Annotated in this window: 46 protein-coding genes, 2 pseudogenes and 1 riboswitch (2 of these 49 running past the window's edge); of the genes and pseudogenes, 13 read left to right on the top strand and 35 right to left on the bottom strand. The window is 46.5% G+C overall.

The window, feature by feature from the left end:
- The 4 genes from HQQ92_RS08830 to HQQ92_RS08815 all read right to left on the bottom strand — a co-directional run.
- Nucleotides 1–150, bottom strand: partial view of a HesA/MoeB/ThiF family protein gene (locus HQQ92_RS08830; RefSeq protein ID WP_173244698.1) — the 5' portion only. 753 nt of this gene lie to the left of the window's left edge; only the first 150 of its 903 coding nucleotides appear in the window; its start codon is at nucleotides 148–150; the stop codon falls past the left edge of the window.
- Nucleotides 143–2,080: a bifunctional hydroxymethylpyrimidine kinase/phosphomethylpyrimidine kinase gene (locus tag HQQ92_RS08825; protein ID WP_173248629.1), complete on the bottom strand. Its 1,938-nt coding sequence runs from the start codon at nucleotides 2,078–2,080 to the stop codon at nucleotides 143–145. Before HQQ92_RS08825 ends, HQQ92_RS08830 begins: the two co-directional genes overlap by 8 nt.
- Nucleotides 2,081–2,082: 2 nt before the next feature.
- Nucleotides 2,083–4,188 carry a phosphomethylpyrimidine synthase ThiC gene (thiC, locus tag HQQ92_RS08820; RefSeq protein WP_254306312.1) on the bottom strand — a complete coding sequence of 702 codons (2,106 nt, stop codon included), beginning with the start codon at nucleotides 4,186–4,188 and terminating at the stop codon, nucleotides 2,083–2,085.
- Nucleotides 4,189–4,389: 201 nt separating this feature from the next.
- Nucleotides 4,390–4,488: riboswitch (TPP riboswitch) on the bottom strand.
- A 168-nt stretch (nucleotides 4,489–4,656) separates the two neighbouring features.
- Entirely contained in the window at nucleotides 4,657–6,036 is a 1,380-nt protein-coding gene (locus HQQ92_RS08815; RefSeq protein WP_173244695.1) for a hypothetical protein, read from the bottom strand.
- A 494-nt stretch (nucleotides 6,037–6,530) separates the two neighbouring features.
- Here HQQ92_RS08815 and HQQ92_RS08810 point away from each other — a divergent pair, with 494 nt between their 5' ends.
- On the top strand, nucleotides 6,531–7,214 hold the full coding sequence (locus HQQ92_RS08810) for a hemolysin III family protein (protein ID WP_028759837.1): 684 nt from the start codon (nucleotides 6,531–6,533) through the stop codon (nucleotides 7,212–7,214).
- A gap of 117 nt (nucleotides 7,215–7,331) precedes the next feature.
- Here HQQ92_RS08810 and HQQ92_RS08805 read toward each other — a convergent pair whose 3' ends face one another.
- The 3 genes and pseudogenes from HQQ92_RS08805 to HQQ92_RS08795 all read right to left on the bottom strand — a co-directional run bounded on the left by HQQ92_RS08805 (nucleotide 7,332) and on the right by HQQ92_RS08795 (nucleotide 9,670).
- The gene (locus HQQ92_RS08805) at nucleotides 7,332–7,847 is read right to left on the bottom strand and encodes a tRNA-uridine aminocarboxypropyltransferase (protein WP_251071041.1); all 516 of its coding nucleotides are present in this window, start codon (nucleotides 7,845–7,847) and stop codon (nucleotides 7,332–7,334) included.
- 190 nt (nucleotides 7,848–8,037) lie between these two features.
- Nucleotides 8,038–8,568 (bottom strand): NUDIX hydrolase, encoded by a 531-nt coding sequence (locus tag HQQ92_RS08800; RefSeq protein WP_173244689.1) that lies wholly within the window; start codon nucleotides 8,566–8,568, stop codon nucleotides 8,038–8,040.
- A gap of 285 nt (nucleotides 8,569–8,853) precedes the next feature.
- Nucleotides 8,854–9,670: pseudogene (locus tag HQQ92_RS08795) on the bottom strand (tRNA (adenine(22)-N(1))-methyltransferase TrmK).
- A gap of 267 nt (nucleotides 9,671–9,937) precedes the next feature.
- Between HQQ92_RS08795 and HQQ92_RS08790 the strand changes: the two are divergent.
- The gene (locus HQQ92_RS08790; protein WP_173244684.1) at nucleotides 9,938–12,100 is read left to right on the top strand and encodes a glycoside hydrolase family 97 protein; all 2,163 of its coding nucleotides are present in this window, start codon (nucleotides 9,938–9,940) and stop codon (nucleotides 12,098–12,100) included.
- 89 nt (nucleotides 12,101–12,189) lie between these two features.
- On the opposite strand, the gene HQQ92_RS08785 is transcribed toward HQQ92_RS08790, so the two are convergent.
- Both HQQ92_RS08785 and HQQ92_RS08780 read right to left on the bottom strand, forming a co-directional pair.
- On the bottom strand, nucleotides 12,190–13,197 hold the full coding sequence (locus HQQ92_RS08785) for a class I SAM-dependent rRNA methyltransferase (protein ID WP_173244681.1): 1,008 nt from the start codon (nucleotides 13,195–13,197) through the stop codon (nucleotides 12,190–12,192).
- 213 nt (nucleotides 13,198–13,410) lie between these two features.
- Nucleotides 13,411–13,704 (bottom strand): YciI family protein, encoded by a 294-nt coding sequence (locus tag HQQ92_RS08780; RefSeq protein ID WP_173244678.1) that lies wholly within the window; start codon nucleotides 13,702–13,704, stop codon nucleotides 13,411–13,413.
- Between the two features lie 891 nt (nucleotides 13,705–14,595).
- Here HQQ92_RS08780 and HQQ92_RS08775 point away from each other — a divergent pair.
- Both HQQ92_RS08775 and HQQ92_RS08770 read left to right on the top strand, forming a co-directional pair.
- The gene (locus HQQ92_RS08775; RefSeq protein WP_173244675.1) at nucleotides 14,596–16,257 is read left to right on the top strand and encodes an MFS transporter; all 1,662 of its coding nucleotides are present in this window, start codon (nucleotides 14,596–14,598) and stop codon (nucleotides 16,255–16,257) included.
- A gap of 150 nt (nucleotides 16,258–16,407) precedes the next feature.
- Complete coding sequence (locus HQQ92_RS08770; RefSeq protein ID WP_173244672.1) at nucleotides 16,408–18,969, top strand: glycoside hydrolase family 15 protein; 2,562 nt, start codon at nucleotides 16,408–16,410, stop codon at nucleotides 18,967–18,969.
- A gap of 120 nt (nucleotides 18,970–19,089) precedes the next feature.
- Here HQQ92_RS08770 and HQQ92_RS08765 read toward each other — a convergent pair whose 3' ends face one another.
- Nucleotides 19,090–19,908, bottom strand: a complete 819-nt coding sequence (locus tag HQQ92_RS08765; RefSeq protein ID WP_173244669.1) for a helix-turn-helix transcriptional regulator — start codon at nucleotides 19,906–19,908, stop codon at nucleotides 19,090–19,092.
- 80 nt (nucleotides 19,909–19,988) lie between these two features.
- Here HQQ92_RS08765 and HQQ92_RS08760 point away from each other — a divergent pair, with 80 nt between their 5' ends.
- The gene (locus HQQ92_RS08760; protein ID WP_173244666.1) at nucleotides 19,989–21,380 is read left to right on the top strand and encodes an SLC13 family permease; all 1,392 of its coding nucleotides are present in this window, start codon (nucleotides 19,989–19,991) and stop codon (nucleotides 21,378–21,380) included.
- Between the two features lie 115 nt (nucleotides 21,381–21,495).
- Here the strand turns inward: HQQ92_RS08760 and HQQ92_RS08755 are convergent, their stop codons facing one another.
- Entirely contained in the window at nucleotides 21,496–23,370 is a 1,875-nt protein-coding gene (locus HQQ92_RS08755) for a choice-of-anchor I family protein (RefSeq protein WP_173244663.1), read from the bottom strand.
- A 452-nt stretch (nucleotides 23,371–23,822) separates the two neighbouring features.
- Here HQQ92_RS08755 and HQQ92_RS08750 point away from each other — a divergent pair, with 452 nt between their 5' ends.
- The 3 genes from HQQ92_RS08750 to ilvN all read left to right on the top strand — a co-directional run bounded on the left by HQQ92_RS08750 (nucleotide 23,823) and on the right by ilvN (nucleotide 27,777).
- Entirely contained in the window at nucleotides 23,823–25,046 is a 1,224-nt protein-coding gene (locus tag HQQ92_RS08750; protein ID WP_173244660.1) for a multidrug effflux MFS transporter, read from the top strand.
- 518 nt (nucleotides 25,047–25,564) lie between these two features.
- Nucleotides 25,565–27,283, top strand: coding sequence for an acetolactate synthase 3 large subunit (locus tag HQQ92_RS08745; RefSeq protein WP_105252618.1), 1,719 nt, complete (start codon nucleotides 25,565–25,567; stop codon nucleotides 27,281–27,283).
- Nucleotides 27,283–27,777 carry an acetolactate synthase small subunit gene (gene ilvN / locus HQQ92_RS08740; protein WP_173244657.1) on the top strand — a complete coding sequence of 165 codons (495 nt, stop codon included), beginning with the start codon at nucleotides 27,283–27,285 and terminating at the stop codon, nucleotides 27,775–27,777. The genes HQQ92_RS08745 and ilvN overlap by 1 nt, the downstream gene beginning before the upstream one ends.
- A gap of 100 nt (nucleotides 27,778–27,877) precedes the next feature.
- On the opposite strand, the gene HQQ92_RS08735 is transcribed toward ilvN, so the two are convergent.
- From HQQ92_RS08735 to trmJ, 14 genes are all read right to left on the bottom strand, one after another.
- Entirely contained in the window at nucleotides 27,878–28,321 is a 444-nt protein-coding gene (locus HQQ92_RS08735; RefSeq protein ID WP_028759822.1) for an Hsp20 family protein, read from the bottom strand.
- Nucleotides 28,322–28,683: 362 nt separating this feature from the next.
- Nucleotides 28,684–29,115, bottom strand: coding sequence for a nucleoside-diphosphate kinase (gene ndk, locus HQQ92_RS08730; protein ID WP_011789197.1), 432 nt, complete (start codon nucleotides 29,113–29,115; stop codon nucleotides 28,684–28,686).
- Between the two features lie 197 nt (nucleotides 29,116–29,312).
- The gene (locus HQQ92_RS08725) at nucleotides 29,313–29,480 is read right to left on the bottom strand and encodes a hypothetical protein (RefSeq protein WP_173244654.1); all 168 of its coding nucleotides are present in this window, start codon (nucleotides 29,478–29,480) and stop codon (nucleotides 29,313–29,315) included.
- A 217-nt stretch (nucleotides 29,481–29,697) separates the two neighbouring features.
- On the bottom strand, nucleotides 29,698–29,895 hold the full coding sequence (gene iscX / locus HQQ92_RS08720) for a Fe-S cluster assembly protein IscX (RefSeq protein ID WP_173244651.1): 198 nt from the start codon (nucleotides 29,893–29,895) through the stop codon (nucleotides 29,698–29,700).
- A gap of 113 nt (nucleotides 29,896–30,008) precedes the next feature.
- Nucleotides 30,009–30,914, bottom strand: coding sequence for a 30S ribosomal protein S6--L-glutamate ligase (rimK, locus tag HQQ92_RS08715; protein WP_006081851.1), 906 nt, complete (start codon nucleotides 30,912–30,914; stop codon nucleotides 30,009–30,011).
- Nucleotides 30,915–31,071: 157 nt separating this feature from the next.
- Nucleotides 31,072–31,410 (bottom strand): ISC system 2Fe-2S type ferredoxin, encoded by a 339-nt coding sequence (fdx, locus tag HQQ92_RS08710; protein WP_006081852.1) that lies wholly within the window; start codon nucleotides 31,408–31,410, stop codon nucleotides 31,072–31,074.
- Between the two features lie 8 nt (nucleotides 31,411–31,418).
- On the bottom strand, nucleotides 31,419–33,281 hold the full coding sequence (hscA, locus tag HQQ92_RS08705) for a Fe-S protein assembly chaperone HscA (protein WP_173244648.1): 1,863 nt from the start codon (nucleotides 33,279–33,281) through the stop codon (nucleotides 31,419–31,421).
- Nucleotides 33,282–33,348: 67 nt separating this feature from the next.
- Nucleotides 33,349–33,873, bottom strand: coding sequence for a co-chaperone HscB (gene hscB / locus HQQ92_RS08700; RefSeq protein WP_012089341.1), 525 nt, complete (start codon nucleotides 33,871–33,873; stop codon nucleotides 33,349–33,351).
- A gap of 16 nt (nucleotides 33,874–33,889) precedes the next feature.
- Nucleotides 33,890–34,213 carry an iron-sulfur cluster assembly protein IscA gene (gene iscA / locus HQQ92_RS08695; protein WP_006081855.1) on the bottom strand — a complete coding sequence of 108 codons (324 nt, stop codon included), beginning with the start codon at nucleotides 34,211–34,213 and terminating at the stop codon, nucleotides 33,890–33,892.
- A gap of 14 nt (nucleotides 34,214–34,227) precedes the next feature.
- Entirely contained in the window at nucleotides 34,228–34,611 is a 384-nt protein-coding gene (gene iscU, locus HQQ92_RS08690; protein WP_006081856.1) for a Fe-S cluster assembly scaffold IscU, read from the bottom strand.
- A gap of 37 nt (nucleotides 34,612–34,648) precedes the next feature.
- The gene (locus HQQ92_RS08685) at nucleotides 34,649–35,863 is read right to left on the bottom strand and encodes an IscS subfamily cysteine desulfurase (protein WP_028759818.1); all 1,215 of its coding nucleotides are present in this window, start codon (nucleotides 35,861–35,863) and stop codon (nucleotides 34,649–34,651) included.
- Between the two features lie 80 nt (nucleotides 35,864–35,943).
- Nucleotides 35,944–36,405, bottom strand: a complete 462-nt coding sequence (iscR, locus tag HQQ92_RS08680; RefSeq protein ID WP_006081858.1) for a Fe-S cluster assembly transcriptional regulator IscR — start codon at nucleotides 36,403–36,405, stop codon at nucleotides 35,944–35,946.
- Between the two features lie 364 nt (nucleotides 36,406–36,769).
- Nucleotides 36,770–37,591, bottom strand: a complete 822-nt coding sequence (cysE, locus tag HQQ92_RS08675) for a serine O-acetyltransferase (RefSeq protein WP_028759817.1) — start codon at nucleotides 37,589–37,591, stop codon at nucleotides 36,770–36,772.
- A gap of 40 nt (nucleotides 37,592–37,631) precedes the next feature.
- A complete protein-coding gene (gene trmJ, locus HQQ92_RS08670; protein ID WP_028759816.1) occupies nucleotides 37,632–38,360 on the bottom strand; it encodes a tRNA (cytosine(32)/uridine(32)-2'-O)-methyltransferase TrmJ in 729 nt (242 codons plus the stop codon).
- A 153-nt stretch (nucleotides 38,361–38,513) separates the two neighbouring features.
- On the opposite strand from trmJ, the gene suhB reads away from it, so the two are divergent.
- Nucleotides 38,514–39,317, top strand: coding sequence for an inositol-1-monophosphatase (suhB, locus tag HQQ92_RS08665; RefSeq protein ID WP_028759815.1), 804 nt, complete (start codon nucleotides 38,514–38,516; stop codon nucleotides 39,315–39,317).
- 276 nt (nucleotides 39,318–39,593) lie between these two features.
- On the opposite strand, the gene lolE is transcribed toward suhB, so the two are convergent.
- The 3 genes from lolE to HQQ92_RS08650 form a co-directional block, all read right to left on the bottom strand.
- Nucleotides 39,594–40,844 (bottom strand): lipoprotein-releasing ABC transporter permease subunit LolE, encoded by a 1,251-nt coding sequence (gene lolE / locus HQQ92_RS08660; RefSeq protein ID WP_173244645.1) that lies wholly within the window; start codon nucleotides 40,842–40,844, stop codon nucleotides 39,594–39,596.
- Nucleotides 40,841–41,536 carry a lipoprotein-releasing ABC transporter ATP-binding protein LolD gene (lolD, locus tag HQQ92_RS08655; protein WP_173244642.1) on the bottom strand — a complete coding sequence of 232 codons (696 nt, stop codon included), beginning with the start codon at nucleotides 41,534–41,536 and terminating at the stop codon, nucleotides 40,841–40,843. Before lolD ends, lolE begins: the two co-directional genes overlap by 4 nt.
- 135 nt (nucleotides 41,537–41,671) lie before the next feature.
- A complete protein-coding gene (locus HQQ92_RS08650) occupies nucleotides 41,672–42,904 on the bottom strand; it encodes a lipoprotein-releasing ABC transporter permease subunit (RefSeq protein ID WP_173244639.1) in 1,233 nt (410 codons plus the stop codon).
- Nucleotides 42,905–42,998: 94 nt separating this feature from the next.
- Between HQQ92_RS08650 and HQQ92_RS08645 the strand changes: the two genes are divergently transcribed.
- The 3 genes from HQQ92_RS08645 (at nucleotide 42,999) to HQQ92_RS08635 (ending at nucleotide 48,212) form a co-directional block, all read left to right on the top strand.
- On the top strand, nucleotides 42,999–43,640 hold the full coding sequence (locus HQQ92_RS08645; RefSeq protein ID WP_173244636.1) for a hypothetical protein: 642 nt from the start codon (nucleotides 42,999–43,001) through the stop codon (nucleotides 43,638–43,640).
- Nucleotides 43,641–43,725: 85 nt separating this feature from the next.
- Nucleotides 43,726–47,211, top strand: coding sequence for a transcription-repair coupling factor (gene mfd, locus HQQ92_RS08640; RefSeq protein WP_173248625.1), 3,486 nt, complete (start codon nucleotides 43,726–43,728; stop codon nucleotides 47,209–47,211).
- Entirely contained in the window at nucleotides 47,211–48,212 is a 1,002-nt protein-coding gene (locus tag HQQ92_RS08635) for a peptidoglycan binding protein CsiV (RefSeq protein ID WP_173244633.1), read from the top strand. Before mfd ends, HQQ92_RS08635 begins: the two co-directional genes overlap by 1 nt.
- A 48-nt stretch (nucleotides 48,213–48,260) precedes the next feature.
- Here HQQ92_RS08635 and HQQ92_RS08630 read toward each other — a convergent pair whose 3' ends face one another.
- The 5 genes from HQQ92_RS08630 to HQQ92_RS23700 all read right to left on the bottom strand — a co-directional run bounded on the left by HQQ92_RS08630 (nucleotide 48,261) and on the right by HQQ92_RS23700 (nucleotide 55,505).
- Complete coding sequence (locus tag HQQ92_RS08630; RefSeq protein WP_028759808.1) at nucleotides 48,261–48,536, bottom strand: acylphosphatase; 276 nt, start codon at nucleotides 48,534–48,536, stop codon at nucleotides 48,261–48,263.
- Between the two features lie 598 nt (nucleotides 48,537–49,134).
- Nucleotides 49,135–50,835 carry a toxin-antitoxin system YwqK family antitoxin gene (locus HQQ92_RS08625; RefSeq protein ID WP_173244630.1) on the bottom strand — a complete coding sequence of 567 codons (1,701 nt, stop codon included), beginning with the start codon at nucleotides 50,833–50,835 and terminating at the stop codon, nucleotides 49,135–49,137.
- Nucleotides 50,836–50,845: 10 nt separating this feature from the next.
- Nucleotides 50,846–53,095: a hypothetical protein gene (locus HQQ92_RS08620; RefSeq protein WP_173244627.1), complete on the bottom strand. Its 2,250-nt coding sequence runs from the start codon at nucleotides 53,093–53,095 to the stop codon at nucleotides 50,846–50,848.
- 487 nt (nucleotides 53,096–53,582) lie between these two features.
- Nucleotides 53,583–54,760, bottom strand: a protein-coding gene (locus tag HQQ92_RS08615; protein WP_173244624.1) for an IS3-like element ISSba5 family transposase whose coding sequence is annotated in 2 segments (ribosomal slippage) — nucleotides 53,583–54,502 and nucleotides 54,502–54,760 — 1,179 coding nt in all. Because the reading frame shifts where the segments join, the coding sequence is not laid out codon by codon here.
- A gap of 361 nt (nucleotides 54,761–55,121) precedes the next feature.
- Nucleotides 55,122–55,505: a hypothetical protein gene (locus HQQ92_RS23700; RefSeq protein WP_254306311.1), complete on the bottom strand. Its 384-nt coding sequence runs from the start codon at nucleotides 55,503–55,505 to the stop codon at nucleotides 55,122–55,124.
- A gap of 234 nt (nucleotides 55,506–55,739) precedes the next feature.
- Here HQQ92_RS23700 and HQQ92_RS23990 point away from each other — a divergent pair.
- Nucleotides 55,740–56,498, top strand: a pseudogene (locus HQQ92_RS23990) (EAL domain-containing protein); the annotation flags it as partial.
- A 402-nt stretch (nucleotides 56,499–56,900) separates the two neighbouring features.
- Here HQQ92_RS23990 and ycfP read toward each other — a convergent pair.
- Nucleotides 56,901–57,440 (bottom strand): alpha/beta hydrolase YcfP, encoded by a 540-nt coding sequence (gene ycfP, locus HQQ92_RS08600; protein ID WP_028759796.1) that lies wholly within the window; start codon nucleotides 57,438–57,440, stop codon nucleotides 56,901–56,903.
- Nucleotides 57,441–57,519: 79 nt separating this feature from the next.
- A protein-coding gene (nagZ, locus tag HQQ92_RS08595; RefSeq protein WP_028759795.1) for a beta-N-acetylhexosaminidase crosses the window boundary here: on the bottom strand, nucleotides 57,520–57,671 show its 3' end. The gene runs 877 nt beyond the window's last position; only the last 152 of its 1,029 coding nucleotides appear in the window; its start codon lies off the right edge, out of view; the stop codon is at nucleotides 57,520–57,522.

Below are 57,671 nucleotides of genomic sequence, written 5' to 3'. Positions count from 1 at the left end.
GTCGGCCAGTTGTAATTGCCCTGCCTCACCGACTTCTGGCAATAAGACTTGCCGAGAATAGCGGATGAAATCAGCATCACTGAGTGTATGAACGCTTTGTGTTCCGTCGCTGAGAACGTCTGCGTGAGCAAGCGGTTGGTTTTTACTCATGCTTTGCAACCAACTTATGCTTTACAGCCAGTTCTTCAGACAAGCTACATTGCTCCCAAGCTTGGCTCAGCTCTGCGAACGCTGCTAACGGATCCTTAGCTTTCGTTATTGCGCGCACCACAGCAATATTGCCTACCCCAGTAGCTTTCACCTTTGACAGATTATCTAAGTCGATGCCGCCAATGGCGACCAAGGGATAATGGTCTTGGAGTAACGCCACATAGTGCTTAAGTTTTGCGAGCCCTTGGGGCGCAGAAGGCATTTGCTTCGTCGTGGTTGGGAATATATGCCCAAGCGCTATGTAGGATGGCGAGTATTGATGCGCCAATAGCAACTCGAAATAACTGTGGCTGGATAGACCTAACGCGAGTCCCGCGGCTTGAATGGCCGCTAAGTCGGTAACGGCGAGATCTTCTTGGCCTAAATGTACCCCAAAGGCATGGTATTTTATCGCTAACTGCCAGTGATCATTGATAAAAAGCTGCGCATTAAAATGCTTACCTAAGGCAATGGCCGTTTGAATTTGTGCTTCTAATTCAGAGCCAACCAACTCAAATTTACCTGACTCAGACTTGCCTAGCGCAGATTTATCTCGCTGGTATCCTGCTAACCCTGCAGCAGTTGACCCGCTGGTATCGGTTTTTATCCGTAACTGCACGGTTTTAACACCCGCAACTAACAAACTTTCCAGCATGATTAAGTCACTCACCACGGGATAAACACCAAGATCGGCATCGAGCACTTTAAAACCGTGGGATGAGATGTATTGAGCTGGCGTCGAAGTTATTCTTACCTGAGCGGTTGCCTGATCTGTTGCGGAAAAAACTGTTGCAACTAAGTCATTACCAACATCAAGATGTTGGTTGAGGTGATAACTAATAAAATTACCATCACACAATTTTATCTTGGCATAGCGGGACAAGTCATTGGGCCACCCCGTACGGGCCAACGGCCCTGGACCTTGCCCTAAACCAATCGCCGCGCTTAAGCCTTGACTCACGTAGGCTTTGGCAACCACCACCGCATCTTGCAATACAAAACCTTGCGCTAACACGGCGGCAATAGCCGATGACAAAGTACAGCCGCTACCATGGTTATGACGTGTATTAACCCGCGGGCTTGCCAACCAGAAACGCCCATTTTGATGCAGCTCAGAGCTAGCGCGTACTTGATGGCAAACCAGATAATCCTCGGCAAGCTCAAAATCCCAGCCGTTGCTATCGAGAGTGCTAACATGAACGTTAGCCTGAGTTTGAGCATGAGTGTTATCGTGAGTTTTAGCATGAGTATCAGCAAGAATGTCAGTGCTGCCAAAGCTCACATCGCCCCCTTTAGCGAGCACACTGCAATCTAAACTCTGGGATAAAGCCTGTGCTGCAGCAACGAACTGCGATTTGGTCGAAACATCACTGTGAGTTAACCGCCCAAGTTCAAGCACATTGGGCGTGATAAGTTCGATTAAACCTTTGAAAGGCCTAAAATCTAAGGCTGATTTAGCCGTACTTTTTATATCCTGACAGTTATCTACTGCTAATGCATCGCCACAACTGGCGACCATCACAGGATCGATAATCACAGGCACAGATGGATAGTGGATTTTAAAACTCGCGATCCAATCTGCCAGTAATGCGACTTGAGATTGATCTGCCAGTAAGCCGATTTTGATCGCTTTGGGTGGCAAGTCTGACAGTAAAGTAGTCAACTGAGCCATTAACATCGCCGCTGATACGGGCTCGACTAAAGTGACCGCCACTGAGCTTTGCGCCGTCACTGTGGTGATCACGCTGCAACCGTGGCAGCCCAAATCCTGAATCGTGGCCAAGTCCGCCTGAATACCGGCACCGCCGCCGCTGTCTGAACCGGCTATAGTCCAGACAAACGCGGGGCACTCGGTATTCATGGGCAATTTCCCCCCATGAATACCCAGCATCATTAGGCTTCCTCAGCTTCGGCGACGAGCTTGTCTTTAACGTGATAAATCTCGGCGCCCGAGGCAGCAAATTGTGCCGATTTTAGCGCCATTGCCGCTTCCAACTCCTGCGGCGTCTTGATTGTGACTTGCATAGCTTGGGCAGCCGCTTCAACTTGCTCCGCCTTCGCTTGTGCCGCCTCTAAGCCAGCGGCATAGGCGCGAACATCTTGGGTGATTTTCATCGAACAAAATTTAGGGCCGCACATAGAGCAAAAATGCGCGACTTTAGCGGATTCCTGCGGTAAAGATTCATCGTGGTAAGCACGCGCGGTTTCAGGATCGAGTCCTAAATTATATTGATCTTCCCAGCGGAATTCGAAACGCGCCTTTGCCAGCGCATTATCACGAATTTGCGCACTCGGATGACCTTTGGCCACATCGGCGGCGTGGGCAGCAATCTTATAAGCAATCAAACCTTGCTTAACATCTTGTTTATTCGGTAATCCTAAGTGTTCTTTTGGTGTTACATAACACAACATGGCGCAGCCGTACCAAGCTATCATGGCCGCGCCTATGCCGGAGGTGAAATGATCATACCCAGGTGCAATATCGGTGATTTGTGGGCCAAGGGTGTAAAACGGCGCTTCGTCGCAGTGAACTAACTGCTTGTCCATGTTCTCTTTAATGAGCTGCATCGGGATATGTCCCGGTCCTTCGATAATGGTTTGTACGTCGTATTCCCACGCGATTTTGACTAGCTCACCTAAGGTTTCAAGCTCTGCAAACTGGGCGGCATCATTAGCGTCGGCAATCGAGCCTGGACGCATACCATCACCTAAGGACAGGGATACATCGTAGGCGACGCAAAGCTCACAGATCTCACGAAAATGGCTGTAGAGGAAGTTTTCCTTGTGGTGACTCAGGCACCATTTGGCCATAATTGAACCGCCGCGGGAAACGATCCCAGTAACGCGTTTAGCCGTCATCGGCACGTAACGAAGCAGCACACCAGCATGAATGGTAAAGTAATCAACACCTTGCTCAGCTTGTTCAATCAAGGTATCGCGGAACACTTCCCAGGTTAAATCCTCTGCCACGCCGTTCACTTTCTCCAGCGCTTGATAAATCGGCACAGTGCCAATGGGCACTGGCGAGTTACGGATGATCCATTCGCGGGTCTCGTGGATATAACGCCCCGTGGATAAATCCATGACAGTATCCGCGCCCCAACGGGTTGACCAGACGAGCTTTTCCACTTCTTCCTCGATGGAAGAGGTCACCGCAGAATTACCAATATTGGCGTTCACTTTCACCAGAAAGTTACGCCCGATAATCATAGGTTCGGCTTCGGGATGGTTAATATTCAGCGGAATTATCGCGCGGCCACGGGCAACTTCGGCGCGGACAAATTCGGCGGTAATCGGTTCGCCGACTAAGGCACCAAAAGCTTCGCCCTTGGCTTTACGATTGAGGATTTCATCCTGTACTTGCGCAAGTGCCATGTTCTCGCGGATCGCCACATATTCCATTTCTGGCGTGATAATCCCTTGACGGGCATAGTGTAATTGACTGACGCGTTTGCCCTGCAGCGCTCTGCGTGGGCGGACAATGGCACTCGAGCCTGCCTCAAAACGCAGATGATCTAAACCGTCGTCGGCGAGTCTTTGTTGGGTAAAGTCTGAGGTCGCGCAGGATAATTGCTCTGTGTCGTTGCGGGCTAGGATCCAGTTTTGTCTTAATTTACCAAGGCCTAGACGCACATTGATGTCGGCCTCAGGATCGGAATAAGGTCCGGCGCAATCGTACACGCGGATTGGCGGATTTTTTTCCATGATGGGCGCATCATCTGTGCCGCCGACCAGGGTGTCAGTCTGCAGAATTTGCCGCATGCCAACGCGAATATCGGCACTGGAACCCTCGAGATAAATCTTTTGTGAATTAGGATGTTGCAGTGGCGCTAGCGTATCGATAAAGGCTTGGGCCTGCGCACGGGTTTCGCGGCGACTCGGCGCCTTAGGCACTGTTGATTGACGAGACTCAGTCGATTTATTAGGGATTGTCGATTCTAGCGCTGTGATTTCTATCGCACTGGCAGCTACAGCTGAGTTTGGGTTTGAACTGGACATAAGCAATCTCACGTTAAAAAATGGAGTTGCTTGTCTGGAGAATTGAGTTGTTGATAGCTGGACATGGCAATCAACTTTTGTGGCCAACACTGGCTTCAAAAATTGAGTTACCCTGCTCAATAACAATTAAATCTAAACATTAAGGCTTAAAACACTGCTGAGTTAACAGGTGTTCAAGCCGTCTATTTTGGCGATTTAATGTGTGTTATTACGCTTGTTTCCTTCGCAGGTTTTAACCTGATCAGGTTCAACGGATCCCGAATAAACGGTCTCAGCCAAGAGGCACTCCGACAAGATGAGTGCGCAGTATAGACAGAAGCGGCAGCAACAAACAAGGAAAAAAGCAATTAAAAATCTTAACCACCAATCCAAAATAAAGATTCATAATTAATTGTTTTTAATTGATTAAATAAAATTAAACTAAAAAAATCTATAATTAGCATGAAAATAGATCATAAAAGAAAGCAGCTATTGATGGGGTTTGAGCATCATTTTATTTAATCGAGATTGAATGGCATCATCAATAGCTTGATTGATTTTTTTGCCACTGCAGTTAATGGGAAAACCTAAATTTTCGGCGTTAGGATTAACTTGAGTGCCGACTTGTACCACGCGATAACAAGTATCCCCTTTACGCACAATACGATTTGGATCTAAGGGTAAATCTAGACTCGTTGTGCCACCGAAATCATCGGCGTTAGGGACAAATAGCACCTCCATCTCTGGGCTCATTTCACTCATATTCGATTTCAGGGTGAATTTATCGGCCTGTTCAATGACGAGATCATCGAGCGCTTGCTCGCGCTGACGTTCAAAATATTGCTGCGTGAATAAACTCATGCTTGAGCTTGTCGCTATTGTGCTCTCACCTTCTGCTGCGGGTAAACTCTTAGCGCCAAGCTGCGGCTTTATTTCTGTGGTATCAAGCGTATTAGTTGGTTTTTTTGCCGTCACTTCAGCGGGCTGTACTTCACTTTGGGCACTTGATTGAGTTCTCTTTGATTGAGATTGGTTCGATTGATTGATGTCCGGTTTAACCGTATCTGGCTTCACTTTTCCCTGCTCTACTTTTTCCGCTTCCACTTTTTCAGAGACGGCCTTTTCAGGTGCTATTGTTTCAGGCATGACCTTTTCAAGTATTGGCAGAGGCTTAACTTGAGTTGGAGGTGTGGGAACTGGTATAGGCTCAACTAAACTTGTCGCTTCAGTCTTATCCTCGGCCTTTATCTCAGTTTCGGACTCCGAGGTTTCGGCTTTCTCTACCGCGGGAGCATAAATAAAGTAAGCCTTGATCGCTGCCACTTTAGGGCCACGGCTTTCTATTTCCTTCAATCCAAAGGGATTTAACTGCGGGCGCCACAAAATGCAGATAAGTAAAAATAAACACACATGCACTAAGAGTACGAAAAATAGCAGACTTAATTCTTTGAAATATGGCTGACGAGCACGCAAAACTGATCCCGTACCCAATCCCTGAGCACTAGTTTGTATTGTCCTAGACAGTTCAGGTTTGGATTCAGACTCAGGAACCAATTTATGTTGATGTTCAGCATGGATTTCTTGCAGTACCAAATCTTGGGTTTTATCTTGAGCTATGCCTTTGATGTCATGCTTAGAGGCTGAATGACCTGCATCGCTATTGAACGCTAATGGCTCCGTATCAGTGGTAAAAACAGGCGTTTGAGCAGCATCCAGTTCACCGAGGTGATGATCAAAGGCGATAAAAGTCTCGCCTTCTGGCGATGTGACCGAAATCAGCAAAGCACTATTGGCATCATCTCCAATCGCTATCGCTGTAGGAGATGCTGTCAATAAAGGCGCGGCCTTGGGTTGATGTTGAAAAGGCAAAATCCATCCTTAGGTTTTGTATAGTATCCATTGATTTCAATGATGCTTAACGTGGAACGATTACACTCTAATTCAATATCAATCCAATATCGGGTTGGTGAATATTGAAAGCGAATTATCTATTGATTGCATTTACTTACGAGTGCTCAACGCAGATTAGAGGAGGCAAACAGAGCAAAGTTCAATGCGAATGCAACCTGCTACAAGCACAGTACTTTACGCCAGTGCTTGATAAGTCACTTGCCAGTTAAGACAAATAAGGTTGGAAATTGGGATCATAATCGCGCTAAATTGAATGTTAAATCTCACGTCTTGAAGCGAGTAGCATCATCAATGCGATGCACTGATGGGAGTGCAAGACGGCGTTAAAAATCTAAAAGATGAAAAATAGAAGCCAACCACAAATTTAAGCTTACAAGTGTACGCTTAAATATGGTGGTTTATTTTTCTAACTGATAGACTCAGTCATTATCGTTTACGAGTGTGTATCTACCATGTCGAGTCAAAGTGTTACCGAACAGCCAAACACAGTTAAAAACCCGGTAAAATCTGGACCATATAGTATCAAAGAAGAGATCGCTAACAGTGTATCCCATGGCCTAGGTGTCATTGCGGGGATTGTGGCATTGGTGCTCATGCTGCTTAAAGGTCAAGATCACCTAACGCCAATTCAACTTGCGGGCGTAACCATTTATGGTGCGAGCATCATAGTGCTTTTCCTATGCTCGACGTTATATCACAGTGTTAGCCATTCAGGCTGGAAACATAAACTGAAGATCGCCGATCACTGCGCTATTTACTGTTTAATTGCAGGGACTTACACACCTTTGATGCTGATAAGCCTACAGGGGACACAATCGGTAGTGATTTTAACGGCCATTTGGTCGCTTGCAATTGGTGGGATCCTATTTAAGACACTGTTTATTCACAAATTCAAAAAGTTAAGCCTAGTGTTGTATCTCGCTATGGGTTGGCTATGTGTCACTGTGATGGGCGATTTAACGGCGGCGATGTCAGAGGTAGGCTTTAATCTATTAATCTTAGGCGGGTTATTTTACACCTTAGGAGTTGTGTTCTACGTCGGTAAACGCATTCCATTCAACCATGCCATTTGGCATTTGTTTGTGCTCGGCGGTGCCATGAGTCACTTTCTGTGTATTTATCTGACTGTTATTTAAATGACTATGATTTAACTGATAGTGATTTAACTGGCTCTGATTTATCTGTGAGTCAAAGCTAAAAGTCGTTAATTATCTATTCAAGCACTTTCTTGAACGCTCTCTCAAACACCGCAATCAAGTATGGCTATTTAATTCAGTAAACAGTGACGCTAATAGCGTCGCTTGTTCTGCTCTGCCACACTGGCGCCAAAGCGCAATAATGCATTCTACAGTGCACAAGCCCCCTTCTTGCTGATTACGCCGCAATATAAAGGCGGATTCAGGCATAAGTGGCGGCAAACTGACTCGTGCAGCAGTTTTAAGATAGGGGCTCTGGCGCAGCATCTTACGCGCCTCCTGCCAAGTCGCATCTAAAATCACCACTTGGCTAGGCATTCGTTGTGTTGCTATGAGTGTGGATTGCGCTGGTGCTAATAACGTTTGTGCGTTCGAGAGCGCTGGCTCAGTATCACTTGCTGGAAACAACAGTTTAGCCTGCTGCGATGCCAACATAGCCACTAAATCGTTATCAGGTGCCGTTCTCGACCAGACGATGCTTTTCACCTCTTCAGGAAATGCGGCTAACGCGAGTTGGCCAGTATTCGTTTTGCGGGTTAACTCGCGCTCGTGGGTCAATAAAATAATCTGCATTGCCTTCCTTGCTGCGGCAAAAGAGTGAGAAATAGCCTTAAACATCCACAGACTCAGGCACAGACTCGAAGCATATCCGCTTAAAAGATCAGGTTAAAATAACGGTGTTCGATCGCCAACAAGCCAAGCCAACTAAGTTTGACGTGAAATAAAATCATAGATTAAAGTTATGATTTAAAAATGGTAAAATTTAAAAACATTCCAATACTATCTGTTTTAGCAGAAAAGTTTCACGCTCTATTGATTGGCCTTTATGGGGATGATTGCGCTGAATATCTTCGTTATGGGCGATAGCTTGATGAATATTAAGCCATTCAGGCCGCATGCCATTTTTAATCTCATGGGCTTCTAATCGAGTCTCACCTAAACCACGCTCACCCAGTGTGATGTCAATACGGCATACATAACAGAATGACTCCATGTGCACTACATTCGCTCCTTCACGGTACCAAGGTCGAAACTCTTCATAGCGACCAAAGGGCGCTAACACTTGAATGTCTAAGGCACCGGTTTCTTCCTGAAGCTCGCGGATCAGTCCATCTTCGAGACTCTCGCCATCATCAATTCCGCCTCCGGGTAAGCTGTAGTCGCGGTATTTTTGGGTATAAAGTAGCAAAATGTCTTCACCCGATAACACTATCGCGCGGGCAGCTCTGCGATAAAAAACGCGTGCCGTCTGTAGGTTAACCGCAGGATCTTGGGTAGTTCTCAATAAACGCATCGTCGTAGCCATTTGCCGAAAAGGAGTCGAAGCATAAACGAAAATGCGCCAAATGCAGATCAAAAACTGCCACAGAGGCAATAATCACACTCAGTCCAGTCCGAGTGATTAATAGATTTTAACGATTACAAGATTGATTGTTAACGGTTTATGCTAAAATCGTTTTACCCATAATATTAACAACGAGATCGCGATGCATCAGCTCTTTCGCCTGATCCTCATCTTTGGTGCTCATCTTTGGTTCTCATCTTAGTTCTCAGCGTAATGCCCAAGCGGCAAAAATGCTCAAGCGCATTCAAGCTCACTCATACTCACTCAAGAACTGGGCCAATTGCTGCTGATAGGCGTGAATAATTTCAGGAGTTTGCTTGTGCGCCGGCATGCGTTGGTAATGGCCAATCAGCTGCGACAGGTAGTGGTGTGCTCGCGGCAGGTTTGCTTCATCTAACGTCTGCCATATTAACGACCCCGTAGCAGTGATAGGCAGACCATTTGGATCTATGATTGTGCTGACGTGGAGGATTTCGTAGAAACGTTGATTCTCTTCCAATAAGTGTTCCGACTTAAGCCCTAGCCCTAAGGCCGAAAGTGATTGCCTGACATAGTAATTATGATGCACGGGACACAAAATAAACTCGAGGTGCCGCAGTGGGTGTTGAGCTAGAATTGCCCGCACTAATTCCACCAGCAATTCACCACCCACGCCAGCGATGATAATCAACTGTTTATCTTTGTCACTGGTTTGCTCGAGCGGTAAAGCCGCGACATCGAGGCAATGCACTTGCCACTGAGTATGACGATATAAGTTTGAGTTTGGTTCTTGATTTGACTGTGAGTCTATGTCTGGGTTTAAGTCTGGATCTGAGTGTGGCGCTAAATTGGGATTAAGGCCTGATATCTCTGCGGGGAAAAAACGCTGTAAACGCAGCTCAAGCGCCTGCATCAGCGAAGGGACACAATCGACAAAGTGCACTTGGCGGGCAGCATTCCTTTTTAACAACAGCATACCGAGCAAACCATGATCGCAGCAGCAATCCCAAATATGATCGTAATGACCAGTGATCATGCTGTTTATCTGTTGTAAACGTTGGCTAATTTTCACGGTTTGACCTTACTACTGCGGCTCCAAATACTGTAAATCCCACTGTAAATCCCACGCTAAATTGCATTTTTAAGCAAAAAGAAAGCGCGCAGTTTACCCGAGTCAAAAGCAAACCACATCTTTTGTTCGTGCCCTCGCAGTGCTTCACGTCACGTCTGTTACGCCACGCCTTAATATGGTGAATACGTATGCAGGCCGTTGCGGTTAAAAAGCCATCGCCACTAGTATGCTGTGAGTCACATTCGTTATAAAAACAAGGATCAAGGAATGTTCATCAAGACCAACCCTATTCAGTTCACTCGCAGCGACTTAACTGCCCGTCACGTAACAGACTGCCACTTAACAAACAGCCACGCTCGCCAGAGCTCATCGCGACAAAAACTATCGCAAGCGCGATTAAGCCATTCACTTATCGCCCTTGCAGTTACGAGTCTTTTTAGTGCCAACGTATTTGCCAAAACCGTTACCGTCAGCTCACCCAACCAACAAATTCAAATCAGCTTGAGTGACGATACTGGCCGCCCCGAATATAAAATCGATTTTCACGGCAAAACAGTCATAGAACCGAGCCGCTTAGGCTTAGTTTTTCAATCCCTTGGCGAACTCGGTCAAGGATTACAGATAAAAAGCAGCGATAAAAAAAGTGCCGATGAAAAGTGGCAACAACCTTGGGGCGAACAGGAATGGATCCGCGATCAGCACAATCAACTGACTGCAGTATTAAGTAATGGCAAGGTGCAACTCGAAATCGAATTTAAAGCCTTTGACTATGGGATTGGCTTTCGCTATCACTTAGCCCCACAAGCTGCCCTACCCGCCAATTCGCCGCTATTAATCACTGACGAGTTAACCGAGTTCAATGTCGGCAAAAGCGATAAAGCTACAGCATGGTGGATCCCTGCCCGCAGCTGGAATCGCTACGAATATTTATATCGCACCACAGCGCTTAAAGACGTCGATAGAGCCCATACCCCCTTCACCTTTAAACTCGCAGACGGTACGCACTTAAGTATCCACGAAGCCGCCTTGGTGGACTTTGCCGCCATGACCTTAGATCAACAGCGCGATGGCAAACTTAAGGCGGATCTCACGCCTTGGTCCGACGGTATTCGTGTCAAAACCCAAGTGGGTTTTTATACGCCATGGCGCACCATTCAAATTGCCGACAAAGCAACTGGGCTGCTCAATTCGCACCTCATCCTAAACCTCAATGAACCCAATAAACTCGGCGATGTTACTTGGGTAAAACCAGGGAAATACGTCGGTATTTGGTGGGGAATGCACTTAAACGAAAATACTTGGGGCTCGGGCCCAACCCATGGAGCAACCACCAGTGAAACAAAGCGTTATATGGATTTTGCCGCTCAATATCAGTTTGATGGTGTATTGGTAGAAGGTTGGAATGAAGGTTGGGACGGCGACTGGTTCCACAATGGCGATCAATTTAGCTTTACCAAGGCCTATGCTGATTTCGATCTGCCCGCCATCGCAGCCTACGGGGCAAAACAAAATATACGCTTAATCGGCCACCATGAAACCGCAGGTTCAGTCACGCATTATCGCGAGCAAATGGCAGATGCCTTCGCCCTGTATGAGCAGCTTGGTGTTACTCAAGTCAAAACGGGCTATGTCGCCGATGGTGGCCAAATCAAGCGCATAGATGACAAAGGCATTACCCGTCACGAGTGGCACGACGGCCAGTTTATGGTCGGTGAGTATTTGCACAATGTCACTGAAGCAGCGAAACACCATATCAGTATCAATACCCACGAGCCGATTAAAGACACAGGCCTGCGCCGAACCTATCCGAACTGGATCTCCCGCGAAGGTGCCCGCGGCCAAGAGTATAATGCTTGGGGTAGCCCACCAAACAGCCCTGAACACACGGCCATGTTACCCTTTACCCGCATGCTTGCGGGTCCAATGGACTTTACCCCGGGAATTTTTGACTTAGCGCCCAAGGGGTTGGATGCTGAAAATCGTGTGCAAACCACATTGACCAAACAGCTCGCCTTGTACGTTGTGCTCTATAGCCCAATCCAAATGGCAGCGGATCTGCCGCGCAATTATGAAAAGCACTTAGATGCCTTCCAATTTATCCGCGATGTGCCCACAGATTGGTATCAAAGTGTCGCGCTGGCCGGTGAAGTCGGTGACTATGTGGTCTTTGCTCGCCAAGCGAAGGATCAAGGTGATTGGTACTTAGGCGCACTCACGGATGAAACCGCACGCACGGTCACGGTCAAACTGGATTTCCTCTCCCCGAATAAACGTTATCAAGCACAAATTTACCGCGATGGCGCAAAAGCCGATTGGAAAACCAACCCCTATGATTATGTGATAGAAACAAAAGAGGTGAGTGCTAAAGATAGCCTAAACCTCTCACTCGCCAGCAGTGGCGGCACGGCAATAAGGTTCAAAGTGCTTTAATAAAGTGCTTTAACGACTTTGTTGCGAGCAACAAAGTCGCTATAAACAAAGGGAGCTAAAAAGCGCCCTTTGTGTTTACTGTGACCCAATTAGTTTAATGTCAGTGCCACTATTTTAAGTGGATGATTGTCATCGAACGAAGGGAAATCCTCATGGGGATCGAGCCAAGTGTGCGTAGTGACTGTACGGCCTTGTTTTTCAACGCAGCGCACTAAACTGTCAAACCATGCTTGGCGCTCGACTTTCGCCACATTGTTACAGCAAACGATAGTGCCACCGACTTTCGTCGCCATTAATGCGGGCTTGAACAAACCTTGATAATCATTAACCAAATCGACAATACCAAAAGCACTCTTGGCATAACGCGGCGGATCGAGGAACACCAGATCAAACTGGGTTTGCGCCAATTTGGGATAACTCGGTAATTTTTGATTGCGACGCCCTCCCACACTCAAGCCTGCCAATTGGCGCAATGCCGGAAACGCATCACTCTGCACAAACTCACATACATTCGACACCTGATTTAACGCCGCATTCGCTTTGCCCGTCGCTAAAGCAAAGGAAGAAAAATCAACATTCATCACCTGAGTCGCGCCGCCGATGGCTGCCGCAGTACCAATGCCGCAGGTGTAGGAAAACAAATTCAGCACAGTTTTATCTTGGCTGTGTGCCCGTACATATTCGCGGCCAATACGCATATCGAGGAATAACAGCGGATCTTGTCCTTCGTGGCGCAGTTTAGTGCTGAACTTGATGCCATTTTCCTGCATAACTCGCTCAGAATTCGCAATATCTGCCAGTGCGGGAGATAACGCGTTCAATACGCGGGAATTACCTAATGAGCGGTCGTTATACACAATCGGCAAATCGGCCTGTTGCAGCAAAACAGCGCTCACATCGGCTAACTCTTCGTCGGTTAAGGTCTGATGAAAACTCTGCACTAGCCAAGTATCGCCATAACGGTCGATATTCAAGCCACTGACGCCTTCGACTGTGCCATGGAACACCCGAAAACAATCGGTTTGATCCTGTTCTGCTTGTTGTAAAAAATCATGGCGTTTCGCCAGAGCCGTCGATAACAGCGTTTGAATAGACATAAAAAGCGGGACTCGCGCAGCGGAAACCTGCGTAAGGTTTCAAGAGGGAAAACGGCATAATACCAAACTAGGTCGCAGAATATCGGAAAAGTTCGCCCCGAAAACAGCATAAACACCGACTAACATCCAAATGGGGGGGAACTCTATGTCCCCCCAACCCGCCAAGCCTGTTATAACCAAGTACACGGAATAATTTTCAAACAAAGATGTAGGTTAAATCACTTCAAGCAACGGCTCTAACCCTGGCGCCGTTTTAGTCGGCACAAACTCTATCACCTCAAACTCAGCGACATCGGCAATGCAGAAAGGATCTTGCTGCAAAATAGCCTCTAGCGCCGCGCGACTTTCAGCCTTGGCGAGGATGACGCCACCAGTACGTGGCACTTTGCGACCCGAGGCGACAAAAGTCCCTGCGGCATAATACTGATCAAGATAAGCAATATGGGCGGCTAAATGTAACTCCACTTCTGCAATTGGCTTTTTATAGGTAAGCGAGACAACAAACATAGGGTTCCTTTAATCAACTGAAAAAATTTAAAATAATCGAACGAAAAACGCTTAATCTGGCGATCATCATAAGCTAAGTACCTATCTGATCCCACCATATCTAGGCTGGCTATTATCATAGTGCAGAGTGCGCGACTTTCGAGTCAAGCTATCGGCATCCGTACTGGATATTTATTGCATCCTGACTCTTATTAAGTGCATTGAACTCGCCGTCAGTTATGCTGCGGTTGATTTTATCACTCAGTTAACATCCGCAATAACAATACCCTTTTTTCTAAAAAATAATGCAATGACTGATCATCAAGTATTCTAACAAGATTAGAGAGTTATTTGAGCATTCCAGCAAGCCTATGACTATTGATAAACAGTCCAAATGCGTTACACCTATGTTTCCACCCAGTTACTAACCCATGATGAATACGTATGTAAGCAGTTGTGCAAAAATCTACGCCGAGGCTACTATAAATCCGCTAGTTTCACCCTCTGCTTGTGGGGTTTGAAATCTGTGAGGTCGTTTCTGATAGGGTTACATACAAGGATTGCTATCAGGCTTAAGTTCTTTCTGCTGACTGGCTTTAGGCCACTCACTTGGGCTAACCCCTTTGAATTAAGGTGTTAGGTCCAAATTTGAAATGAATTTATCGGCGAATATACTTCTGAGGGAGGAGTATATTCGCCATTTTTTCACAGAGTACACTCATTCATGGCATGCGCGAAACTACCATGAATAAGCCATGAATCTGACTATTAGCTTTTATTGTATGCTCTTGGCTGTGATGAAATAGCTGACCACATAAAAGCAAAGTACAGTGCCAATCCATTGCTAGGCAAAACAATTAAAACAATAAGCACTCAAGGCAGAACGACTGCCGGCAACAGAAAGGAAGTTCAATGTCTTCGAATCACCAGCAAGATCCTCATCAAGCCGCAGCGCCTCAGTTGCCGTATGCCTTCAAGCAACAACCTGAGCTGAGTTTCTGGCAAATTTTTAATATGTGTTTCGGTTTTTTAGGTATTCAATTTGGGTTTGCCCTGCAAAATGCCAACGTCAGCCGCATTTTTCAAACCTTGGGGGCTTCTATCGATGAAATCCCCATACTGTGGATTGCCGCGCCGCTAACGGGTTTATTGGTTCAACCTATTATTGGTTATTTGAGTGATAACACCTGGGGACGCCTTGGCCGTCGCCGCCCCTATTTTTTGATTGGCGCGATTTTTACTACCCTTGCCATTTTTATCATGCCGCACTCGCCTACCCTGTGGATTGCCGCAGGCATGTTATGGATTATGGATGCCTCGATCAACATCGCCATGGAGCCGTTTCGCGCCTTCGTCGGTGACAATTTACCGAAAAGCCAGCGTACCCAAGGCTATGCCATGCAAAGCTTTTTCATCGGTATTGGCGCTGTGGTCGCTTCGGCCTTACCCTATATTTTGACTCACTTTTTTGATGTTGCGAATACTGCACCAGCGGGTGAAATTGCCGATTCAGTGCGTTATGCCTTCTATTTTGGCGGCACAGTATTATTGCTCGCGGTCACTTGGACTGTCGTATCGTCAAGAGAATATTCCCCTGAAGAATTAGCCAGCTTTAACGCAAAACAAGTCAATGCTGAAGATCAAACCTTAGCCCGCACTCGTACCCGCAAGGATTATCAATTTGCCTCCTTCGTGTGGATGGGTCTCGGCGCCCTGCTCACCTTCACTATTTGGGCGCAGGATTTAGACAAGCAACTGTATATTTTGAGCTTAGGGATTTTCGCCTTTGGCCCATTACAACTGTATTGCGCGCTGCGTTTGGGCAATTCACAACCCGCTGAACGCAATAAGCTCGGCATGGTATTTAGCGTGGTCGATGACTTGTTCCATATGCCCAAAGCCATGCATCAACTGGCGATCGTGCAGTTTTTCTCTTGGTTCGCACTGTTTGCCATGTGGATTTACACCACAGCCGCCGTGACGTCTTACCATTTTGGCAGCAGCGATGTGTTGTCCCAAGCTTATAACGACGGCGCAGATTGGGTCGGCGTACTGTTCGCCTCTTACAATGGTTTTGCCGCCATTGCGGCGATTTTTATTCCTATGCTGGCTAAGCATATTGGCATCAAGCTGACCCACACAGTCAATATGTTCTGTGGTGGTATAGGTTTGATTAGTTTCTTTTTTATTAAAGACCCAAGCCTGTTATGGCTGCCTATGATAGGTGTCGGTATCGCGTGGGCGTCAATTTTATCTGTGCCCTACGCCATGTTGTCGGGCATGTTACCCCCGCAAAAAATGGGCGTTTACATGGGGATTTTTAACTTCTTCATCGTCATCCCGCAGCTTCTTGCCGCCAGTGTGCTGGGTTTAGTGCTCAATGGTCTGTTCGATGGTCAACCTATTTATGCACTGATCACAGGTGGCGTCTTGATGATGTGTGCAGGCATTGCCGTATTATTTGTCGACCAAGACATTGTCGAACAAAATAACTCAAATAATCAAAGTGCAGCGATGAACCGCAAGACCCACTCAATCACGAAAGCCACAAGCAAATTAACGAATAAAAGTTAGCTCTTTATAACAGCGATACACATTAGGGGACATGCAGCAATGCATGTTAAGCATGCGGTGAATTCAGTCATTTGGCTAATCACAGCAGCATAAAATATCTTTATCAATTCAATCACTATAAAAATAAAACCATTATTTGGGGAGAACGAGATGGAATCGAGTCCTACGCCGCAGCAGGATCTGCACACCAACCAAAACCGTCACACACAAGCGTTAACAAAGCGCAGCCGCCTAGCGCTTGCCGTCGCCGCAAGTCTATTAGGGACAATAGGGTTCACAGCCTGTTCACCCACATCGAATTCAGCAACAACTGCCACAAGTGTGAATGCCGCGCCAAGTGTCCAGCAGGTTGCGCCCGGCGCACCGGGTAAAGCGCCGACTTGGGCATTTTCGGGTAAAACTGGTATTGGGACGTCTTACGAGCCTTATACCCAAGGTCAATACCAAGATGCCAAGCAAAATCCCATTAGCCGCGTTTGGTTCTCCCTCGCCCAAGGTATTTTAACCGAAACCATGTATGGTCTTATCCATAATGCGCAGCTCAAAGAACTGCAATTTGTGGTCACAGGTAATGGCTTTGTCGATACCGAAAAAGAGAACACTATCAGCAGCATAGAATATTTAGATACAGATGCTAATGGTCGCCCGCAATCCCTTGCCTATAAAATTATCAATAAAGATGTTGAAGGTAAGTATCAGATTGAAAAGCATATCTTTACCGATCCCGACCGCGACACTTTGATGATGCGTGTCACCTTTACCGCCTTTGAAGACGGCATTACACCGCATTTGTATGTCAATCCGCATATCGACAATGCGGGCGCCAATGATATCGGCCGCATCGATACTCATACTGACAATCATGCCAACACTCATGCTAATAATCAGGCGCTGGTGGCCTATACCGCCGCCAAAGACAGTAGCGTAATGACGGTAAAATCCGATCTGAATTTTGTGCAGGCTACGACTGGCTTTGTCGGTGTTTCCGATGGCCTAGCCGATTTGGCCGATAACGGCAAACTCGATACGCCCTATCAAACGACCAGTGCGCAAGATAAATCGACCGTTGGCAATATCGCCTTTACCGCGAGTTACCCTACGCTCATCAAAGCCAAACCCGTCACTTTTAATCTCGCCATCGGTTTTGGTAAAGATGAAGCACAGAGTTTAGCCAATGCCGATGCCAGCTTGGCCGCAGGTTATGATGCTGTGCTCAGCAATTACAACACAGGCTGGCAGGGTTACCTAAGCTCGCTGCCCGCCATCGCTAACATGGCCAACAACACGACCGATAACGGTAAGTTGCTGTATACCAGTGCTATGGTCTTGAAAGCGCAGGAAGATAAAACCTATGCGGGCGCACTTATCGCCTCGTTATCTAATCCTTGGGGCGATACGGTTTCGGCAGCCGTGCCGAGCACTGGCTATAAAGCGGTATGGCCGCGCGACTTTTACCAATGCGCCATGGCATTCCTCGCCATGGGTGACACGCAAACGCCCAAAGTGGCCTTCGAATACCTGAAAAAAGTGCAAGTGACCGAAAAGACGCCTGGCTTTACGGGTACGCCCGGTTGGTTCCTGCAAAAGACCCATGTGGATGGCCAAATCGAATGGGTCGGCGTGCAGCTCGATCAAACCGCCATGCCTATCATGCTCGGCTGGAAACTCTGGCAAGCGGGTGTACTCACCCCTGATGAGATCAGTCACTGGTATCAAGAGATGCTCAAAGGTGCAGCGGACTTCTTGATCAGTGGCGGTGAGGTCAATCTGGATTGGAATCACACCCAAATCACCCCACCTAAAACTCAGCAAGAACGTTGGGAAGAACAAGCGGGTTACTCCCCCTCAACAACGGCTGCCGTGATCGCTGGTCTTGTTGCCGCGAGTGAAATTGCCAAAGAAGCTAAAGATATTACTTCAAGCGCCCGTTATCTTACCGCCGCCAAAGACTTAAGTAATAGTTTAGAAAAACACTTAGTCACCACCCAAGGGCTATTGAAAAACAGCGCAGGCGTCAGCGCGCCTTACTATTTACGTTTAAGCCCGAATGGAAAGCCAAATACTCGCGATACACTGGCGGCAAATAACGGTAAGCAAGGTTTAGATCAACGTCAGATCCTCGATGGCGGATTTTTAGAACTAGTGCGTTATGGCGTGCGCGGTGCAACTGACAAGCTCATCAAGCAAAGCCTTCAACTGATTGATAATACAGAGCTTGAACCAAATCTACGCATAAAATACGAGTTTACCGCCAAAGATGGCAGTACTATCCCAGGCTTTAGACGTTATGGCAACGACGGTTACGGCGAGGATACGGTTACTGGCAAAAACTATGCGGAATCTGGCAGCAACAGCGCCGATCAACGCGGCCGAGTCTGGCCCTTCTTCACCGGCGAGCGTGGTCATTTTGAATTAGCACTCGCCCAAGCAAAAGGCGAGCTAACAGGCAATAACGCGCAGCAAACCAAGCAGCAGTTGATCAACACCTATGTGCAAGGCATGGAAACCTTTGCGAATGCGGGCATGATGTTACCCGAGCAAGCGTGGGACGGTGTCGGCGATGCCACCCGCTATCATTACCAACTCGGACAAGGCACCAACTCTGCCACACCGCTTGCCTGGACCCATGCCGAATACATCAAACTGGTGCGCTCAATGACCGATGGCCAAGTCTGGGATTATTACCCTATCGTCCCAGCGGCATTGAAATGACAAGTTGAAATAGCCAATTAAAATAGCGCATTAGCTTAACGATACTTTGATAAATTGCAGGCTAGAACAGCATCCTAGATGTTGTTCTAGCTTTTTATAGACGGTTTTATGATGCCTGATTTAGCGCCCGCTTTTCATAGGCTTATGCTGCGGGTAATCTTGCGGCGTGCAACCAAATTGCATTTTAAAGGCGGCACTGAAACTGCTGACACTCAAATAACCTAAACTATGGGCCACCATAGTCGTGCTCTCCCCTTGGCTTAAGCTCTCAAGCGAATTTAACAAACGAAATCTTTGTCGCCATTGTCGATAAGTAAGCCCAGTTTCAGCTTTGAATAGTCGCTCAATCGTTCTCACACTCGCGCCGCCCATTTCGGCTAACTCGGTCAGTGAGTAACTCACTTTTGGACGTCGGATCAGCGTTTGGATCAAGCGGCTGAGTCTTGGATCTGAGCCTGCGGGTAAATGGGCATCCAGACTGTCCAGAGTTTGGAGCTCATCGATGGCAACCAAACCCAGCCGATGCAGTTGTCCACTGTCCATAAGATGTGAACTTTCACAAAGTTTAAGCACTAATTCGCGCATCAACGCTGTCATAGTCACCATCACCACTTGCGTATCCTGTGGCCTAACGCCATAGCTAGGGTCAATATAAATATTGCGAGTATGTGCGTGGGTTTCACTGTTCACTTGATGGGGCAAATTGCAAGGGATCCAAACGGCATGGGTTGAGGGTACCACCCAGACGGCATTTTCACTGCGAACACGTAACAAACCTTTGGCGGCCCAAAGTAGCTGACCCCGCGGGTGCGAGTGAGGTTCGATGCCCGCTTCCGCCGCCATATTGCGAGTATGGGTCAGCACGGGCCGATTGGCATCTATGATAAACGCCGCATCACTGGGTGTTAACAATGTCGCTTTAGGAACATACTTTGACATATTACCTTCTTAAAACGCCAAACCAAGTCAGTTATCTTAGTAGGCATCTTTTACGTATTCAACCCAATAGGTCGGTAAACATGAAACGTTTTATTGGCGTTAAACAGCTAGCGTTTTTCAGTGCACTGTTGATCGCTACTTTACTTGCGCTTTTTCCGCTAAGTCAGCATCCCGCGGTGTTTTCCTACAGCGCAGGCGTAGTGTTAGTGACCTTGATGTTTTGGAGCACAGGTTTCTTCCCGCCCTTTATGGCGGGGTTAATCTTTTTTGCCCTTGCCACCATTTTTAAACTCATTGAGCCGAGTATACTTTTCTCCGGATTCGGCTCAACTGCGGTGTGGTTAATCATTTCGGGGTTTGTGATCGGCAGTGCCATCACTCAGTCAGGTTTAAGTCGCAGAATGGCCAGTTTGATTGCCCCCATACTGACCACAAGTTATCCACGCTTGATTGCGGGTTTGGTCTTTAGTGCCGTGCTGCTTGGCTTTGTGATGCCCTCATCCGTTGGCCGTGCTGTGGTCATGGTGCCAATTGGTATGGCGTTAGCTGAGCAAGTCGGTTTTGCTCGTGGTAGCCATGGACGGATAGGCATTGCGACCGCCTTGGCACTGGCGTGCAACATGCCCAGTTTTGCCGTGTTGCCCGCGAATATTCCCAACATGATATTAGCGGGTTCCAGTGAGAATCTATTCAATATCCACTTTGGTTATACTGAGTATCTCTTATTGCATTTTCCAATCCTTGGCTTACTCAAATCAATATTGATTGTGGCGCTAGTCGTTTTCCTATTTCCTGCAAAAATTGATAACAACCAGCCTGAACGCGTTATTGAAAAAGAAGCTTACAACCTTGATATGCAAAAGAAAGTTGCACTGTTACTGACTATTACTTTGCTCTTTTGGGTGACTGACTCGCTGCACGGCATTAATCCCGCTTGGGTAGGATTAACAACGGCTATCTTGTTATTGCTCCCCAAATGGGGAGTGCTTGAGTCTAAGAGTTTTAATAGTTCAGTGGATTTGTCGACCGTCATTTTTGTCGCGGCAGCCTTAGGTCTGGGAGCATTGGTCAATCATTCCGGGCTCGGCACTGCGCTAGGTCAACTGTTCAGTGAATGGTTACCCTTGCAGCAAGGGGCATCGTTCCTGAATTTTATGTCGTTATCGTTAATCGCGACGCTAACAGGATTAGTGGCAACGGTTCCAGGTGTGCCGACTGTGTTATCCCCCATGGCAGCAGACTTTGCCAATGCAACTGGCTTCTCCACCCCTGCGGTATTAATGACGCAGGTGATCGGTTTCTCAACCGTGATTTTTCCTTATCAGGTGGCTCCTTTGATTTTGGCGATGCAATTATCCCAAGAGCCATTAACTAAACTACTTCGCATCACCTTACCTCTAGCGGCAATAACTCTAGTTGCACTTATTCCACTGGATTATCTGTGGTGGCTATGGCTCGGTTGGATAGCCTAAACCCTCACCATTGGCGGTATTCATGCCGCCAATGGTGGATTTTAGAGCGGTTATATCAAGAACTCACAAGGCCCACGTCCAAAGCGCGATGCTCAGGTGACTGAGTAAAGCTCAATTACTTGATCTTGAGTTGGTAAACACTTGTGGTGCCACTGACTTCATTGCCTATGATTAACAAAGGATTACCGTTAGGGCTTTTATCGGCACTGACAAATTTCATCCCTTCTGGCCCTAAATCACCCGCCAATGTTGCATCACCTTTGACTGCACCTGTAGCGGTATCGACAACGAAGTCAGCTTCAAAATCACGATTCACAACATAGTCGACAAAATGCACATCAAAAGGATTAGTCACGTCATAGATCATAAAGCCAGAGGTACGTTCTAAACCAACAAAGGCATATAGTCGTTGACCAATTTGGCCTAGGGCTAAAGCTTCTGGCTCTGGCCCCTTGTCATCGCTGCGACTATCACCTTTATTTTCTTCGTTGTTATTGTTGAATTTATCCCCCAGTAGTGCGGCGGTAATACGTTCAAAATCACTGCCACTGTCAAACACTTGCTGACCATCAGCATTCCAAATCGAGAATGAACGAGCACCAAAGCTCATGACTTTGTCGTAGTCGCCATCCTTATCATCGTCCCCCATGCTCGTCGTTACCTTGAGACGCGCTAATTGGGTTTTATCTTTTGCGGCGGCAAATTGTGGGTGATTCGGGTCGAGCACTAAATCCCCTGCGCGGGCTTCTTCCGAAAAAGCCGCATAGTCACGGGAGTCACCTTCATTCGCAGTCACAATAAAGTCAGTGTTATTCCAACGGTAGCTAGCAAGGGTATCGGGTTGATACATGCCGTACACCCCTGTGTAGCTTTGCTGGTTAACAAGATTATCTTTGTCACTCGCATCAATTTTATTCACATCAAGCCCGTAATCTTTGAGGCCTAGCGGTAAAATCTTCGAGACTTTCGCATTGGCGATATCAATCACGGCAATAGCATTGTTCTCTTGTAAACTGACAAATGCACGGCGGTTATCTTGGCTAATGGCGATATATTCAGGTTCTAAATCCTGCGCCACACTCGCCATTGGGCCATTAATTTTAATGTCAGCGGTGATTTCAGTTGCACGCGCACCGCCCTGATTAAACGCACTAAAATTTATGATGGTCGCAGTAGCTGCGGGCTTACCGTCAGTAATAGCAATCAACGCAACACTGCCTTCAGGATCTAAGGTATAAGCAGGATTAGGTTCGCCTTCATTGGCCACGAGTAAGGTTTTACCATCGTGGGTGAACACTACATTATCGGGTAAAGCACCGACTTCGACGGCGCTGATAAACTGCGGAGCATCTGTGCCATTAAGCTGATAAAAAGCCACAAAACCATTGGCTTGGGTTTCATTGCCTGCAGCGTCACCACGCTCAATGGCAGCCGCTAACAAGTTGCCTGAAATACTCACGCTGTTCACGCTACCCATAAAGGTTTGACCCACATCCTTAGCAACATCGAGTTCTGCTAATTTTTCGAGATTATTCAATGCTAAAGGATCTGTGGCGTTTGATGCAGTCGCTAATAAGCTGCCATCGATAATATCGACTTTGCCGCTGATCGCATTAACCACAAAAATACGGTTTGAAGCACTATGATATTCAACAATTTCGGCGGCACTTAAGCCATAAACGCCTGTCTGATGACGACCAATTAACTCAGCCTTTAAGCTTGCAGTTTGTGGCTGGCAAACATATTGGGTTTGCGCGACCGCAATTTCATTGTCATCCAATTGTCCATTATGGTTGGCATCTAATCCGGTATCGATTCGCTGACCACCGGCGGGACAATTTGCATCACCGATAGTTAATGCGGTCACTTTAACCAGTGAATTTAAGCCGTTGTCGCCTTTATCACCTGCAGCGCCATCATCACCGCTGCAAGCACCGAGTAATAAGCTCGCCATAATGGCGGCTGCAAGCGGGAGTCGTTGTGTTTTCATCGTGTCATTCCTGAATATTTTATTTTTAGTAAGGTGAAGCTAAAACCCACTAAATTAGTCAGCATAAAAGACACCTAGATGACAAAGCAGTGACACTCAGATGACAACTAACACTTTTGAATGAAGCATATTGGAGGATAACGGCTCGAGCCGCCAAGGTTATGCCTCGATTATCGAGACTTGCTACTTAGTTACAATTTAATCGGTAAAATACGGTAAAGAAATCATCGCAAAGATTGGTTTATTTGTCCTAGCGCTTTACTATGCTATTGCTTAATGCCTTACCGTGAAAATTGATCGAAGCACAATTCACTTTTCCCCAAACACTGCCAATTAGCGCAAGATGCTGGCTAAAAATGGACGGATTAGAGTGAATTGTCCTAGTACAATTTAAACCACGCCGCATAACCCTGAGAAATACGCTTTCTATTCTTTCGCCACCCGAGGTAACAGTGGACCCACAATCACAACCTTCTGCCCATAACGGTAGACGTATACCGAATTTAGCACTGCTTATTCCCATGCTAGCGGCGATTGTCGCGATCACACCATTGGCCATCGACATGTACTTACCTGCGATGTCGACATTGGCCCTTAGTTTTCATACCGATATCACAACAGTGCAACAATCCCTGAGTATCTACTTAGCAGGTTATGCACTGGGCATGTTGTGTTTCGGTCCCTTAGCTGACCGCATTGGCCGTCGCCCTATGGTGATAATGGGGCTGAGTGGCTTTATGCTAACCAGTTTACTGATTGGTTTTGCTGGTCAAGTCGAAGTCTTTCTTGGGCTACGCTTTTTGCAGGCCTTTATCGGCGCAGCAGCGACTGTGGTGGTACCGGGATACATCAAAGAAGTCTATGGCGATAATACCGCCAAAGGTATGTCTTACGTGAGTTTAATCATGATGTTAGCGCCATTATTGGCCCCTAGTATTGGCAGCGTGATCTTAGAACTCGGTGATTGGCATTTAATCTTCTTCATTCAATCTGCCTATGCCGCGACCCTGTTATTACTCGTGCTGTTTGCGCTAAAAATGCCCAGCGATAAAGATATGGATACCCGCAGCCAAAAATCGTTTCTTGGTGCCTATGCGACCGTATTTTCCCGACCTGGCGTTAAGTTGAACATTGCCAGCGGCGTGTTAACGTCTTTTGCGTTTTTCTGTTATCTCACCGCATCCCCCTTCGTTTATATGGAAGTCTTTGCCTTAGATAAATCCTATTTTGCCATCTTGTTTAGCACCAACGTTGGTGCCTTGATGTTGGCCAATATCATTAATACTCGCATTGTCGGCCGCTATGGTTCGCTGCGTATGTTGCACGTATCGACCTTTTTTGGCGCTATTGCGGGAGCTGGTTTATTAACCGTCAACCTACTGGATATGAGCTATCATTTTACCGTGATCATGCTTATTCCTTTGATGGGCAGCCTAGGGGTGATGTCGGTCAACGCCGATGCGATAGTGCTGATGAAGTTCAAACAAGAAACCGGAACGGCAACGGCGGTTATTGGCACCTTAAGATTTGGCTGTGGCGCATTAGCGGGGCCGTTATTAGCGGTGTTCTATGATGGCACAGCAGTGCCCTTCTCTGCCCTCATGTTAGGCTCTATTGTGTTAGTCGGTATTTGCCAATTTAATCGTCCAAAACATCAAATACAGCCGACGGTTTAAGGATCTATTTTTAAGGACCCATGGATACCAATGCCACATCGGCAACACATGTTTGATCGCGTGAAAACAGCGCATTGGCTTTCACTAATGTAGCAAATAAGTAATATTTAATCGCAACTGTTAAGTATCTGCTTATCTAACGTCCCACACCAAAACGGCACTTTTAGTGCCGTTTTTGCTTTTTAAGTATCTAACAATCTGAAAAATATAAGATAAACTCATAAATCAGCCTAGATTACTTGGCGATTCCAGCAAGTTATCCAGCCATTCAAACGTGAAATTGTTTCAAGTTGGTTATTTTTTACATAAAAGGCTTGAAATGTTGTTTTTTTTGAATATGATGAAATTCTGTTCATTGCAACAGTTGCTGCATCCTAAGGATGAATCACTTGTCTTCTACGAAGTCAGTTCAGCATTTCGGAGTCTGAATTACCCTTCAGGCTTAATTTTTAGAGCGATTACCGTCGCTGTAACAAAATACTGTTTACCGTAACGGTACTATGCAATAGGAGTTCCACATGGAGATGTTATCCGGCGCCAGCATGATAGTGCGTTCTTTGATTGATGAAGGCGTAAAGCACATTTTTGGCTATCCTGGCGGTTCAGTTTTAGATATCTACGATGCCCTGCACGTTATCCCAGGTATTGAACACATACTCGTTCGCCACGAACAAGCTGCCGTGCATATGGCTGATGGTTATGCCCGTGCTACGGGTAAAGTGGGCGTGGTATTAGTCACTTCAGGACCCGGTGCCACCAACGCGATTACCGGTATTGCCACCGCCTACATGGACTCTATTCCCCTCGTCGTATTATCGGGTCAAGTACCGAGCAACCTTATCGGTAATGACGCCTTCCAAGAATGCGATATGATCGGTATCTCTCGTCCTGTGGTCAAACACAGCTTTTTAGTTAAAGATCCCACTCAAATCCCTGAAACAATAAAAAAAGCCTTTTATATTGCCTCTACCGGCCGTCCTGGGCCTGTGGTCGTCGACCTGCCAAAAGATTGCTTAAACCCAGCGCTGCTGCACGAATATATTTATCCCGAAAGCGTGAAAATGCGCTCATACAACCCGACAACCTCGGGGCATAAAGGACAGATCCGTCGTGGACTACAGGCACTATTAGCGGCTAAAAAGCCTGTGCTCTATGTCGGTGGCGGCGCCATTATCTCGGGTTGTGATAAGCAAATTTTACAATTAGCTGAGAGATTAAATATTCCCGTCGTCAGCACACTCATGGGACTGGGGGCTTTTCCAAGTACCCACAAAAACAGCCTAGGCATGCTAGGGATGCACGGTCGCTACGAAGCCAACATGACTATGCATAACTGCGATTTGATCTTCGGTATTGGTGTGCGCTTCGATGATAGAACCACTAATAATGTGGAAAAATATTGCCCGAACGCGACCATTTTGCACATAGATATCGATCCCTCGTCTATTTCAAAAACTATCCACGTCGACATTCCCATCGTAGGGTCGGCCGACAGTATTTTAGACAGCATGTTGACACTGTTAGATGAATCGAACGAGCACAATGACAACGATGCCATCGCCACTTGGTGGAATGATATTGAGCAATGGCGCGGCCGCGATTGTCTGGCCTATGACAAAAACAGTGGTCGCATCAAACCACAGCAAGTGATTGAAACCTTGTATAAGCTAACCAATGGCGATGCCTATGTCGCCTCTGATGTTGGCCAGCACCAGATGTTTGCCGCCTTGTACTATCCGTTCGATAAGCCGCGCCGCTGGATCAACTCAGGGGGTCTAGGCACCATGGGGTTTGGCCTACCCGCCGCGATGGGGGTTAAAATGGCGATGCCTGATGCCACGGTTGTCTGTGTCACGGGTGATGGTTCAATTCAGATGAACATCCAAGAGCTATCAACCGCACTGCAATATGATACGCCGGTTAAAATTATCAACTTAAACAATCGTTTCCTTGGCATGGTTAAACAATGGCAGGACATGATTTACTCTGGCCGTCACTCACATTCCTATATGGATTCAGTACCTAATTTTGCCAAAATTGCCGAGGCCTATGGCCATGTAGGTATGACGATAAGCGATCCCGCCGAACTTGAGTCAAAAATGGCTGAAGCGCTGGCGATGAAAGACAGACTGGTCTTTATCGACATCATGGTGGATGAAACTGAGCACGTGTACCCCATGTTGATCCGCGGTGGTGCGATGAATGAAATGTGGCTGACTAAGACGGAGAAATGCTAATGCGTCGAATTATATCTGTATTATTAGAAAACCAATCCGGCGCCCTGTCTCGTGTGGTCGGTTTGTTTTCACAGCGCGGTTATAACATTGAAAGTTTAACGGTGGCGCCAACGGACGATATCACACTGTCGCGGCTTAACATCACGGTCGTTGCCGATGAAATGGTGTTAGAGCAGATAGAGAAGCAGCTACATAAGTTAATCGATGTGTTAAAAGTTTCGAATATTACCGAGTCTGCTTATATTGAACGGGAATTAGCCCTTATCAAGGTCCGCGCCCAGGGCGAGTTTAGGGAAGAAGTTAAACGGATGGCGGACATTTTTCGCGGCCAAATTGTCGATGTCACCGCCAATTTATATACCATCCAAATGGTCGGCACATCAGAAAAACTCGATGCGTTTATTAATGCGCTAGGTGAAGTGACTAAATTGGTCGAAGTCTCTCGCTCCGGTGTGGTGGGTTTGGCTCGCGGCGAAAAGGCCATGAAAGCGTAACTTTCTCACGGAAATCTCGCGGACATTTTTTGCGTGAACACAAAAACATCAAGGGGAGCATTATGCTCCCCTTGTTTTTAGGTAGTTACCACAGTGTCAATTATGACTGGCTGTCTAGCAAGCGCGATGAAGTGATCTCGATTTTGCGTGGTTTCAACGCTTCAGGGATTTCACGCACTAAATCAATATTGAGTAAGCCATTTTCTAAACTTGCGCCGAGCACAGTGACATAGTCTGCCAGTTGGAAAGTTCGCTCAAAACCGCGTTCCGCTATGCCTTGGTACAAGTATTTACGCTCGGTTTGGCTTTCAGCTTTGTTGCCTTTCACCAGTAATTTCTCACCTTCACTGCTGATCTCAAGTTCATTCATTGAGAATCCGGCCACGGCCATAGTAATGCGATAGCGATTTTCGCCTAATAATTCAATGTTATATGGGGGATAGCCAGTATTGCCATTATTAGCGGCGGCATGTTCTGCCAGCTGAGCTAAACGGTCAAAACCAATGGCACTACGGTACAGGGGAGCTAGATCATAATTACGCATATTCATATCCTTGCCTTAAGCAATATGGAGAATTGGCGGACGGTTTTCACGATGAAAACGCTTGTAGAGTCTGCCGAGTTAAATCTTCTGTCCTTACGGCACAGAATTCACACTAGGATCCTCATCGAGCGATCCTGAAATAGATATAAGGACGGGAGAGAAAATTTCAAGCAAGAAAATTAAAAAAATGTGCAAAATTTAAAAAGACTAATAAAAACAAAATTTTATTAAGTTTTAACACTTTGAATTGACGTGTGATTTGTATAAAGGGATTAGCGTCATTGCAATATGGAAATCTATATTCGCTAAATTGCAGCCAATAAAAAAGGAGCCTAGGCTCCTTTTTCAGTCTTAGCATCGAATTAACGAGTGCGTGGACACAATTCTTCAGCGCTGAAGAAGTAAGCAATTTCACGAGCAGCAGATTCAACAGCATCTGAACCGTGAGCCGCGTTTTCGTCAATGCTTTCTGCGAAATCAGCACGGATAGTACCAGGAGCCGCTTGAGCTGGATTAGTTGCACCTAAAATTTCACGGTGAGCTAAAACAGCGTTTTCGCCTTCTAATACTTGGACCATGATTGGACCAGAAGTCATAAATGCAACCAGAGCACCGAAGAAACCGCGCTCGCTATGCTCAGCATAGAAACCTTCAGCTTGTTCTTTGGTCAGGTGTAACATTTTAGCTGCAACGATCTTAAGACCAGCAGTTTCAAAACGATTGTAGATAGCACCGATGTGGTTTTTTGCAACAGCATCTGGCTTGATAATAGAAAATGTGCGTTCGATCGCCATAACTAGCTTCCTTTGTCAGCAAGTTTAAAAAATTCGCGCGGATTATACGAAATTTAAAAGCTAAATCCTATCTTTATAGCAAATTAGTCTGAGATATTGCGCACATTCGCTTTATTCGTAATCAGTTTGATCACACAAAATACCCCGCTAGGAGGATAAATCCTTAGCAGGGTTCATTAACTCATTAAAAAATGGGATTATTTTCTATTTTTTGCCCAAATACCAGCCCATGCAATCAAAGCGACTAAAATGACTGCGGGTGCAAGATCTAACAAGTGATGGAATAAACCGACACCGCCATGACCTGGATGAGCCCAAGCCATTGAAGGGACAAGTATACATAACAATACAAGCAAAAGTTTCATGTGAACATCCTTGCAGTTGCGATAATAAAGTTAAGCCATATAAATGCCTTAACCAATATACAACAAATTACGATATCCACTGAAAATGAACTTGACTGTGATCAAACTCTCGCGAAATATTCTCTGCGCCACTGCAAATACGTGAGGTAAATCACCTTAGTTAAACGTCAAAAGGACAAGATGCCTCACATAAAAAGCCGTACCACAACTGTGCTCACTACTTTTCATCAATCCAACACTGCTGAATTGCTTCCAGTATTTTTTCATTGCAATGCTTAGGATCATCTGCAAAATCATTCAAAGCTAACACCCACTCATACAGTTGGGTGAAATACAGCTGAGTGGGATTCACCTCTGGGTGTGCTTCGAGTAATTCCAACGCAATATCTAACGAATCTATCCAAGTTAATGTCATCGTTTTCCCCTATTCGGTTCGCTTGAATGGGTAAGCTAGTGCTTAACGCCGTTACCCATAAGGAGGTGAATCAAGTGTTGATATTCCGTAGTCAATACTCGACACCAAGGGTGCTAACCCTGTGCTTGCGTCACCTTTTTTACTTTAATCGCATTTTTTTCAACAAAATCAATAATAGCACCCGCCACATCTTTCGTGGTGGCGCCTTCAATTCCTTCAAGACCGGGTGAGGAGTTCACTTCCATGATCACAGGACCGTGGTTTGAGCGTAGCAAATCAACCCCTGCCACATTCAATCCCATCGTCTTCGCCGCACGAATAGCCACAGAGCGCTCTTCAGGAGTTAGTTTGACTAGACTCGCCGTGCCACCACGGTGCAAATTAGAGCGGAACTCACCGGGCATAGCTTGACGTTTCATGGCGGCAATCACTTTATCGCCGAGCACGAAACAGCGAATGTCTGCGCCGTTGGCTTCTTTGATATATTCCTGCACCATGATGTTGGCTTTCAGGCCCATAAAGGCTTCAATCACGCTCTCAGCCGCTTTGCGGGTCTCGGCTAATACCACGCCAATGCCTTGGGTGCCTTCGAGTAATTTAATCACCAGAGGCGCGCCACCCACCATATCAATTAAGTCTGGAATATCACTCGGTTTATTGGCAAAACCGGTAATAGGCAAACCAATACCGCGGCGTGACATCAGCTGCATAGAACGCAATTTGTCCCGTGAGCGGGAAATTCCAACTGAATCATTTAAGGCATAGACGCCCATCATCTCAAATTGGCGCAACACCGCCGAACCATAAAAGGTAATCGACGCCCCAATACGGGGGATCACGGCATCAAATGCAGGTAACTCTCGCCCGCCAATGTGGATACTCGATTGCCGCATGTTGATATTCATATAACATTCAAGGGGATTGATTACATGTACTTCATGACCACGTAATTGAGCCGCTTCAACGAGTCGCTTCGTTGAATATAACTCTGGCCCTTGCGATAAAATCGCTATTCTCATTTGGTCTCCGGCAACCATTAATTTTGAGCGCATAATACGCCTGCGCAAGGATAAATCAAACAACTAGAGGCATAGACAAGATTAGTTGCACAAATGCTCAACGCCAAAAGCAAAAAACCAGTCACGTGGACTGGTTTTAATCATTATCGAAGCAATATTAATTGCCTTCGCTAACCATGTTAACCGTGTATTTAGGGATCTCAATCACCATGTCAGTGTCGACCACTTTAGCCTGACAAGATAGACGGCTTTCGGGCTCGAGTCCCCATGCTTTGTCTAACATGTCATCTTCTAGCTCATCACTTGGCTCAAGATCATTAAAGCCTTCACGCACGATACAGTGACACGTCGTGCAAGCACAGGACTTTTCACAGGCATGCTCGATATTGATGCCATTACGCAGCGCAACATCGAGAATGGTCTCACCAACATTCGCCTCAAGCACAGCGCCATCAGGGCACAACTCGGCATGGGGAAGAAAGACTAATTGGGGCATTACATCACCTATATGTTGTCGATCGACTGGCCTTTGAATGCCACTCGAATAGAATTGTCCATACGTCTGGCAGCAAAATCTTGGGTTTGCTCATCCAGTTTTTCAATCGCGAGTTTAATCGCATCGGCATCATCGCCCGTAGCCACTTGCGCCACATTGGCCATAGTAGCATCGATCTGAGCACGCTCATCGGCATTCAGCAAATCGCCATCCTTCGCTAACGCGGCATGTAAAGACTCGAGTACCCTCGCCGCCTCCACTTGCTGCTCAGCCAGCATACGACGACCGATATCGTCTTTAGCATACTTCATCGAATCTTTCAGCATAGTGGCAATTTCAGTATCCGATAAACCAAAAGACGGCTTAACTTGAATACTAGACTGCACGCCGGTGGATTTCTCCATCGCCGTCACGCTAAGTAAACCATCAGCATCCACTTGGAATGTCACCCGAATGTGCGCAGCGCCAGCGGCTAACGGCGGAATACCCTTTAAGGTAAAACGCGCCAGTGAGCGGCAATCGGCAACGAGCTCACGCTCGCCCTGCACCACATGGAATGCCATGGCCGTTTGACCATCTTTAAAGGTGGTAAATTCCTGCGCCCGTGCAACCGGAATCGTGGTATTACGCGATACCACTTTTTCCACTAAGCCGCCCATGGTCTCTATGCCTAATGACAAAGGGATCACATCGAGCAATAACAAATCCGATTCGGGTTTGTTACCCACTAAAATGTCGGCTTGAATGGCCGCACCAATGGCGACAACACGATCGGGATCGATAGATGTCAGCGGTGGTTTACCGAAGAAAGCTTCGACTTGTTCACGCACTAATGGCACGCGCGTTGAACCGCCAACCATCACAGTTTCAAGCACTTCATCCGTCGTCACGCCCGCATCACGCAGGGTACGGCGACAGCTGGCAATCGTCTTTTTCACCAATGCCGCAATCATGGCATCAAATTCAGCTTTAGTAACGATTTGCGTCAGTTCAGTACCATCGGCAAGGATCACTTTCGCTTCAGTTTCTGCTGCATCAGTTAAGGCTTCTTTAACTCGACGCGATTCAATCAGCAACTGACGACTTAATTGTGAGTCGATGTCGCTAAGCTGCCACACTTGCTGCATATGTGCTTGCAGTAAATGATCGAAATCATCGCCGCCAAGCGCTGAATCACCACCAGTGGCTAACACTTCAAATACACCACGATTCAAGCGCAAAATAGAAATATCAAAAGTGCCGCCACCTAAATCATAGATGGCAATCACGCCCTCTTGCTTAGAATCTAAGCCATAGGCAATCGCAGCAGCCGTCGGTTCATTCAACAAACGTAGCACTTTAACACCCAGCAAAGCTGCGGCATCTTTTGTGCCTTGGCGCTGAGCATCGTCGAAATACGCAGGCACAGTGATCACCACACCTTGCAGTTCGCCGCCTAAGGTTTTTTCAGCGCGGGCGATCAGCGGGCGTAAAATCTCCGCAGACACTTGCACGGGATTCACTTGGCCTTGGGGAGTCACAAATAAAGGTAAACCGTTTTCGCTTTCGGCAAACTCGTAGGGCAATGATTGCTCGCCAGCTTTAATATCCGCTAGGCTGCGGCCCATAAAACGCTTTACCGAAACGATCGTGTTTTGCGGATCCTGCGCCGAACTCAACGCCGCAAGTGCGCCGACTTCGACTGAATCTTGGGTATAACGCACGATAGAAGGTAATGAATGCTGTCCAAGTTCGTCCGGCAGGGTTGCCGTCTCTCCACTTCGAACGGCCGCCACCAAAGAATTGGTCGTACCTAAATCGATGCCAACGGCAAGTCTATGTTGGTGCGGCGCGGCACTTTGACCGGGCTCAGCTATCTGCAAAAGGGCCATATATATCCAACTTAGTAATGCCAACTCAAGCGTACTTGAGTCAGCAAAGTAACATAAACACGGAAAATCAATCTAACAGAGCGTCTTCGACTCTGGTCAACTCGTCGTGTAATTTTGCCATAAATTTGAGTTTGCGAACTTGATCTGCCGCTAACAATGCATCTTCAGCCTGCTCACTGGTTAACAGTTGAGTCAATTGCTGAGTGAGTTGCGCGCGGTACTGCGCAAACGATTGATATAGCTCGTCAATACTCGCTTGAGGATCGGCACTATCGCGTATATCTTCTAACGCCTCGCGCCATTCCATTTGCTGCATCAAGAAGCCAGTATCTTTCACTGTCGTGGTTTCATGGCTTAATTCAATACCACGCAGCGATAACATATGCTCGGCGCGGCGAATGGGATCTTTTAAGGTTTGAAAACCATCATTGACTTGCGCCGTGCGCTGCACCGACAGCAATTTTTGCTGCTCAGTATCATTGGCAAATTTATCGGGATGAACCGCCCGTTGCAGTTCGCGATAGCGTTCTGCAAGTAAGGCGGTATCAATATCGAAGGCAGGGGAAAATTTAAACAGCTCGAAATAATTCATGCGTCAACTTTAGCGGTTAAACAGTGAAACTCTCACCACAACCACACTCACCTTTTGCGTTAGGATTGTTAAATTGGAAGCCTTCATTCAGCCCTTCTTTAACAAAATCCAGCTCGATCCCTTGAAGATAGATAAGGCTCTTGGCATCTATGATGATTTTCACATCTTCGATATCAAACACTTCATCGTCATCATTTAAAGAATCAACGAACTCAAGTACATAAGCCATACCAGAACAGCCTGATGTTCTTAAGCCGAGACGCAGGCCTACACCTTTGCCTCGGTTGACTAAGAAAGATCTGACACGATCGGCTGCCGCTGGGGTCATTGTAATCGCCATCTTAACTCCAGATGTTACTTAGCTTGTTTCGATTTGTACTCGTCGATAGCAGCTTTAATGGCATCTTCAGCCAAAATTGAACAGTGGATCTTCACTGGTGGCAATGCCAATTCTTCAGCGATATCCGTGTTTTTGATCGCCGCAGCTTGTTCGATAGTCTTGCCTTTAACCCACTCAGTTACCAGTGAGCTAGACGCAATCGCGCTACCACAACCGTAGGTTTTGAACTTAGCATCTTGAATGATGCCATCAGCACCAATTTTCAACTGAAGTTTCATCACGTCACCGCAAGCAGGCGCGCCTACCATACCGGTCACGACCGAAGGATCGTTTTTATCAAAAGAACCAACGTTACGTGGATTCTCATAATGATCTATCACTTTTTCACTGTAAGCCATGGTACTGCTCCAAAATTATCTATTGTAAAGGTCAGAATTAATGATGTGCCCATTGAACTTGGTTCAGGTCGATCCCATCTTTAAACATTTCCCACAAAGGAGACATTTCTCTTAATTTATCAATAGATTGAGTAATAACTTCGATAGCGTGATCGATTTCTTCTTCGGTTGTGAAACGGCCGATTGAGAAACGAATTGAGCTATGTGCCATTTCATCATTTAAGCCAAGTGCACGTAATACGTAGCTAGGCTCTAGGCTGGCTGAGGTACAAGCCGAACCCGATGAAACCGCTAAATCTTTCAGTGCCATCATTAACGACTCACCTTCAACATAGTTGAAGCTGACGTTGAGGCTACCGCTAACACGGTCAATCGCATCGCCATTGATATAGGTTTCTTCAATGTGCTTGATGCCATTCCATAATTTGTCACGTAATGCACCGATACGCGCGTCATCAGAGGCCATTTCCGCTTTTGCGATTGCAGCAGCTTCACCTAAACCTACGATTTGATGCGTTGGTAACGTACCGCTACGCATACCGCGCTCATGACCACCACCGTGCATTTGCGCTTCTAAGCGAATGCGTGGCTTACGACGAACATATAGTGCGCCGATACCTTTAGGGCCATACATTTTGTGGCCAGAAATAGAGATCAAATCCACTTTAGTGGCTTGCACATCGATAGGCACTTTGCCTGCACTTTGCGCCGCATCCATATGGAAAATGATGCCTTTTGAACGGCATAGTTCACCGATTGCATCGATATCGTGGATAACACCAATTTCGTTGTTCACGTGCATAATGCTGACAAGGATAGTGTCGTCACGCATCGCTGCTTCTAAACGTTCCATAGGAATGATGCCGTTAGCCGCAGGCTCTAAATAAGTCACTTCGAAACCTTCACGCTCTAATTGGCGACAAGTATCGAGAACCGCTTTATGTTCAGTCTTACTGGTGATGATGTGCTTGCCTTTCTTGTGATAGAAATGAGCAACACCTTTTATCGCTAAGTTGTTCGATTCCGTCGCGCCAGAGGTAAACACAATTTCGCGGTGATCGGCGTTAATTAACTCGGCAACTTGGTTGCGAGCAATATCCACCGCTTCTTCGGCTTGCCAGCCGTAGCGGTGTGAACGTGAGGCCGGATTACCAAAGATGCCGTCCATTGTCATGCATTGGAACATCTTTTCCGCGACTCTAGGATCAACAGGCGTGGTGGCGGCATAATCTAAATAGATAGGAAGCTTCATAACACACTCCGTACTGAGCAGTCTCTGGTAGAGGCTACATACAACGTACAAAAATTATTTTTATATATAACAAAGTGCCGCTATAAACTGACTCTTTGTTCCTTTTGCATAGTGTCTTGCTTAAGTGAGATAAATTGCACATCTCGCTTCTGCATCAAGCCGGCAAGACTGATACCATCTAAAAAATCGGAAATTTGTTTGCTTAAATCGCCCCAAAGTGAATGGGTTAAGCAGCGAGTTCCACTCTGACAATTGCCAAGTCCTTGGCAACGAGTCGCATCGACAGACTCGTCTACAGCATGGACAACCATGCCGACTGAAATATCATTGGCTTCTAGGCCTAAGCGATAACCACCGCCCGGTCCACGTACACTGGCCACTAAACCGTGTTTTCTTAGCTTAGCGAAGAGTTGTTCCAGATAGGAAAGCGAAATCCCTTGTCTTTCAGAGATATCCGCTAAGGGAACTGGTCCCGATGCTGAGTGGATTGCCACATCTAGCATAGCGGTTACTGCATAACGACCTTTTGATGTAAGTTTCATAACTACCATAGCTCCCGAAGAGGTATGCTTTATTTCAACATACCCGAGTAATTCAGTCAAGTATTAAAACCTACTAAAACACTCAAGTATTGAGTGTGCGCATAACCAATACCCTTTCATCTGGGTGGGGTATTTAACCTGTTTCCGGCTTAAGATTCAATGCTAGAGCGCCAATTAATCGACATCTAGCACGATATAAACGCAGGATAAAAGTGATCTCGGTACTATGGCGCGATCAAACTCTGGTTTGATCGCAATATGCGCCTTTACAACAGGATAAGCTAAAGTAAAACGCTAAACGAGACCCTTGTAAGGGTCAGCCCTTAAGCAAGTTAGACCGCTAAGTTGAACCATTTCTTGAAACTTAGATACTCGGATCAAACTCATCTAATGCACTATGGCGTTTTTCCGCTGCCGCTTTTTCTGCATCATTAAACTCGCCCATATCAAGCTCTGGCAGTTTTTCAGTGCAGACATTGCCACCCAGCCCTTGAATGGCTTGACACAACTCTTGAACTTTCGAGTCCATCAAATGCATGTGATCGAGCATCTGCCCTATTGCATTGGCCACCGGATCGGGATTATCCGGTGATACCGCGTACGCATCGAAGCCATATTTTTTTGCCATCGCGCTGCGGCGTTCAGTTTTCTCTTTCGATTGCGGTGACGGTGTAGCCACCACGCGCCCAGGAATCCCCACAACCGTGGTATCTTTGGGCACATCTTTCACCACAACAGAATTCGAACCCACACGCGCACCATCGTGCATGGTAATAGGACCGAGGATTTTTGCCCCTGCGCCCACCACCACGTTATTGGCTAACGTAGGGTGACGTTTCCCCGCCTGCCAGGTGGTTCCACCAAGCGTGACACCGTGATAAAGGGTGCAATCATCACCAATCTCAGCCGTTTCACCAATCACAACGCCCATACCGTGGTCGATAAAAAATCGATGACCTATGGTTGCCCCAGGATGGATTTCAACCCCTGTCAACCAACGGGAAAACGTCGATAAACAACGTGCCGTTAAGCGCCAATCGCGCTTCCATAGCTTATGGCTTATCCGATGCAACCAAATGGCATGCATGCCTGGATAGTTAACCAAGATCTCAAACGCGCTACGCGCCGCAGGATCACGGTGATATATAGATTCAATATCTTCTTTTAGCCTAGCTATCACGCCCATTGTTTATCCTTCGCGATTAGTGTTAATTATTAAGGTTTGGCTATTTTTCTTTAGAACCCGCCACTTTCTCAATTGACGTCAAAATACCCCTGAGGATATTCATTTCCTGACTCTCAATCCGTGCACGACTAAACAAGCGGCGAAGTTTCATCATCACTTGTCCAGGATGGTTCTTTATGATAAATCCAGTTGATAACAGTGTCGTTTCAAGGTGTGCGAAAAAACGTTCCTGATCGGCAGCCAAGGGATACTCAGTCAGCTCTTCTTCGGCAACGTCTTTTTGCGCGAGATGGGCAACGCGGGTTTCATAACAAATGATTTGTACGGCTTGCGCCAGATTAAGCGAGCTGTACTCTGGATTTGCAGGGATAGCCACATGATAAGTGCACTGTTGCAGCTCTTCATTGCTTAAACCATGGTTTTCACGGCCAAACACAATCGCAACAGGGCCTTTAAGTGCCTCGGTCGCTAATTTCACCCCAGCTTGTCTTGGCTCTAACATGGGCCAATCTAAAGTGCGACTGCGCGCGCTGGTTGCAATCACTAGACTGCAATCGGCAATCGCTTCAGCAAGTGAATCCACTTTCACAAGATGTTTCAGAATATCCGATGCACCCGCGGCTAATGCTATGGAATGACCATCGGGCTCAACCCGTGGTTCTGCAAGATACAGAGTAGACAGACCCATAGTCTTCATCGCTCTGGCAGTAGAACCAATATTGCCGGGGTGCGAAGTCCCCACTAAAACCACTCGAATATTACTTAGCATGAAACAACTTAATTTAATTCATAAAACGTTGGGGACGAATATTATCACAGCCATTGCCGAATGCTTATATGAAAATCGGTATTTGATATAACTATCAAATCGAGTATAATACCGCCCGCTATTTTAACGTTCTTTAACATCCAGGGGATTGCAATGCATCCGATGCTGACGATTGCTGTACGCGCTGCCCGCGCGGCCGGCCAAACTATTATGCGCGCCTATACTGAACTTGACCGTATCGAAGTCAGTTCAAAAGGTATCAACGATTTTGTTACCAGTGTAGACAAGGAAGCAGAAGCGACAATTACTTACCAAATTCGTAAATCTTACCCTGATCACACTATCGTGGGTGAAGAGAAAGGCGAAAACCGCGGTGAGAATAAAGACTATGTTTGGATAGTCGACCCTCTGGATGGCACTAACAACTTTGTTAGAGGCATTCCCCACTTCGCGGTTTCTATCGCTCTGCAATACAAAGGCAAGACTGAAGTTGCCGTTGTTTACGATCCTGTCCGTGAAGAACTCTTTACCGCCGTCCGTGGTAAAGGCGCAAAACTCAATGATTTCCGTCTGCGTGTTACCAACGTGAATGAATTAGCACCTACTATGATTGGTACTGGCTTCCCATTCAAGGCGCGTCAACACACTGAAACTTACATGGCTATTTTCGGCGAAGTCTTCGGCCAATGTGCTGACTTACGTCGCGCAGGTTCTGCCGCATTAGATTTAGCCTATGTTGCCGCGGGTCGTTTGGACGGTTTCTTTGAAATCGGCTTAAAGCCATGGGATATCGCTGCTGGCGATCTGATTTGCCGCGAAGCGGGCGGTACTGTGACTGATTTTACTGGCAACCATAACTATTTGGTTTCAGGCAACATAGTTGCTGGCTCGCCTAAGGTGACCACAGAATTAGTGAAGATCATGCGTCCATTATTGAACGAAGGCTTAAAGCGTTAATCAAGATTAACACTTAGCTTTAAATAAACGCATAAAACAGATACAAAAAAAGCCAGTGGTAATCTCTTTAAGAGCACCCACTGGCCTTTTTGTTTATATGGTTTTCATTCTAAAGCCTTAAGTACTCGAGTCATCAAGTCCTCAGTCACCACAATATCGTATTTAGAAATAGTATAGTAATTAAGCAATAGTCATTGGGAAGAAAGGAGTGTCCTGAAAACATCTGCACTGATTTCAGCCTAAATCGGCTAACAGGACGAACAACCACTTATCCAGTTATCTACCCGCTAACGCTTGTGCTGGTGCAATTTGGCTCGCCTTCCAAGCGGGATACAAAGTCGCGATTAAACTCATCACAAACGCCATCACAATCACCAGTACTGCATCCGAAACATGCAACTCAGACGGTAAAAAATCGACAAAGTAAACATCGGCCGAGAGCAGTTGAATACCGAGTAACTGCTCAACTGAGCTCGCAATCGCACTTAAATTCAGCGCCACACTCACGCCGATAATGCCGCCAAGACCACAGCCAAGCAGACCGTTTAACGCGCCCTGCACCATGAAAATCCCCATCACAGCCAAACGACTCAAGCCCATGGTCATCAAAATCGCAATTTCGGACGCTTTATCCCGCACCGCCATGACTAAGGTGGAGACGATGTTAAAGCAGGCCACACCAATCACCAACACTAAAACTAAATACATCACAGTACGAACTAACTGAATATCTTGATATAAATGCCCTTGAGTACGGGTCCAGTCACTGATATACACAGACTGCTTTTGCGCATAACCGAGTTCGCGCACTTTTACTGGTGCATCAAACACTTTATCGACGCTAATACGCACACCCGTTACACCGTTATTCATGTTCAAGATCTGCGCCGCGTATTGCAATGGAATATAAGCGGTTGTCAGTTCAAGCTCGCCGCCCAGATGATAGGTGCCTGACACCACAAAACGATGGCTCTTCGCAGCACGTAAACTACCTGCCGCGTCGGGATCGATATCCTGCACATATAAGGCCAGCGTATCACCCACCTCAAGCCCCAACTTAGTCAATAAACTCTCGCCAAGGACGATATGATTCTCATCTTGGCTCAGACTCTGCCAGCTTGCATCACTCATAAACTGTGACAAAGTTGAAACCTTCGTTTCTTCTTTCGGATCAATACCCACCACGGCTAAGCCTTGAAAACCACCTGGCTTCTGCACTAAACCTTGCATGCGGATAAAGGGGGCTGCACCACGAATACCTTCAATTTGTAGCGCACCTTGCGCAACACTCTGCCAATTGACGATAGGTTCGTCCACCCCGACAATGTCCGCCTGTGGCACTACACCCAGTAATCTTTGCTCTAGCTCTCGCTCAAAACCATTCATTGCAGACAGAACTATGATCAATACCGCCACACCTAAAGCGATACCGGCAGTCGATGCAAAGGAAATAAAACTAATAAAACTGTTGGATTGGCGGGCGCGATAAAAACGCCAACCAATGGATAGGGCTAACGGTCCTTTCATACTTGGGTTTCCGCCGCTAATTGCAAGTAACCGTTTTTCATCATCAGTTGGCGGTCCATACGGGCAGCCAATTTATGATCATGGGTCACCACCACAAACGCCGTACCTAACTGATCGGCCAGCTCGCGGATCAACTCATAAACCGCATCGCCGCTGTTGGCATCTAAGTTACCCGTAGGTTCATCGGCCAACACCAGCTTAGGTTGATTGATTAGCGCCCGCGCGATAGCGACGCGCTGACGCTCCCCTCCCGACAGCTCGGCGGGAATATGCGTCATACGATGCCCTAGCCCTACCCGCTCCAATAAGACTTTGGCATCGGCGAGCGCTTGTTTACGATCTTTACCTTGAATAAATGCCGGCATAGCGACGTTTTCTAGCGCAGTGAATTCAGGCAATAAATGATGGAATTGATAGATAAAGCCAAGATCTTGATTGCGGATCTGCGCTTGGCGTGCACTAGACATTTGGTATAAATCTTCGCCTAGCAACAAGACTTTGCCCGCGGTTGGCTCATCCAAAGTCCCCATAATATGCAGCAGTGTGCTCTTACCTGAGCCTGAGCTGCCGACAATCGCCAACTGCTCGCCCTTGAACACCTGCAAATCGACATTAGACAACACTTGCGTGGTCACGGCGCCATCATGGTAACTCTTACTGACACTCTGCACTTGCAGTAACACGTCTTGCATTGAAGTTCTCTCTTAAACATGCTTTGGCATCAATTTATTTCATTAAATCAATGCATTAAATTATTTTCATCTTGGCAAACCATCACTCACGGATGAATGCCCATGGGTGACGACTATTCGTAAAAGCTCACGAGTTTACTCGTATCTCAACGCAGTTGCAGGTTGCACTCTGGCCGCACGCAGCGCGGGATATAAGGTCGCCAACAAGGTGACCAATAGCGTGCCTATCACGATCACTGACAACTGCATCAACTCCAGTTTTACTGGTAAACTCTGTCCCGCACCTAAAATCGAAATGCCTAAGGTCGTCATAATGCCATTCAGATTCAAAGTGATAAGTATACCTACCGCGAGCCCAAGCACTAAACCAAGTACAGCATTGAGCGAACCCTGCACCACAAAAATGCCCATCACGGCGGGCGTGGTTACGCCTTGGGTTTTTAGCACTGCCACATCCGTGGTTTTATCGACCACCATCATCACTAGCGCCGAGACGATATTAAATGCGGCCACGGCCACAATCAGGCTCAGCATCAGTGACATCATGTTCTTTTCCATTTTTACCGCACCAAACAAGTGACCATAGGTATCACGCCAATCGCTAGTTGTTACCTTAATATCTTGTTTAGCGAGAACATCCTGCACTTTAGACGCTAAAGCGGGCGCACTAAAGGGATCGGTTAAATAGAGTCTAAGCTGATCAATAGCCTCACTCGGTTGACGCATTAGACGCTTTGCATCTTGATAATGGATATATGCAACGCCTGCATCAACCTGAGAGCCCATTTCAAAAATGCCAGATACCAAGAACTTACGTTGACTCGGCACTGGGCCTAATGGGGAGTACACCACACCATCACCACTCAATAATCGTACCGTATCACCGGGAGCGACTTTGAGTTGCCGTGCGAGCTCAGCTCCTAAAATCACCTTGAAGTCGCCACTCGCCAACTGTTCAAATGCACCTGAGTAAGTGTGCTGCGCAACGGAGGATAACTTTTGCGCTAATTCGGGAAACACCCCATAAACCTGCACAGCGCGAATATTCGACGCCGATTGCACCATGGCCTGCGTCGATACGCTCGGTGTAACGCCTAACACGCCCGGTAAGGCTTTAAGCGCACTCGCCTGCTTTGTCCAATCGACTAATGGCGCTTCGCTATAAAGGGTTAATTGTGGCACGGCACCTAAGATACGTTGCTTAAGTTGGCCTTCAAGGCCATTCATCACTGAACTGACAACGATCAGGGCTGCAACGCCTAAAAAAATGCCCGACACGGCAAATAAGGTAATGAACGACGCGAACGCGTTCGCTTTTTTGGCCCGCCAATAACGGTAACCAATATAGAAAGGGAATCCTGGATTCATTGAAAGAGGGTTGCGTCCTGTGTGCTGAACTTGCTAAATCATGAAGATGGGCACGATAATAGGGGTATTGGTCCTATAAATAAAGAGGCAAGCCTTGTTCACTGACACCAATCCGTATTTTAGTGTGCCTCACCACTTTACCGCCTACCTAAGCCAATGGCCGAGTTCCCAGCCATTACCCTCAGAAATGGCACTGAGATCAATGCAATCATTAGGCATTCAACTGCTCAGCGAAGTCAAAACACTCGAAGCTAACTGCTTGCTACAGCTGCGCCATTTAGATAACGAGGCAAAAGTTGTCGTGGATTTTTTAAAGCTGCAATCCCGCAAAGTAGATTTAGTGCTGCAACATGTATTAGAAAAAGAAACCCAAGAGGGCGAAAAATGCTTTGGTAACCAATTTGGTGGCAGTGGCCTGAGATTACTCACCCCAACAGCCTTAGACATTGGCTCCCACTATAAAATTACTCTGTTTATTCACGACGAATTAGTTGCCATTCTCTGTTTTGGCAAAGTCATCGCCACTCAAGCACAAAAAATAGCACAAGCCGAAGGCGATATGAGTCGTAATGACAGTACAGAGCAACATACTCTACCTGAACATTTACAATGGCAAACTGACTTTGAATTCAGTCAAATTCTTGAATCTGACGTGGAGCAATTAGTCAAAGCCAGCCTCAATGTGCAACAGAAACAACTCAAGTTACGCAAACTCGCCAGAGACGAGCGTCAATAGCCGCTGACTTTTCTCTGGCACCTACGCCATCAAGTCTCTACAATGTCTGCAACTCTTTGTGAATGAATCAGTTTATCGCACGCCAATGACTCACATATCAGCCCTAACGCCGCCAGCCGTCAAAAATGGCACACAAATTCAGACTCTGTCCACCGTGGGCGGCGTTTGCCAAGCCGTTACACTCGCCAATTTAGCGCGTCAACATAAGGGAACGACCTTAGTCGTCACCAGTGACACGCCAAGCGCCTTAAGCTTAGAGTTAGAGCTGAGTTATTTGCTCAGTAAAACAGGCATTAAGGTCAGATTATTCCCTGACCGCGAAACCTTGCCCTACGACAGTTTTTCGCCCCATCAGGATTTAATTTCCCAGCGACTCGAAACGCTATCGCAGCTGTCTCAGATTGAGCAAAATATCGTTATCGTGCCCGTCACCACCTTGATGATACGCCTGCCACCTAAGGCCTATTTAAGCGCCAACGTGTTTGTGCTCAAAAAGGGGGATAGCTACAAGTTACACGATGTACGCCAGCATTTAACCGACACTGGCTACCATTCGGTGGAGCAAGTGTATGAACATGGCGAGTTTGCCATTCGCGGTTCGATTCTGGATATCTTCCCAACGGGGATGAATATGCCACTGCGCATCGAGCTATTCGATGAAGAAGTGGAAACCATTCGCCATTTTGATCCAGAAACCCAACGCTCATTGCAACCTGTCGACTCAATTCGCCTATTGCCCGCGAAGGAATTCCCAACCGACAGTTCGGCCATCGAAGGTTTTAGGCAAAGATACCGCCGCCGTTTCGAGGTCATAGTCAAAGAGCCGGAATCGGTTTATCAGCTAGTGAGCCGTAACTTGATGCCGGCGGGGATCGAAAACTACCTGCCGCTATTTTTTGATGACACCGCCACCCTATTCGATTACTTGCCCAAGGACACTCAACTCGTCACCTTAGGTGATATCGAAAAGTCGGCGCGCGCCCATCTGCAAGAAGTCGAACATCGCTATCAAGACAGACGCGTCGATCCGCTGCGGCCATTACTGGCGCCTAAAGAGCTGTATTTACTCATAGAAGAGTTATTTGCCGCCTTTAAACCGCTGCCACGTTATCAAATGCAAGTGCCAGCAGATGGCATTGAAACAACGAAAGCGGTTGTTATTGCCGCCAGCACCCTGCCCGACATCAGCGCCAATCATAAATTAAAGCAACCGCTGCTAGCGCTGCAAGATTATGCCAGCAGCGCCAAACGCATGTTGTTTAGCGCCGAGTCCGAGGGTCGCCGCGAAGCGCTGCTTGAATTACTCGCTAAAATTCAGTTAAAACCTGCACTGTTTAACCATTTTGATGAATTTATTCAAAGTGATGCCAAGTTAGGCCTTATCGTGTCGCCGCTGTCACGCGGTTGTTTGCTGCAGATCAGCGCCAAAGAAAGTATCAGTATCATTTGTGAGACTGAACTCTTCGGCCATCGTATTTCCCAGCAACGCCGCCGTGAAAAACAGCGTCAGATCAGTAATGATGCCCTGATTAAAAACTTGGCCGAACTCAAAGTTGGCCAGCCCATAGTGCATTTAGAGCACGGCGTTGCACTTTATCGGGGCTTAGTCACCTTAGATACGGGTGGACTGGTCGCAGAATACTTGCAATTAGAATACGCTGGCGGTGACAAACTGTATGTGCCAGTGTCTTCATTGCATCTCATCAGCCGTTACAGTGTTGGCGCCGATGAAGACGCCCACTTAAATAAACTCGGCAACGAGACGTGGGCTAAAGCCAAGAAAAAGGCGATTGAAAAAATCCGCGACGTCGCGGCCGAGCTGCTCGATGTCTATGCCCGTCGCCAAGCACGTCCTGGCGAAAGCTGCGCAATTGACGAAGAAGAATACGCTCAATTCGCCCGCGGCTTCCCCTTCGAAGAAACCGTTGATCAAGAAAGCGCCATCATTGCCGTGTTAGCCGATATGCAATCGCCGACCGCAATGGACAGATTAGTCTGTGGCGATGTGGGCTTTGGTAAAACCGAAGTCGCCATGCGCGCCGCCTTTGTGGCCGTCAACGCTGGTAAACAAGTGGTCGTGCTAGTTCCGACCACATTGCTTGCCCAGCAACACTATGAAAACTTTAAAGACAGATTTGCCGACTGGCCCGTGGTCACTGAAGTGATGTCACGCTTTCGTACCGCCAAAGAGCAGACTCAAGTGCTGCAGCAATTGGAAGAAGGCAAAGTCGATATCGTTATAGGTACCCACAAGCTACTGCAATCTGAGGCCAAGTTTGAAAACTTAGGCCTGTTGATTATCGACGAAGAACATAGATTCGGTGTGCGTCAGAAAGAGAAAATCAAAGCGCTGCGCGCCAACGTGGATATCTTAACCCTGACCGCAACGCCTATTCCGCGCACCTTAAACATGGCCATGTCGGGCATGCGCGATTTATCAATTATAGCCACCCCGCCCGCCAAACGTTTAGCAGTGAAAACCTTTGTGCGGGAATCGGATCCCGCGACTGTGCGCGAGGCTATTCTGCGGGAAATTCTCCGTGGCGGCCAAGTGTATTACCTGCACAATAATGTTGAAAGTATTGAGAAATGTGCCCAAGGCATTATCGATTTATTGCCTGAAGCGCGAGTCGTCGTTGCCCACGGTCAAATGCGTGAGCGCGATCTAGAACGGGTAATGTCAGACTTTTACCATCAAAGATTCAACGTGTTAGTCTGTACCACTATTATCGAAACCGGTATCGACGTTCCGAGTGCCAACACCATTATTATTGAGCGCGCCGATACCTTTGGTCTGGCACAGTTACACCAATTACGCGGCCGCGTCGGACGCTCGCACCATCAGGCCTATGCCTATTTGATGACGCCGCATCCCAAACGTATGACCCCAGATGCGCGCAAACGTTTAGAAGCCATTGATGCTCTTGAAAATCTCGGTGCGGGCTTTATGCTGGCGACCCAAGATTTAGAGATCCGCGGCGCAGGTGAACTCTTGGGCGATGAACAGAGTGGCCATATTTCGAAAATTGGTTTTAGCTTGTACATGGAAATGCTCGAAGCGGCAGTCAAAGCCTTAAAACAAGGCAAAGAACCGTCACTGGCGCAAATGCTCAATCAGCAATGCGAAATTGAACTGCGTATCCCCGCCCTACTGCCTGAAGCCTATGTGAGCGACGTAAATATTCGTCTGTCGCTCTATAAACGCATCGCAGGGTGCGAAACACAGGCGGCGCTGGATGAGTTAAAAGTCGAATTAATCGACCGTTTTGGCTTATTACCTGAACCGACGCGTAACTTAATGGAAATGACCCTCTATAAACATGAGGCGACTCACTTAGGTGCGACTAAAATAGAAGTGCACAGTAAAGGTGGCAGCATCGAATTTAGTGATGATCATGTCATAGATCCTGTGTTTATTATTGGATTACTCCAAAGCCAGCCACAAATCTATCGAATGGAAGGACCGAATAAGTTAAAGTTCAGCCTTGCAGCCGAAACCAGTAAAGACAGGCTCGCTTTAGTGAAACTCTTGCTAGAACAATTATCGCAACATCGTCTTGGAGATAAATAGTGTTACGTAAACTCGCGGTCTCTATCGCTACACTCATTGCACTATCACACAGTCAGGTCGTCCAAGCAGAAGCTTGGTTCGAGGTTGAAGTCTATGTGTTTGAACGCCAAAGCCAGTCAAGTGAACAATGGCCTGATGCGCCGAACAAGACGAAAACCGATAATGCAATAGACTTAATCTCCCCCGCTATCGCGCAAGCAATCACGCCGATACCCAGCGCATCTGCGCCTTGCACACTGGTATTTGATGCCGATGCAAATAGCCACTGCGCTGAAACCTTAAATGGTACCTCGACGTCAGAACCTATGCCTGCCGCGCCTGCGAGTGTGGAATATCGTTACCCGCCGGTGATCCCATCAGAAATCAGCAGCGCACAGATCAGTTATCCTACAGCCAATGGCAACCCAGTATTGTTAACCCGCAGCCAAAGTCAGTTCGCGAGCATTATCAATAGTATTTCCCGCGAACGTGGTACGCGCAGTTTACTGCACATGGCTTGGCAACAACCTATGCGTGGGAAGAGTGGCTCAGTACCCATACGCTTATTTGCGGGTAAAGATTTCTCAGGTACTTATCACTTCGATGGCAGAAAAATCATTAAGCAAGCTCAAGCTGAGCCTATGACTAATGCCGATGGCACGCCAATGCTTGCACCTGCTGTATCACCGGTATGGGAATTAGATGGCACACTGAATATCTATTTAAGCCACTATTTGTATATTGAAACCGCATTGCACTTGCGCAAAGAAGGCAGAAAATTAATGCCAGCCGTACCCAGTGATGCGGCTGATACCAGCGCAACACTCACGGCACCCAAAGTCATGACACCATTTTTAATGTCTGTGCCTTTGGAGCAAAACCGCCGTGTGAAGAGTGAAGAAATCCATTATTTAGATCATCCCGAAATGGGCATGGTGATCCAAATTCGCAAGATGGCGCAACCCAGTGCAATGCAAAATAATCAGAATGCCGAATCAATACAGACTGTTGGCCAATACTGAACAAACACACAACCCGCACAATTCTTAAGTTAACATGGTACGTTTAAATTAAGACTGAACGATGGAGAAATCGAGGTAGATATCATCAGCCTCGTCTTCTCCTACCGTTACGGTTAATCCCTCAGTGCAAGGCACACCTACTTCGCACCAAGCAATTAAAGCATTAACAGCAATGTCACTGCCTTGGGCGAGTACTTCAACACTGCCATCGCGGCAATTGGTTACATATCCTGTCACACCAAGGGCTCTGGCCTTAGTCAAGGTCGCATGACGGCAACCAACACCTTGCACTTTTCCCGTCAAATTAATTAATACTCGCTTCATCTCACGCTCCTTTTTCACGGAACCTTGTTATAGAAATAAGCATAGCCGCAATTATCCAAAGGCTAAGTGTTAACCTATGGATTTGTAGAGCAATAAACAAACAATATTTAAATTTAGGCAAAAAAAACAGCTAACAAGACTGCTGCTAGCTGTGTCGGGCGACATACGCAAAGGGATATCCAATAAATGGACAAATAAAACAGCAACTCTGTATCATTTTGTTACAAAATAGCAAGGGTCGCTACTTTACACAATAAATAATTATTTTCAAGAGTTTGAAAAGTAAAACTATCCATCCCGAATGAATATAATGCTTTTAGCTGAAAATCAGCTCGTACACCCATCTGCATTGTTCATGTCTAAAAACATCCCCTGTGATAGCCGAAGAAGTATAAAGGCGTATTGACGTTTAACGTTAAGATTGTGTTTGTTCTGGCAAGTTAGTAAACGCGAAACGAGGGTTTGAGAAGTGAGCCCTCTAATGACAAGCGGCGCGTATGCCTGACGATAAAGCAAGGCAAGCAAACTAGATGCAAAAAGCAAAAAACCGACCTAATTAGCCGGTTTTTGCTTGATTGTGTGGTTAGGTGATGAAGTGCTACTCGCTTATCATCAGACCATTTTGATAGCGATACTCGGATGAGGGTTCACCATTAAAGTAGTACACCGACCTGCCGTGCAGTTGATTATCAAGATACTCATCACTTTGCAGCAGGCTGCCATCTTCGTTAAAACTATAGCCTTTGCCTTGCAATTGACCTTGATCATCATACTGGGCCTGCCCTAATAAATGGCCATTGGCGGAAAAGGCTTGCCAATGACCCACTTCGTGTCCAGCTTTATAGTTGCCATGCCAGAGCTTAACCATGCTGTAGCTGCTTTCATCTTGCAGCAGCCATTGGCCTTCGCGCTGACCGTTAACATATTGACCTTGAGCTTGCAGTTGTTTATCAAAGCCACGCAGTAAATACGCGCCATGTAACTTAGCGTTTTTATAAAACTCTCGGCGCATTATCGTGCCATCGGCTGCGATTTCTGTTTGTTCACCACTCAGCTCACCTTGTTGGTTAAACTGCTCATTGCGCGTCGTATCCGCGTTTTTTGTGACCCACTTGCCGGACTTTAACCCTAAGTGATATTGGCCGATGACAAAACCGCCGTCCTCGGCCTTGTCTTCTCGATATGCACCGTGCATTTGACCTTTGCGGTAGTTTATCCGCCTGATATAACCGTTCCAGCCAGCACCGATATACAAGCCATCGTATCGCCCCTTGAGTTGTTCATCACGTTCAATCAGCTCACCTGCTGCATCAAAACGCTGACGTAAGCTCCAGTCTTTTGCAGTATCTTGCTGATATTGATAAGTTAACTTTCCCGCAGAATCGAAGCGCTGTTCAGTGCTAGTCTGACCTTTAGCAAGGTATTGCGTGTCGGTTTGGGTCGCAACGTTACCGGCATTATCATAGGTAATATGTTGAATTTCACGACCATCCTTATCATACTTTTGCAGCTCTGCTAACCGCCCTTGTTCATCAAAACGCTGCTGGTTTCCCACCTGCTTATCATGCTCGTAGTGTTTAATCTCTTGCAGCACATCGGCAGATCGGTAAATCAACACTTCGCCGTGTATTTTCCCCTTAAGATAAAACTCTTTAGTGTATAACCAGCCTTCTTTTGTCCAATACAGTCGCTCGCCTTCTCTTTTTCCCGCCACCATATTAACGGTTTGCTCCGGCTGACCATTGTTATGAAAGCTTTCATATAGCCCTTCCATACCGTTAGCGCCGTAGGTTACGCGTGTTTGCAACTGGCCATTGTTAAAATAACTTTGCGATAATCCTAATTCAGCACCATTCACACGATGCTGAAGCTCCCTTAATTGACCATTGGTATGGTAACTTTTCTGATCTCCATGCAACTGACCATTCTGGTAGTGGTACTCTCCCGAGAGCGCTCCGTCTTCCCAATAATGCAGATGCGTGCCTTGATAACGCCCTTGTGCATCGCTACTGCCCTTGCGAGACAGTTGACCATCGGGATAGAAAAACTCGAAATCACCAACGATAAAACTCTCGGCTAAATTGGGACTGTTGACGCTACCCTTAAAAACGGGTTTATCCGTCTCCAGATAAAAGAGTTGTAGCGGCCACACGCCATCTTTCTCTGTTGGTGCTTGCTCCTGATAATAAATGGCTTCACCAGGCACATCGCTAAGCCGCCATAGTTCGTCGAGTAAAATTCGCTCAGCCGACAGATTAAACGACATAAGTAGCGCAGATAATAGTAATAAGACTCTCATATTCTGCTCCTTAAGGTAACGCAGGGAATGTATTAACCCACTTTTTATTGACCGGTTCGCCGCTTATCGTCAGCTGCTCTATCTGTGCTGCGCGCCCCGCCAGTACAAACCAGCGTTCCTCACGTAATACTTGCTGCAACGGGCGCTGATAAAAATCACTGCTGTCACCTTGAATAGCAGGAGCTAGCTGTAAATTTTGCGCATTTAAAAAACGATAGCGCCGCATAAAGTCGGCCACGGTTTGACGGATATCAACATTCGGCAACTGAGTGATATCAATCAACCAGCTTTGCTCGGGTTGATACGCTAGCGCTTGCCATTTGGGCGTACCGGTACAGGCCAAAGTGCTGCTGACATTGATGTCGTAAAAATTGCGGCGGATCCCATCGGCGCTAGTCAGTTGATACAGCACAAACTTATCCAGCCCTCCACCAAAACCCGTGTTGTTAGTGCTTGTGTTTGTGTTTGTGTTTGTCCATTGCAGTGTGTGTTCGTTGACCTTAGGTGCATCGACAACACTGAGCGTGCACACAGCTGCCTGCTCGGAAGTTAACAGCAAACTGACGCCGTATTTGGCCACGACTTGCGGCTCAAGTAAGGCGGGGTCTTCAGGTGCAGTAACTTGCGGCTGATTAACATAGGACGCATACATATCATCACTATAAAGCAGTTGTTGCTGCACCGGCGGATAGGCGACATTTTGCGCGTAATCTTGAGTCGGAATAAAACGAATGTTCTTAGTCAGTTCACCACTGTCAACCACAGTATTCACATAGAGTGTCAGCGTCGGCGGCGCTGCGGGAAAGGTAAACTGTGTGATCGATTCATATTGTGCCGATGAGGCCAACGCCACCATATTTTGCTCTGCCGGGGTTAACCAATCCGGCCCAGTGGGCGGCGGTGAAAGATATTTCACCATAGCGCCTTCGGCACCGTCAAAGCGCCGGTATAACCAAGATTTGTCAGTGCTGCCTCGCGATTTCAGCAAATAACTGAATGGTTTATCTGGGATTGGCGAGAGTTCCAGCTGTATATCTTCATACTGCAAGGCCACAGTTTTGCTGGGATCGGGGGTCAGGTTAAGTTTGACTAATTTCGCGCCGCGATAATGGGCAGTCGCGCGAAACTCAGCAACCTGAGCTAATAGGTCATTCGGTGCATTCCAACCGATAAGCAAATTCTGCTGCTCAGACTGATGGAAACCATCCTGTTCTGGATAACTGTAACTGCCTACCTTGCTCAATTGCAGCGGCAGTACTGTGCCATCCGCACTGTGTGCTGTGATATCGGTTAAGTTAAACCCGCCTTCGGGTTTAAAACCTGAAAAGTCATACTGATAAGTCAGCTTTAATAAATCATCTTGCTGGTAAAAGTAGCCCGCATCATAGGCAAATACAGCATCTTGGGTTAAGGTCTTATTGACGTTATCCAACACAACGTCAGGTTGTTTTTGATACTCAAATACTGGGAAATCATAAAAACCTAAATACTGCGTCAGATCGCCCAACTGGCGCTCCTGCGGCAACATAATAACGTTGCTGCGCACTTTGCCCTTATAGCCGTAGCGCTCAAACGGCGCTTCCGCCACTAAGGCTAACTGCGCTAACCAACCCCGCTCACGTTCTAACATCAACTGACCGTATATTTTGGCTTGCTCGCCGCCACTTTCAACTTTGGCTAACACATGAGTATCAGTGACTTGCAATACAGTAAGCTTGGCATTGGCGTGGCCTTGATAGGCAGGAAGTGCGACGACCGCCCCCGCTTTGGCGGGTATGGTGCTAAGAAAGGCCGATGAGCTAAAGAGCTTTTTCAGTTCCTGCTCAAGCTCTGCGCCGCGTTCAGCCAACAGCGCCTGCCATACAGGTTTGTTCAGTGCACTGAATTCTTTAACCCTGCCATCGTCTAGATTTAACGTAAATTCAAACCCCTGCGAGAAAATAGCGTGCATTTCTGGATTACGATCGGCCCGCTGGCCACTACTGACGCCGCTCCCTTGGCCATCGCGCATGTTCATATAATCGACGTGCACTTGAAACCGACTGTTTTTGCCTGTTTCGAGGACCTTATAACGCAGCAATTGATGTGACGTGGCGTTAACCGTTTCGGTACGACTACCATTGTCTACCGTGATGTTAGTGGTGCTATACAGCTGATACGAGCGCTCTTCCCCTTTTTCAGGTGTAAACTCAACATCAGCATCCCCAAAAGAACAGGCCGATAATAAACAGCATGCAACTACGCTAACCAAGTACTTCATGGTTATTCCTTGTATCTCAAACAAATAGTAAGCGCCGCATTATGCCCTTTCATACCCAGTAAATAAAATGCTTTGGCTATTTTGCCTGTCCAGCGCAACACCTTAATGCACGACTAAAATATCCTTTTAGATAGTCACAGGTACAGCAATGCCAATCTTAGGCAAGTTTTTAATGACGAATTCCGGCATCAATAACTGATGCAAAAAGCTAGCTGTGCGGCATTAATTGTCATTGTTTCCCAGTGACTCGCCGATTTTTTATTTAATAAGAAGTATCCCTATAGGCTCGACGGCGACACCCATCATGTCAACTATCACTGTAGCTGCAATGCCAATCCTAACTATCACTTTCGCAGTTCGTTTAGCTAAAAAGCTATTGCCCCATTCCGTGTTTCGGCTCGTTAGCTCAACCGAAAATTCCCACTCCTGCTGCCATACAAATTCTTATCTATTTGCCTATGCTTGGCCTTACCAGAAATTGTAGTGGTCAAGTAAAATTGGCCACGGTTTTAGAGTCATTCCAATATAAACGTTCTGACTCATTTGGCGTTAACCCACCATTATATTGATGGGGTCTGGTCTCACTGTAATATCCAGTGATGTAATTTGTGATCTCTTTATCTGCTTCTGTAAAATTCCCATAACCACTGGCAGGTATCCACTCAGATTTCAAACTTCTAAAGAAACGCTCCATTGGTGCGTTATCCCAACAATTCCCGCGGCGACTCATACTTTGCTCAATCTGAAGACGCCATATTAATTGTCTGAATTTCAAGCTTGTGTAATGCGAACCTTGATCGCTGTGATATATCACATTCTCAGGCTTACCCCTTAACTCAAATGCCATTTTCAAAGCTTTACAGGTCAGCGCACTATCTGGTGATAATGACAAAGCCCATCCAACAGGTTTGCGGGAAAATAAGTCTAAAACAACGGCTAGATAGGCCCAGCGATTACCGACCCAAACATACGTCACGTCGCCACACCACACTTGATCTGGTTGAGTTACTGCAAACTGTCGATTAAGCGTATTGGGGATTGCAACATGCTCTTGTGTCGCTTTCCTATAAGAATGCTTAGGCTGCTGACAGCTTAATAACCCAAGTTTTTTCATTAGATTACGGGCTCGATAACGACTGAGACCAATCCCTTTGTTAGTCACTAATTGCGCTATCGTTCGCGCACCGGCAGAGCCATGACTAATACGATGTGCGGCCTTCACTTCACTGCATAAAATAGTAAAGTCTGTATCAATATGTTCTTTTCTTTTTAGCCAATACTTATAGCTACTTCGATGCACTTTGAATGCATTACAAATTGTGAGAATAGAGTGGCTCTGCTTGAGTGCGCTGATTAGCGTAAATTGTTCATCGAGTCTGACATCAAGAGAGCGGTAGCCTTTTTTAGGATAAGATTGTGCTCCTCAAGACGAGCTATTTGCTTCTTCAGCTCACGGATTTCAATTTGTTCAGGGGTAATCGGAGATGCTTTTGGTGTGCCACCCTGGCGTTCTAGTTTTAACTGTCTCACCCATTTATCCATAGTGGACTTACCTACGTTCATCGCCTTTGCAGCTTCGATGATGCTATGGTTTTTATCGAGGACTAATTGGGCTGCTTCAAGTTTGAATTCAGCACTAAATGTTTTTCTGGTTGTCGATCTCATGTTTTCACCTAAAGTCATCTACGAGGTAATAATATCACCTCTATTTAGGTGGCCAAAATTAGTGTGCCACTACAATATCTTGAATTTGGAAACATCATAGAATTAGGAGATTACGTACGTGAAAGAATCTAAAAGCACTGCGGGGGCTGGCTGTCTAGGAGCTGTTCACCGTGGTTCTAGACAGTTGCTATGATATTACCAAGTCATCAGCATTGTAATGGTCAATAATCTGTGGGTATTGACCTGCACACCAAGAACCTTGCCCAATATGTGTCCCGCATCAATATGCGCCTACAAAGTTGAGGGATGGATATACAAACAAAATTATGCCGAGGATGTTTAATAACCTCTTCGGCATTTATTATTTAAGAGATAGTGGTTTAAAATCAAGAAGGGAACTATCAAACTCCACAGACAACAATTTATCTTTGAAAGCTTCGGATATTATTATATTAAATGCACCACCCCACTCATACAAACGAAAGGCGTCTAAGTTTTCAGGTATTTTGTCCTTATAGACAACTGGTTCAATAAAAAATCGCCCACGCTTTGATTCCCAAACTTCTGGAATGTAGCCCAGAGGCCAGCGTTCAATTTTAGAATATTCCCAATCAACGCAGTCAATATAATTAAATACATGCATCAACACATACTTTAAATTGTTATGCCTATTTATAAATGGTATTAACTGGACACCACTAACATTAATATCGTCCTCAAAAAAGACATCCTCATTAAACGCCAACAACCTGGTTCCAACCGAGACAACCGGAGGTGATTTACCTTCGTTTAAGGCATTGAAATATAAAACACCTTTGAATCCAGATTAAATCGCAGATAGTTTCACATCACTTAATTCATTTCCTTCGCCATCTATAAAAAATGAACTAGGATTCATATAATTCATCCATTTTTTACTTTCCGAATTTATACCTAATTTATAGTAATTCATTACTTGTTAACCTTCGTCAATATGTCAGTGCCAGCAGTAGTATCATTAAACTAGGATCCTATCTCTAAGCGCGGCGCCGCCTTCATTAAAGAAGGGAGATATTTATTAGACTCCTTTGTACAGCCGAATGTGTTTCCCAGCGCTGTTATCAATGTCGCTTTATCCATAACTGGCAACACGATCCCTGAATCACTCGAGTTTATAAAAAATAAGGTGATAACACTAGATTCTGAAGAGAACAATTTTTCAGTGTTATTAGAAATGTCCCCCGCATTTTTCTGGCATTTCTTATGGATATTTCTGGCCATTTCATGGCCAGTTAGCATCGTCTTACTTACGGGCTCTATCCTATTTGTACTCGATTCAAGAGTTACTCGCCATTCCCTCACCGATGACATTGTAGTGGAATAGAGAAAGAAGAGTTTTTCTTAGTTTATCAGCCAGTGATGTGCCGAGAAAGGTAAAGCTAAGGGAGTCGAGGCATTAGTACGTTGGCAGCACCCGCAAATGGGCTAGTGCGACCTGATTTGTTGATTCCCATTGCCGAAGAGGACAAATTAATTGTTCCATTAACTAACTATATTTTTGAGCAGGCATTAAAAGATTTTGCCGATATGAAGGTTGACTCGGGCTTTAGGATTGCGTTTAACGTGGCGCCAGCGTATTGAAAGCTTATGCCAGTTGCGGATTTTAGTGGCTATCGATGACTTTGGTACTGGGCAAACAACCTTATCTTTGTTACAAACCATGCCATTGTATTACTTGAAAATCGATAAGACGTTACTCCAAGAATAGCTAATCCGAATTTGGCTAAAAAGAGCCAATTATCTAACAAGGTTTTGTCCAAAAGTGTGTTGCGTATGTCTTTTAAATCTACAGGTTACGTGAATGCACAAAAGGTGCGCCATGGTGATTGGCGAAACGACCGTCCGCCCAATGGACGGGGCGGTCGAGCATCCAAGGATGGACTGGCTGCGCGTCGGTGAGTAAATACCATGGTGAGCCTATATGCAGGGATATCAGCCAACACTAAAATTCTACTTAATCTATCCCCAATAGTCATACTCACAATGTGCGTGGTTTGAAGTATTAAAAGCCAAAACCATAAGGCGAAATAGCCGATGAGATAAATCCACTCCCCTCTTAAATATAAAAAGAGGAGTGATACTTTTATTCAATCGATATCAATCAAGCCAACTTAAAGGCTTTTATTTTGGGCAGATGGGCAGCGAGTTGGGGGAATTTGTGGGGCTGAACGTCATCCCAATCAATCGAATAATAGGCGCTTAATTCACTGGCGAGTTGCTGATTATCGAACATCTCATCATTCACCGAAAATATACACATGGCCTTGTGGGTATTCTTTTCACGAAATTGCGACACGCACTTATTAGCAATATCGGCATATTCTTCTGGGCGGTCAATCTTGCCCTGCATATTATTTTCTGGGTGCAAATTAGGGTTAATCAGCACAGATTTAAGACCATTTAAAAATCCAATCCGCTCGGCCCAATAAGCTCCGAGTCCTACGCCAACCATTAACGGCGCGGGATCGTCGCTATGCTGCATTTGCTTGGCGACTTCCTTAAGCAAGTGTTGCATGTCGTGCTTAGGGTGCAAGGTGCTGTAACTGATCAAACGCACATCAGGGTCAATAAATTGCAACTGACGCATTTTTTCGTGATTACCTGGGCTAGTAGCATCAAATCCATGAAGATAGAAAATCATATCAAGGCCTTTTAATCATTTTTGATTACAGTGAATTAACTAACCCTAGCAAAAGAGTGATCTCACACCTTGCGCTACATCAAACTTTCGCCTGTTGAGCCAAACAAATTTGCTCGGCAAGCTGCTTGGCATTTTCCCAACGGGCCGTATTATCGAGCGCAGCTGCCGTTTGCGCAGCATTGGGTTTAAGTAAACTCGCAGGATACTGTGGCGCGCTCGCAGGCCAAGTAA

Source organism: Shewanella sp. DC2-4, assembly GCF_013248875.1.
GTDB lineage: Bacteria > Pseudomonadota > Gammaproteobacteria > Enterobacterales > Shewanellaceae > Shewanella > Shewanella oncorhynchi.
This window is presented reverse-complemented; position numbering and strand designations above follow the sequence as displayed.

Bases quoted from the DNA above. Each gene is read 5' to 3' on its own strand.
- HQQ92_RS08825 (WP_173248629.1), bottom strand. From the start codon at position 2,080: ATGCTGGGTATTCATGGGGGGAAATTGCCCATGAATACCGAGTGCCCC.
- thiC (WP_254306312.1), bottom strand. From the start codon at position 4,188: ATGTCCAGTTCAAACCCAAACTCAGCTGTAGCTGCCAGTGCGATAGAA.
- HQQ92_RS08810 (WP_028759837.1), top strand. From the start codon at position 6,531: ATGTCGAGTCAAAGTGTTACCGAACAGCCAAACACAGTTAAAAACCCG.
- HQQ92_RS08805 (WP_251071041.1), bottom strand. From the start codon at position 7,847: ATGCAGATTATTTTATTGACCCACGAGCGCGAGTTAACCCGCAAAACG.
- HQQ92_RS08800 (WP_173244689.1), bottom strand. From the start codon at position 8,568: ATGCGTTTATTGAGAACTACCCAAGATCCTGCGGTTAACCTACAGACG.
- HQQ92_RS08790 (WP_173244684.1), top strand. From the start codon at position 9,938: ATGTTCATCAAGACCAACCCTATTCAGTTCACTCGCAGCGACTTAACT.
- HQQ92_RS08785 (WP_173244681.1), bottom strand. From the start codon at position 13,197: ATGTCTATTCAAACGCTGTTATCGACGGCTCTGGCGAAACGCCATGAT.
- HQQ92_RS08780 (WP_173244678.1), bottom strand. From the start codon at position 13,704: ATGTTTGTTGTCTCGCTTACCTATAAAAAGCCAATTGCAGAAGTGGAG.
- HQQ92_RS08775 (WP_173244675.1), top strand. From the start codon at position 14,596: ATGTCTTCGAATCACCAGCAAGATCCTCATCAAGCCGCAGCGCCTCAG.
- HQQ92_RS08770 (WP_173244672.1), top strand. From the start codon at position 16,408: ATGGAATCGAGTCCTACGCCGCAGCAGGATCTGCACACCAACCAAAAC.
- HQQ92_RS08765 (WP_173244669.1), bottom strand. From the start codon at position 19,908: ATGTCAAAGTATGTTCCTAAAGCGACATTGTTAACACCCAGTGATGCG.
- HQQ92_RS08760 (WP_173244666.1), top strand. From the start codon at position 19,989: ATGAAACGTTTTATTGGCGTTAAACAGCTAGCGTTTTTCAGTGCACTG.
- HQQ92_RS08755 (WP_173244663.1), bottom strand. From the start codon at position 23,370: ATGAAAACACAACGACTCCCGCTTGCAGCCGCCATTATGGCGAGCTTA.
- HQQ92_RS08745 (WP_105252618.1), top strand. From the start codon at position 25,565: ATGGAGATGTTATCCGGCGCCAGCATGATAGTGCGTTCTTTGATTGAT.
- ilvN (WP_173244657.1), top strand. From the start codon at position 27,283: ATGCGTCGAATTATATCTGTATTATTAGAAAACCAATCCGGCGCCCTG.
- HQQ92_RS08735 (WP_028759822.1), bottom strand. From the start codon at position 28,321: ATGCGTAATTATGATCTAGCTCCCCTGTACCGTAGTGCCATTGGTTTT.
- ndk (WP_011789197.1), bottom strand. From the start codon at position 29,115: ATGGCGATCGAACGCACATTTTCTATTATCAAGCCAGATGCTGTTGCA.
- HQQ92_RS08725 (WP_173244654.1), bottom strand. From the start codon at position 29,480: ATGAAACTTTTGCTTGTATTGTTATGTATACTTGTCCCTTCAATGGCT.
- iscX (WP_173244651.1), bottom strand. From the start codon at position 29,895: ATGACATTAACTTGGATAGATTCGTTAGATATTGCGTTGGAATTACTC.
- rimK (WP_006081851.1), bottom strand. From the start codon at position 30,914: ATGAGAATAGCGATTTTATCGCAAGGGCCAGAGTTATATTCAACGAAG.
- fdx (WP_006081852.1), bottom strand. From the start codon at position 31,410: ATGCCCCAATTAGTCTTTCTTCCCCATGCCGAGTTGTGCCCTGATGGC.
- hscA (WP_173244648.1), bottom strand. From the start codon at position 33,281: ATGGCCCTTTTGCAGATAGCTGAGCCCGGTCAAAGTGCCGCGCCGCAC.
- hscB (WP_012089341.1), bottom strand. From the start codon at position 33,873: ATGAATTATTTCGAGCTGTTTAAATTTTCCCCTGCCTTCGATATTGAT.
- iscA (WP_006081855.1), bottom strand. From the start codon at position 34,213: ATGGCGATTACAATGACCCCAGCGGCAGCCGATCGTGTCAGATCTTTC.
- iscU (WP_006081856.1), bottom strand. From the start codon at position 34,611: ATGGCTTACAGTGAAAAAGTGATAGATCATTATGAGAATCCACGTAAC.
- HQQ92_RS08685 (WP_028759818.1), bottom strand. From the start codon at position 35,863: ATGAAGCTTCCTATCTATTTAGATTATGCCGCCACCACGCCTGTTGAT.
- iscR (WP_006081858.1), bottom strand. From the start codon at position 36,405: ATGAAACTTACATCAAAAGGTCGTTATGCAGTAACCGCTATGCTAGAT.
- cysE (WP_028759817.1), bottom strand. From the start codon at position 37,591: ATGGGCGTGATAGCTAGGCTAAAAGAAGATATTGAATCTATATATCAC.
- trmJ (WP_028759816.1), bottom strand. From the start codon at position 38,360: ATGCTAAGTAATATTCGAGTGGTTTTAGTGGGGACTTCGCACCCCGGC.
- suhB (WP_028759815.1), top strand. From the start codon at position 38,514: ATGCATCCGATGCTGACGATTGCTGTACGCGCTGCCCGCGCGGCCGGC.
- lolE (WP_173244645.1), bottom strand. From the start codon at position 40,844: ATGAAAGGACCGTTAGCCCTATCCATTGGTTGGCGTTTTTATCGCGCC.
- lolD (WP_173244642.1), bottom strand. From the start codon at position 41,536: ATGCAAGACGTGTTACTGCAAGTGCAGAGTGTCAGTAAGAGTTACCAT.
- HQQ92_RS08650 (WP_173244639.1), bottom strand. From the start codon at position 42,904: ATGAATCCAGGATTCCCTTTCTATATTGGTTACCGTTATTGGCGGGCC.
- mfd (WP_173248625.1), top strand. From the start codon at position 43,726: ATGACTCACATATCAGCCCTAACGCCGCCAGCCGTCAAAAATGGCACA.
- HQQ92_RS08630 (WP_028759808.1), bottom strand. From the start codon at position 48,536: ATGAAGCGAGTATTAATTAATTTGACGGGAAAAGTGCAAGGTGTTGGT.
- HQQ92_RS08625 (WP_173244630.1), bottom strand. From the start codon at position 50,835: ATGAGAGTCTTATTACTATTATCTGCGCTACTTATGTCGTTTAATCTG.
- HQQ92_RS08620 (WP_173244627.1), bottom strand. From the start codon at position 53,095: ATGAAGTACTTGGTTAGCGTAGTTGCATGCTGTTTATTATCGGCCTGT.
- ycfP (WP_028759796.1), bottom strand. From the start codon at position 57,440: ATGATTTTCTATCTTCATGGATTTGATGCTACTAGCCCAGGTAATCAC.